The 53,762-nt window shown below is 71.8% G+C and carries 59 protein-coding genes (1 of these 59 only partly in view); 39 read left to right on the forward strand and 20 right to left on the reverse strand.

Annotated elements, in window-relative coordinates:
• Together ACTJI1_RS14190 and ACTJI1_RS14195 are read left to right on the forward strand one after the other, a co-directional pair.
• Positions 1–1,029: the 3' end of a glycoside hydrolase family 38 C-terminal domain-containing protein gene (locus tag ACTJI1_RS14190; protein ID WP_440743136.1), read on the forward strand. The gene continues 1,779 nt to the left of window position 1, outside the view; only the last 1,029 of its 2,808 coding nucleotides appear in the window; its start codon lies off the left edge, out of view; it ends in the stop codon at positions 1,027–1,029.
• On the forward strand, positions 1,026–2,879 hold the full coding sequence (locus tag ACTJI1_RS14195; protein WP_440743137.1) for a hypothetical protein: 1,854 nt from the start codon (positions 1,026–1,028) through the stop codon (positions 2,877–2,879). The genes ACTJI1_RS14190 and ACTJI1_RS14195 overlap by 4 nt, the downstream gene beginning before the upstream one ends.
• An 18-nt stretch (positions 2,880–2,897) precedes the next feature.
• Here the strand turns inward: ACTJI1_RS14195 and ACTJI1_RS14200 are convergent, their stop codons facing one another.
• Positions 2,898–3,086 carry a hypothetical protein gene (locus ACTJI1_RS14200; RefSeq protein WP_440743138.1) on the reverse strand — a complete coding sequence of 63 codons (189 nt, stop codon included), beginning with the start codon at positions 3,084–3,086 and terminating at the stop codon, positions 2,898–2,900.
• A gap of 87 nt (positions 3,087–3,173) precedes the next feature.
• On the opposite strand from ACTJI1_RS14200, the gene ACTJI1_RS14205 reads away from it, so the two are divergent.
• Positions 3,174–3,764, forward strand: a complete 591-nt coding sequence (locus ACTJI1_RS14205) for a CGNR zinc finger domain-containing protein (RefSeq protein WP_440743139.1) — start codon at positions 3,174–3,176, stop codon at positions 3,762–3,764.
• Positions 3,765–3,774: 10 nt separating this feature from the next.
• Here ACTJI1_RS14205 and ACTJI1_RS14210 read toward each other — a convergent pair whose 3' ends face one another.
• The gene (locus tag ACTJI1_RS14210; RefSeq protein ID WP_440743140.1) at positions 3,775–4,359 is read right to left on the reverse strand and encodes a DUF2087 domain-containing protein; all 585 of its coding nucleotides are present in this window, start codon (positions 4,357–4,359) and stop codon (positions 3,775–3,777) included.
• Between the two features lie 306 nt (positions 4,360–4,665).
• Positions 4,666–6,984 (reverse strand): hypothetical protein, encoded by a 2,319-nt coding sequence (locus ACTJI1_RS14215; RefSeq protein WP_440743141.1) that lies wholly within the window; start codon positions 6,982–6,984, stop codon positions 4,666–4,668.
• 262 nt (positions 6,985–7,246) lie between these two features.
• Here ACTJI1_RS14215 and ACTJI1_RS14220 point away from each other — a divergent pair, with 262 nt between their 5' ends.
• Positions 7,247–8,617, forward strand: coding sequence for an ABC transporter substrate-binding protein (locus ACTJI1_RS14220; protein WP_440743142.1), 1,371 nt, complete (start codon positions 7,247–7,249; stop codon positions 8,615–8,617).
• Between the two features lie 1,143 nt (positions 8,618–9,760).
• On the opposite strand, the gene ACTJI1_RS14225 is transcribed toward ACTJI1_RS14220, so the two are convergent.
• On the reverse strand, positions 9,761–10,744 hold the full coding sequence (locus ACTJI1_RS14225) for a carbohydrate ABC transporter permease (RefSeq protein WP_310132378.1): 984 nt from the start codon (positions 10,742–10,744) through the stop codon (positions 9,761–9,763).
• Complete coding sequence (locus ACTJI1_RS14230; RefSeq protein WP_440743143.1) at positions 10,744–11,715, reverse strand: carbohydrate ABC transporter permease; 972 nt, start codon at positions 11,713–11,715, stop codon at positions 10,744–10,746. The genes ACTJI1_RS14225 and ACTJI1_RS14230 overlap by 1 nt, the downstream gene beginning before the upstream one ends.
• Positions 11,716–12,261: 546 nt before the next feature.
• Between ACTJI1_RS14230 and ACTJI1_RS14235 the strand changes: the two genes are divergently transcribed.
• From ACTJI1_RS14235 to ACTJI1_RS14275, 9 genes are all read left to right on the forward strand, one after another.
• Positions 12,262–13,296 (forward strand): LacI family DNA-binding transcriptional regulator, encoded by a 1,035-nt coding sequence (locus ACTJI1_RS14235; RefSeq protein ID WP_310132375.1) that lies wholly within the window; start codon positions 12,262–12,264, stop codon positions 13,294–13,296.
• Positions 13,297–13,831: 535 nt separating this feature from the next.
• Complete coding sequence (locus ACTJI1_RS14240) at positions 13,832–14,977, forward strand: BadF/BadG/BcrA/BcrD ATPase family protein (RefSeq protein ID WP_440743144.1); 1,146 nt, start codon at positions 13,832–13,834, stop codon at positions 14,975–14,977.
• Entirely contained in the window at positions 14,974–16,248 is a 1,275-nt protein-coding gene (locus ACTJI1_RS14245; protein WP_440743145.1) for a 6-phospho-beta-glucosidase, read from the forward strand. Before ACTJI1_RS14240 ends, ACTJI1_RS14245 begins: the two co-directional genes overlap by 4 nt.
• Complete coding sequence (locus ACTJI1_RS14250) at positions 16,245–17,834, forward strand: FAD-dependent oxidoreductase (RefSeq protein ID WP_440743146.1); 1,590 nt, start codon at positions 16,245–16,247, stop codon at positions 17,832–17,834. Before ACTJI1_RS14245 ends, ACTJI1_RS14250 begins: the two co-directional genes overlap by 4 nt.
• A 73-nt stretch (positions 17,835–17,907) precedes the next feature.
• Positions 17,908–18,222, forward strand: coding sequence for a DUF7882 family protein (locus ACTJI1_RS14255; protein ID WP_310132367.1), 315 nt, complete (start codon positions 17,908–17,910; stop codon positions 18,220–18,222).
• Between the two features lie 70 nt (positions 18,223–18,292).
• The gene (locus ACTJI1_RS14260; protein ID WP_310132366.1) at positions 18,293–18,784 is read left to right on the forward strand and encodes a hypothetical protein; all 492 of its coding nucleotides are present in this window, start codon (positions 18,293–18,295) and stop codon (positions 18,782–18,784) included.
• Positions 18,765–19,214, forward strand: a complete 450-nt coding sequence (locus tag ACTJI1_RS14265; protein WP_440743147.1) for a DUF6098 family protein — start codon at positions 18,765–18,767, stop codon at positions 19,212–19,214. Before ACTJI1_RS14260 ends, ACTJI1_RS14265 begins: the two co-directional genes overlap by 20 nt.
• Positions 19,207–19,866 carry a hypothetical protein gene (locus tag ACTJI1_RS14270; protein WP_310132363.1) on the forward strand — a complete coding sequence of 220 codons (660 nt, stop codon included), beginning with the start codon at positions 19,207–19,209 and terminating at the stop codon, positions 19,864–19,866. The genes ACTJI1_RS14265 and ACTJI1_RS14270 overlap by 8 nt, the downstream gene beginning before the upstream one ends.
• Positions 19,863–20,828: a glycosyltransferase gene (locus ACTJI1_RS14275; RefSeq protein ID WP_440743148.1), complete on the forward strand. Its 966-nt coding sequence runs from the start codon at positions 19,863–19,865 to the stop codon at positions 20,826–20,828. Before ACTJI1_RS14270 ends, ACTJI1_RS14275 begins: the two co-directional genes overlap by 4 nt.
• Before the next feature lie 24 nt (positions 20,829–20,852).
• Here ACTJI1_RS14275 and ACTJI1_RS14280 read toward each other — a convergent pair whose 3' ends face one another.
• The 5 genes from ACTJI1_RS14280 to ACTJI1_RS14300 all read right to left on the reverse strand — a co-directional run bounded on the left by ACTJI1_RS14280 (position 20,853) and on the right by ACTJI1_RS14300 (position 24,828).
• Entirely contained in the window at positions 20,853–21,719 is an 867-nt protein-coding gene (locus ACTJI1_RS14280; RefSeq protein WP_440743149.1) for a hypothetical protein, read from the reverse strand.
• 28 nt (positions 21,720–21,747) lie between these two features.
• Positions 21,748–22,440 carry a hypothetical protein gene (locus ACTJI1_RS14285; protein WP_440743150.1) on the reverse strand — a complete coding sequence of 231 codons (693 nt, stop codon included), beginning with the start codon at positions 22,438–22,440 and terminating at the stop codon, positions 21,748–21,750.
• A gap of 33 nt (positions 22,441–22,473) precedes the next feature.
• Positions 22,474–24,024 (reverse strand): FAD-dependent oxidoreductase, encoded by a 1,551-nt coding sequence (locus ACTJI1_RS14290; RefSeq protein ID WP_440743151.1) that lies wholly within the window; start codon positions 24,022–24,024, stop codon positions 22,474–22,476.
• A gap of 81 nt (positions 24,025–24,105) precedes the next feature.
• On the reverse strand, positions 24,106–24,387 hold the full coding sequence (locus ACTJI1_RS14295) for a hypothetical protein (RefSeq protein ID WP_310132356.1): 282 nt from the start codon (positions 24,385–24,387) through the stop codon (positions 24,106–24,108).
• Between the two features lie 102 nt (positions 24,388–24,489).
• Entirely contained in the window at positions 24,490–24,828 is a 339-nt protein-coding gene (locus ACTJI1_RS14300) for a hypothetical protein (protein ID WP_440743152.1), read from the reverse strand.
• 88 nt (positions 24,829–24,916) lie between these two features.
• Between ACTJI1_RS14300 and ACTJI1_RS14305 the strand changes: the two genes are divergently transcribed.
• From ACTJI1_RS14305 to ACTJI1_RS14330, 6 genes are all read left to right on the forward strand, one after another.
• Positions 24,917–25,528 (forward strand): flavodoxin family protein, encoded by a 612-nt coding sequence (locus ACTJI1_RS14305; protein ID WP_310132351.1) that lies wholly within the window; start codon positions 24,917–24,919, stop codon positions 25,526–25,528.
• 47 nt (positions 25,529–25,575) lie between these two features.
• Complete coding sequence (locus ACTJI1_RS14310; protein WP_440743153.1) at positions 25,576–26,364, forward strand: putative protein N(5)-glutamine methyltransferase; 789 nt, start codon at positions 25,576–25,578, stop codon at positions 26,362–26,364.
• A gap of 16 nt (positions 26,365–26,380) precedes the next feature.
• The gene (locus tag ACTJI1_RS14315; RefSeq protein WP_440743154.1) at positions 26,381–27,193 is read left to right on the forward strand and encodes a TspO/MBR family protein; all 813 of its coding nucleotides are present in this window, start codon (positions 26,381–26,383) and stop codon (positions 27,191–27,193) included.
• Positions 27,194–27,223: 30 nt separating this feature from the next.
• Positions 27,224–28,147 carry an AEC family transporter gene (locus ACTJI1_RS14320; protein WP_440743155.1) on the forward strand — a complete coding sequence of 308 codons (924 nt, stop codon included), beginning with the start codon at positions 27,224–27,226 and terminating at the stop codon, positions 28,145–28,147.
• 117 nt (positions 28,148–28,264) lie between these two features.
• On the forward strand, positions 28,265–28,564 hold the full coding sequence (locus tag ACTJI1_RS14325) for a hypothetical protein (protein ID WP_440743156.1): 300 nt from the start codon (positions 28,265–28,267) through the stop codon (positions 28,562–28,564).
• Positions 28,564–28,911, forward strand: a complete 348-nt coding sequence (locus tag ACTJI1_RS14330; protein ID WP_440743157.1) for a hypothetical protein — start codon at positions 28,564–28,566, stop codon at positions 28,909–28,911. The genes ACTJI1_RS14325 and ACTJI1_RS14330 overlap by 1 nt, the downstream gene beginning before the upstream one ends.
• Before the next feature lie 21 nt (positions 28,912–28,932).
• On the opposite strand, the gene ACTJI1_RS14335 is transcribed toward ACTJI1_RS14330, so the two are convergent.
• Together ACTJI1_RS14335 and ACTJI1_RS14340 are read right to left on the reverse strand one after the other, a co-directional pair.
• Positions 28,933–29,442 (reverse strand): tetratricopeptide repeat protein, encoded by a 510-nt coding sequence (locus ACTJI1_RS14335; protein WP_440743158.1) that lies wholly within the window; start codon positions 29,440–29,442, stop codon positions 28,933–28,935.
• 4 nt (positions 29,443–29,446) lie between these two features.
• A complete protein-coding gene (locus ACTJI1_RS14340; RefSeq protein WP_440743159.1) occupies positions 29,447–30,001 on the reverse strand; it encodes a TOPRIM nucleotidyl transferase/hydrolase domain-containing protein in 555 nt (184 codons plus the stop codon).
• Positions 30,002–30,082: 81 nt separating this feature from the next.
• Here ACTJI1_RS14340 and ACTJI1_RS14345 point away from each other — a divergent pair, with 81 nt between their 5' ends.
• Positions 30,083–30,415 (forward strand): hypothetical protein, encoded by a 333-nt coding sequence (locus ACTJI1_RS14345; protein WP_440743160.1) that lies wholly within the window; start codon positions 30,083–30,085, stop codon positions 30,413–30,415.
• Between the two features lie 13 nt (positions 30,416–30,428).
• Here ACTJI1_RS14345 and ACTJI1_RS14350 read toward each other — a convergent pair whose 3' ends face one another.
• Together ACTJI1_RS14350 and ACTJI1_RS14355 are read right to left on the reverse strand one after the other, a co-directional pair.
• Positions 30,429–30,977, reverse strand: a complete 549-nt coding sequence (locus ACTJI1_RS14350) for a hypothetical protein (RefSeq protein WP_440743161.1) — start codon at positions 30,975–30,977, stop codon at positions 30,429–30,431.
• A gap of 9 nt (positions 30,978–30,986) precedes the next feature.
• The gene (locus tag ACTJI1_RS14355) at positions 30,987–31,259 is read right to left on the reverse strand and encodes a TetR family transcriptional regulator (protein WP_310132332.1); all 273 of its coding nucleotides are present in this window, start codon (positions 31,257–31,259) and stop codon (positions 30,987–30,989) included.
• A gap of 84 nt (positions 31,260–31,343) precedes the next feature.
• Between ACTJI1_RS14355 and ACTJI1_RS14360 the strand changes: the two genes are divergently transcribed.
• Positions 31,344–32,273, forward strand: a complete 930-nt coding sequence (locus tag ACTJI1_RS14360; protein ID WP_310132326.1) for an aldo/keto reductase — start codon at positions 31,344–31,346, stop codon at positions 32,271–32,273.
• Between the two features lie 76 nt (positions 32,274–32,349).
• Positions 32,350–33,549: a GAF domain-containing protein gene (locus ACTJI1_RS14365; protein WP_440743162.1), complete on the forward strand. Its 1,200-nt coding sequence runs from the start codon at positions 32,350–32,352 to the stop codon at positions 33,547–33,549.
• A gap of 21 nt (positions 33,550–33,570) precedes the next feature.
• On the opposite strand, the gene ACTJI1_RS14370 is transcribed toward ACTJI1_RS14365, so the two are convergent.
• Positions 33,571–34,479 carry a 5'-3' exonuclease gene (locus ACTJI1_RS14370; RefSeq protein WP_440743393.1) on the reverse strand — a complete coding sequence of 303 codons (909 nt, stop codon included), beginning with the start codon at positions 34,477–34,479 and terminating at the stop codon, positions 33,571–33,573.
• Positions 34,480–34,572: 93 nt separating this feature from the next.
• On the opposite strand from ACTJI1_RS14370, the gene ACTJI1_RS14375 reads away from it, so the two are divergent.
• From ACTJI1_RS14375 to ACTJI1_RS14390, 4 genes are all read left to right on the forward strand, one after another.
• Complete coding sequence (locus tag ACTJI1_RS14375) at positions 34,573–35,022, forward strand: SRPBCC family protein (protein WP_440743163.1); 450 nt, start codon at positions 34,573–34,575, stop codon at positions 35,020–35,022.
• Between the two features lie 25 nt (positions 35,023–35,047).
• Positions 35,048–35,455 carry an NUDIX hydrolase gene (locus tag ACTJI1_RS14380; protein WP_440743164.1) on the forward strand — a complete coding sequence of 136 codons (408 nt, stop codon included), beginning with the start codon at positions 35,048–35,050 and terminating at the stop codon, positions 35,453–35,455.
• Between the two features lie 70 nt (positions 35,456–35,525).
• The gene (locus tag ACTJI1_RS14385) at positions 35,526–36,740 is read left to right on the forward strand and encodes an alpha/beta hydrolase family protein (protein WP_440743165.1); all 1,215 of its coding nucleotides are present in this window, start codon (positions 35,526–35,528) and stop codon (positions 36,738–36,740) included.
• Positions 36,741–36,782: 42 nt separating this feature from the next.
• Positions 36,783–37,637, forward strand: a complete 855-nt coding sequence (locus ACTJI1_RS14390; RefSeq protein WP_440743166.1) for an SDR family oxidoreductase — start codon at positions 36,783–36,785, stop codon at positions 37,635–37,637.
• A gap of 60 nt (positions 37,638–37,697) precedes the next feature.
• Here the strand turns inward: ACTJI1_RS14390 and ACTJI1_RS14395 are convergent, their stop codons facing one another.
• The 3 genes from ACTJI1_RS14395 to ACTJI1_RS14405 form a co-directional block, all read right to left on the reverse strand.
• The gene (locus ACTJI1_RS14395; RefSeq protein WP_440743167.1) at positions 37,698–39,389 is read right to left on the reverse strand and encodes a phospholipase C; all 1,692 of its coding nucleotides are present in this window, start codon (positions 39,387–39,389) and stop codon (positions 37,698–37,700) included.
• A 61-nt stretch (positions 39,390–39,450) separates the two neighbouring features.
• A complete protein-coding gene (efeB, locus tag ACTJI1_RS14400) occupies positions 39,451–40,686 on the reverse strand; it encodes an iron uptake transporter deferrochelatase/peroxidase subunit (RefSeq protein WP_440743168.1) in 1,236 nt (411 codons plus the stop codon).
• Positions 40,683–41,876: an EfeM/EfeO family lipoprotein gene (locus tag ACTJI1_RS14405; protein WP_440743169.1), complete on the reverse strand. Its 1,194-nt coding sequence runs from the start codon at positions 41,874–41,876 to the stop codon at positions 40,683–40,685. The genes efeB and ACTJI1_RS14405 overlap by 4 nt, the downstream gene beginning before the upstream one ends.
• Positions 41,877–42,130: 254 nt before the next feature.
• Between ACTJI1_RS14405 and ACTJI1_RS14410 the strand changes: the two genes are divergently transcribed.
• Positions 42,131–42,352 (forward strand): hypothetical protein, encoded by a 222-nt coding sequence (locus tag ACTJI1_RS14410; protein ID WP_310132308.1) that lies wholly within the window; start codon positions 42,131–42,133, stop codon positions 42,350–42,352.
• A 25-nt stretch (positions 42,353–42,377) separates the two neighbouring features.
• On the opposite strand, the gene ACTJI1_RS14415 is transcribed toward ACTJI1_RS14410, so the two are convergent.
• Positions 42,378–43,025, reverse strand: a complete 648-nt coding sequence (locus tag ACTJI1_RS14415; RefSeq protein ID WP_310132306.1) for a response regulator — start codon at positions 43,023–43,025, stop codon at positions 42,378–42,380.
• Positions 43,026–43,044: 19 nt separating this feature from the next.
• Positions 43,045–43,428: a response regulator gene (locus ACTJI1_RS14420; RefSeq protein WP_440743170.1), complete on the reverse strand. Its 384-nt coding sequence runs from the start codon at positions 43,426–43,428 to the stop codon at positions 43,045–43,047.
• 74 nt (positions 43,429–43,502) lie between these two features.
• Between ACTJI1_RS14420 and ACTJI1_RS14425 the strand changes: the two genes are divergently transcribed.
• From ACTJI1_RS14425 to ACTJI1_RS14480, 12 genes are all read left to right on the forward strand, one after another.
• Positions 43,503–46,124 (forward strand): PAS domain-containing hybrid sensor histidine kinase/response regulator, encoded by a 2,622-nt coding sequence (locus ACTJI1_RS14425; protein WP_440743171.1) that lies wholly within the window; start codon positions 43,503–43,505, stop codon positions 46,122–46,124.
• 4 nt (positions 46,125–46,128) lie between these two features.
• Positions 46,129–46,482, forward strand: coding sequence for a hypothetical protein (locus ACTJI1_RS14430; RefSeq protein WP_440743172.1), 354 nt, complete (start codon positions 46,129–46,131; stop codon positions 46,480–46,482).
• A gap of 170 nt (positions 46,483–46,652) precedes the next feature.
• Complete coding sequence (locus ACTJI1_RS14435) at positions 46,653–46,955, forward strand: hypothetical protein (protein WP_310132299.1); 303 nt, start codon at positions 46,653–46,655, stop codon at positions 46,953–46,955.
• A gap of 103 nt (positions 46,956–47,058) precedes the next feature.
• Positions 47,059–47,523 carry a hypothetical protein gene (locus ACTJI1_RS14440; protein WP_440743173.1) on the forward strand — a complete coding sequence of 155 codons (465 nt, stop codon included), beginning with the start codon at positions 47,059–47,061 and terminating at the stop codon, positions 47,521–47,523.
• On the forward strand, positions 47,520–48,752 hold the full coding sequence (locus ACTJI1_RS14445; RefSeq protein ID WP_310132294.1) for an NRAMP family divalent metal transporter: 1,233 nt from the start codon (positions 47,520–47,522) through the stop codon (positions 48,750–48,752). The genes ACTJI1_RS14440 and ACTJI1_RS14445 overlap by 4 nt, the downstream gene beginning before the upstream one ends.
• Positions 48,749–49,189, forward strand: coding sequence for a hypothetical protein (locus ACTJI1_RS14450; RefSeq protein ID WP_440743174.1), 441 nt, complete (start codon positions 48,749–48,751; stop codon positions 49,187–49,189). The genes ACTJI1_RS14445 and ACTJI1_RS14450 overlap by 4 nt, the downstream gene beginning before the upstream one ends.
• Positions 49,176–49,520, forward strand: a complete 345-nt coding sequence (locus ACTJI1_RS14455; protein ID WP_440743175.1) for a PRC-barrel domain-containing protein — start codon at positions 49,176–49,178, stop codon at positions 49,518–49,520. Before ACTJI1_RS14450 ends, ACTJI1_RS14455 begins: the two co-directional genes overlap by 14 nt.
• Before the next feature lie 88 nt (positions 49,521–49,608).
• A complete protein-coding gene (locus tag ACTJI1_RS14460; RefSeq protein ID WP_440743176.1) occupies positions 49,609–50,103 on the forward strand; it encodes a DUF4383 domain-containing protein in 495 nt (164 codons plus the stop codon).
• Between the two features lie 10 nt (positions 50,104–50,113).
• The gene (locus ACTJI1_RS14465) at positions 50,114–51,358 is read left to right on the forward strand and encodes a cytochrome P450 (protein WP_440743177.1); all 1,245 of its coding nucleotides are present in this window, start codon (positions 50,114–50,116) and stop codon (positions 51,356–51,358) included.
• Positions 51,355–52,371 carry a glycosyltransferase gene (locus ACTJI1_RS14470; RefSeq protein WP_440743178.1) on the forward strand — a complete coding sequence of 339 codons (1,017 nt, stop codon included), beginning with the start codon at positions 51,355–51,357 and terminating at the stop codon, positions 52,369–52,371. Before ACTJI1_RS14465 ends, ACTJI1_RS14470 begins: the two co-directional genes overlap by 4 nt.
• Positions 52,368–53,405, forward strand: coding sequence for an iron-containing redox enzyme family protein (locus ACTJI1_RS14475; RefSeq protein WP_440743179.1), 1,038 nt, complete (start codon positions 52,368–52,370; stop codon positions 53,403–53,405). The genes ACTJI1_RS14470 and ACTJI1_RS14475 overlap by 4 nt, the downstream gene beginning before the upstream one ends.
• Positions 53,402–53,608 (forward strand): CDGSH iron-sulfur domain-containing protein, encoded by a 207-nt coding sequence (locus ACTJI1_RS14480; RefSeq protein WP_440743180.1) that lies wholly within the window; start codon positions 53,402–53,404, stop codon positions 53,606–53,608. The genes ACTJI1_RS14475 and ACTJI1_RS14480 overlap by 4 nt, the downstream gene beginning before the upstream one ends.
• The last annotated feature ends 154 nt before the right edge of the window (positions 53,609–53,762 follow it).

Consider the following 53,762-nt stretch of genomic DNA (forward strand, 5'->3'; position numbering starts at 1 on the left):
TCGTCGTACCTGGTCAAGGCGACCGGTGTGGATGTGATGGCCGGCGTCGACGGCGCCCAGCACACCCAGATCAACGACGACCCGACCGACACGTGGGGCCACCGCGTCATCTCGTACGCCTGGCCGGGCGCGACCATGGCACTGAAGCGGATCGTGGTCCGCGAGACCGGCCCGCTGCGTTCGCGGGTCCGGGTCGAGCGCGAGTGGGGAGCATCCACCCTGGTGGAGGACCTCATCCTCGACCACGACTCGTCCGTCCTGCGCGTCAACGTCACGCTCGACTGGCGGGAGCAGGCGCACCTTCTGAAGCTGCGCTTCCCGACGGTGCTGGAGGACCCGACGGCGACCTACGAGATCCCGTTCGGCCACCTGGAGCGCCCGGTCGACGGCGCCGAGGAGCCCGCGCAGTCGTGGGTCGACCTGGCCGGGACGGTCGACGGCGCCGCAGCGGGGCTGACCGTCATCACGACGAACAAGCACGCCTACGACGTCTCGCCCGGCGGCGCCGACAACGGCGAGCAGCCCAGCATCGGCGTCACCGCGGTCCGCAGCCCCGTCTACTCGTGGCACGACCCGCGCCTTCTCGACCCCGAGGGCATCTACTCGTTCCAGGACCAGGGCGTGCAGCGGTTCAGCTACGAGCTGGTGCCGCACGCGGGCGACTGGCGGGAGGCCGACCCGATCCGCCGCGCCCTGGTGCTCGGCAACCCGGTGCGCGCGATGCAGGAGTCGTTCCACGATGGCGCCCTGCCCCCGGTGAACTCGTTCGCGGGCGACGGCGGCGACGCGGTCATGGTGACGGCGCTCAAGGGCACGGAGGACGAGACGGATGCGCCCGGCGGCGCGGACGTCGTCGTGCGAGCCGTCGAGACCCGCGGCGAGGGCGGACGGTCGCGCATCGAGCTGCCCCTGCTCGGGCGGACGATCGAGGAGGACTTCGGCCCCTCGCAGCTGCGCACCTTCGTCGTCCCGGCGGACCCGTCCCAGCCCGTTCGGGAGGTCGACCTGATCGAGCGCCCGCTGCCGTGAGCGCGCGGCCGGAGGTCTGTGCGACCGTGGTCGGCGCCGCTGCGGCGTCGGCCGAGGTCGCCCTCGACTGGGCGGAGGCCGAGCTCGGTTGGCGCCTCACCGTACGTGTGCGATACACCGGCGATGAGGCTGCCGACGGCTCGGTGCTCCTCGAGGCGCCCGTCCACGGCGCCGACGACCCGTGGTGGCTGATCCCCGGCGCTTTCTACGGGGAGAACCGACCCGCCGAGAACACCCGCGCCTTCCCCCGCTTCGAGGTCGGCGCCGACACCGCCGAGCAACACGACGCCCTGGTGAGCGACACGTGGGAGTTCCGCGCCGACCGCGCGGCGACGCCCGCCGTGTTCGCCTGGGCGGGTGAGGGCCGCGGGGGTGTGGCGCTCGCCGCCGCCGAGACCTCGGCGCTCGGGCTGACGGGACTCGGCCTCGCCCACGACGCCGCCTGGGGCGACGCCACCGTGAGCCTCCGCTTCCCGTACCGCGAGTACCCGGTCACCTACTACGGCGACGCACGTCCGCGCCCGGCCGACGTGTCCACCTACCGTTTCTCGCCCGGCGAGACCCTGGAGCTGTCGGTGCGCGTCTTCGCGCTCGACGCATCCCGTCACGCCTACGCCCCGATCCTGCGCGCCCTGCACGCCGAGGCCGCCGCCGACGCACCCCTGCAGCCGTGGGTGGATGTGGCGACCGCGGCGGACCTGAGCGCCGACGGCCTGCTGACCTGGCACTACGACCCCGACCCCGGCGTGCTGCTGGAGACGGTCGGCTTCGACCGCGAGGTCAGCGGCCGCGACGGCCTCACCGTCGACCGGCAGGCCATGCACGTCGGCTGGGTCAGCGGCATCCCGTGGGCGTTCGCGCTGCTCGCCCACGGACTCCGCACCGACCGCCCCGCCGAGGCGGACGCCGCGCGCCACGTGATCGACTTCATCAGCGCGAACCTCTCGCCGTCCGGCACGTTCTGGGGCGTCTGGTACCGAGACCACGGCTGGACGCAGAGCTGGACGGAGCTGAAGCGCGGCCTGCACGCCCGCACGCTCGGCGAGGCGACGCTGTTCCTCCTCCGCGCCCAGGCGCTGGACCCGCATCCCCAGTGGGAGCACGCCCTCCGCTCGAACCTGGATGTGATGGTCGGCCGCCAGCGTGCCGACGGGAACCTCGGGTCGGTCCACCACGCCGAGACCGGCGAGGTGCTGTCCTGGTCGGGCGCCTCCGGCCTCACCTGGATCGCGGCTCTGGTTGAAGCCGCCGATCGCGACGACCGGTACCTCCCTGCCGCCCTCGCGGCCGGCCGCTACTACGAGCAGTTCGTCGACCGCGAGTTCGTCCACGGTGCGCCCGAGGACGTCGACCTCGCACCGACCTCCGAGGACGGCTACGCCGCGGTGATGGCGTACGTCGCGCTCCACCGGGCGACGGGCGACGCGCGCTGGCTCGACGTGGCACGGCGCGCGGCCGATTGGATGCTGACCTTCCGGTACACGTACGACGTGCACTTCCCGGAGCACACCCTGCTCGGCGCCTACGGCTTCCGCACGCGCGGGGCCGACAACGCCTCCCCGTCGAACCAGCACCTGCACGCCTACGGCCTCGTCTGCACCGCCGAACTGCGCGAGCTGTCCGCCGCGCTCGGCGACCCGCACTACGCGGAGCGGGCCGACGAGACCCTCGCCTGCTTCCGCCAGTTCATCGCGCGCGAGGACGGCGACTTCAACGCCTACCGCGGCATGGTCAGCGAGCGGTACTACCAGACCGCGTGCTTCCAGCCGAAGGGGATGCTGCTGACGCTGTCGCACGCGTGGAGCGTCGGAGTGACGCTGCTGGCGTGCGAGCAGACGCTGGCGGGCTGAAAGGCGGGCTGGGGCGCCTCACCGGTGCAGTCCCCAGAACGCCCACGGCGACACCCGGTCGAGCCAGGGATCGCGCTCGGCCCGCCGGGCGCTTCGCCGCACCCGCAACGCGCGGTAGCGGATGCGCATCCACCGCCCGACGCTCTCCGCCGGGATCGCGGGCCGATGCGCGACCGTGATGATTCGTTGTGCCGTCTGGTCCACCATGACCTCCTAACACCGGCTAAAGCGAATGACCGGTGTTTCAACCCTGACCCCTCGCGTGGACACCTGTCAAGAGCGTATGCTGGTGTCATGGGTCGGCAAACGGATCTCGCGTTCCAGCGAGAGGACGAGATGATCCCGGCGCGGCTCAAGCTGGTGCGGGATTTCGTCAACACGGTCGAGTACCAGGAGGACGAGGAGGGCTGGGAGCAGCCGGCCGACCTCACGTCGTGGCTCGTCGGGCGCGGACTGCTCCGCGACGACGACCTACTCGCCACCGACGCCGACCTGGCGCTCGCGAAGGCGTTGCGCGAGGGTCTGCGCTCTGTGCTCGCGACCCACGCCGGTCACGAGGCCGACCCCGCCGCGCTCCGGATCCTCGACGACGCCCTCGCCGAACTGCCGCTGCGGTTGTCCTTCGCGGCCGACGCGTCGTTCGCTCTCGAGCCCGCGAGTGACGGTGGCGCGCGGGGGGCGCTTGCCGGGGTGCTGGATGCGGTCCGCGCTTCGCGCGAGGACGGCGGCTGGTCGCGCCTCAAGGTCTGCGACCGCGTCACCTGCCGGTGGGCCTACTACGACTACTCGAAGAACCGCTCCAGCCGCTGGTGCACCATGGCGGGCTGCGGGAACGCGGTCAAGATGCAGAAGGCGCACGCGCGCCGCGCATCCAGCCCGGCCTGAACCTCCCGGGTCAGGAGCCCGACGGCTCGTCGGCCCGCGCGTACTCCGACCCGGAGCGGGTGCGGAGCAGCATGCCGGCGTCGACGAGATAGCGCCGTAGTGTCACCGGATCGTCGCCGAACCGGGCCAGTCTCTCCGTGAGCTCCCGTTCCGTCACGATCTCGCCGACCGCGAGCACCCGGTCGGCGATGTGCCGGAGCAGGTGCGAGCGGTCGTCGGCCGCGGCGGGGAACCGGTCGATCCGGCCGTCCGGGCGCAGAAACCGCTCGACGCCCGTCGGACGCGGCTGAAGCGATGCCGAGGCGGCCAGAAGCTCCCGAAACGCCACGTCGGCCACCTCGACGGCACCCCCGTCGGTGGTGCGGAGCAGTCCCGCGGCGTCGAGAAGTTCGCGCGCCCGTCGCTCGCGGGCCGGGCTGAGGGCTCCGCCGCCCCCGTCCACGACGAGCTTCGCCCACACCGCTCGCGCATCGCGGTTGGCCAGCGCCGCGACCACGGGCCGCCAGTCCACGGGGCGCCCGGCCGCGGACGGCTCGCTCGCCGCTCCGATCGACGCGCGCTCGCCGCCGAGATCCTCTGTGCCGTCCTGCCCCACGCTCCCAGTGTCCCGCACACGCCTGCCGGTATCGAGCCGCCGACGTCCGTGCACCGTTGCAGCGTCAGAGCGAGGCGCACTCGGCGCCCGCCCGGCGGGCAGGGCGGACAGCGAGCCGGGTGGACAGGATGCGGCACACCGCGCGCCCCTGGTCGCGATCCGGCGTGCCGCACCTGTCGTTCGGCGGGGGAGGGAACGCCCGCCGTGGGGGTCATCCGGAGCGCGGCGCGGGATGGATGTGCGGATGTCCCCCTTATGAGGGGTTTGCCAGGTTCGGGGATCGGCCCCTGGCGCCGGAATCAGCGCTCACCGCCCGAGAGGCCCCATGTAGGCGCGCGCCGGGAGCGGCAGTGCCAGGTCGGCGCCGAAACGGGCGACGGCGTCGCGGAGACCACCGGAATGCGCAGGACGGAAGCGGTAGTGCAGCGTGCCGGTGAACTCCTGGCTGGCCGGGAAGTTCGTGAAGTGCAACGTGTTCATCACCCAGCTGTTGACGTGCCCGGCCGGAGCGACCAGCGTCCGCGCCCACTCGCCGGTGTGGAACCCGCCGAGCTGGACGAGCGGCGCATCCACCGTGCCCCAGAGGATGGCGTCGTCGCCGTTCCCAGCGGTGCCACGGCCGCGCACGCCCACCGCATGCTGAATCGAGTACCAGTCCTTCGACGTGTCCGGCAGCTGCTCGGTCTCGGCCGCGAACACCGCACCGGCGGTCTCCAGCAGGAACTCGGGCTCGGTCACCGCGAACGGGAAGGCCACGAACACGCTCTCCGGCCCGAAGCGCTCCGGTTTCGCGAGGTGCACGGCGAGGTCGATGTCGTCCAGGTCGCGGTACAGGGTGAGCGTGTGGGTGGCGGTGAGGATGCCGGGCAGCTCCGTCGTCCAGTGGATGCGCGTGAAGGCGGCAGTCTCGGTCACCGCCGGCTCGGCGGCCGAGCCGGCGTGAACGCGCTCGAAGGCCGGGCCGGGGAAGGCGGGGTTGAAGTTCTTGGGGTTGTCGAAGATCGGATGCGATCGGCCCTCCTCGGTCACCTCCTCGACGACGACCGCGCCGAGCCCATGCAGGAGGTCCGGGTCGATGAGCTCGCGCCCGGTCCGTCGGTCGATCAGCGAGACCACACCGCCGCGGGACGGATCGACCTCCGCCCGGTAGCGTCCGGCTTCGATGACGCGACCGGTGATGGGCGACGGCTCCGGGGCGGGGGCGTCGACCACGACCACCGAACGCGCGGGGACCTCGGCGACCAGGGTCACGCGCCGCGTGCCGTCGACCTCCGCCTCCACGGCCTCCCGGCGGGGGCGGTCGCCGAGGTTGGCGATCAGCACCCCGGATGCGGCCGCGAAGCCGGAGACGCGCGCGTCGCCCGAAGCTGTCGCGGCGGCTCCGTCTCCGGATGCGGCGAGCCGGTAGAGCGCCTCCACGTTCAGGTCGCGGGCCAGGTCCCACGCGCCGAAGGCGAATCCCGCCTTGGCGTTGTGGTGCGACGCGGTGAAGTGCGAGTGCGGCTTGGAATACGTCTCCCACGAGCCCCAGGTGTGCTCGCCGTAGAGCAGCAGCTCCTCGTCCACGCGGTCGAACACCTCGGCGAGCTCGGCGCCGTCCCGCAGGCGGACCGGACCGCGGCGGTAGCCGAGCACCGTCGCCAGCGCTGGGTCGCCCTCCCCGCGCTCCGCGGCCAGACGGAACGCCTCCCGTGCCGACCGGGCGAAGCGCCGCGCCTCCCGGTAGACGGCCACGTCGCGCGCGGTGGAGCCGTGCCCGTGCGCCCACCAGTCCGCCCACTCGCCGCGGAGGACGGGCAGGTCGTCCGTCGCCTGCGCGGCCAGCGCATCCATCGCCGTGTCGATCGTCGCGGTCTCCATCGGCCGGTCCGGGTGGCGCTCGTTCCAGTGGCGGACGACACGCGTGAACAGGGCCGTCGGCCAGCGGTTGTCGTTGCCGGCGTGCACCACCGCCGTGTCGAACGGGTAATCGCCGCGCGCCTCCAGGCCGTCGAGGAAGGCGAGGATGCGCTGCTCGGCCAGTTCGACGTCGCCGTCGACGATCCCCCACTCCTCGCCGAAGCCGTAGTGCGTCGACAGCAGCGTGAACACGCGGCGGCCCGACGGCGCCTCCCACCAGAAGACGCTCGGCTGCGTCAGCGGGGCGCGGCCGTGATCCGGGTTGAGCGCCATCACCAACCGGTCGAGGCCGGCGTCGAGCATGGTGTCGGCCACGCCCCACGCGATGCCGTTGACGTCGCCGTGCTGCTCGGTCCGCACCGGGATGCCCGCGTCGCGGATGCGCTCGAGCGCCCGGTACGCCGCCTCGAACTCCGGAAGGTCGGGAAGCTGCGTCATGTTGAGGTAGCCGCCGGTGACCGCGATCGTGCCGTCAGCGGTCGCCGCGGCCAGCGCATCCACCTCGCCGGGGGTCGCCGACCGCAGGAAGTTCAGGACCGGGCGGGCGACCTCGAAGGTCCAGCGGAAGCGGTCCGGGTCGCACGCCGCGGCGGTGTCCGCGGCGGCGAGCCGAAGCACCTCGCGCACGATCTCGGCGTGCATCCGGTCGATGATCCGCGGGCTGTTCGTGTAGCCGACGTCGTGGTGGGTGTGTCCGAGCAGCAGTATGCGGCGGATGCGGGGCATCGGGCCTTCTTCCGGTGTCGATCTGGCATCGTTGCCATACGACCCTAGGACTTGAGAAGCGCGTCGGACAAGCGTAAGAAACGATCAAGTAACGAAAACCGGGTCCAAGTACCTGGTCCCCTTGTGAAGAGCCTCGCTGCTGCATTACCGTGCGATGTGGGAAGGTTTCCACACTGCCGCCATCGAACCCCGGCAGTCGGGGATCCCGTACCTCTTCGCACGGGCGAGGACGCCCGCTGCGACACCACTGAAGGGAAATCAGATGAACAAGAGGCACACCGCCCTCGCCGCTGTGGCAATCACCGCGTCGGTGGCGCTCCTCGCCGGGTGCAGCTCCAGCGGTGGCAGCTCCTCCGGCGGCGACTTCTCGAAAGACGTCAAGGGCAACCTGAACGCCTGGGGCTTCGACAACGCCGACGAGGTCGGCACCTCGCGCATCGACTACGCCAAGGACCAGCTCAAGGGCGTCACGATCAAGATCGACCAGACCCCGTTCGACGCGCAGAAGTTCACCACCCGCGTCGCCGGCGGCAACGTGCCCGACGTCGTGCAGATGGACCGCCAGTTCGTGGCGACCTACGCGGCGCAGGGCCTCATCCAGCCGCTCGACCAGTGCTACTCGGTGCACAACGTCGACCCGAAGAAGTCGTACTACGGCTCGGTCGTCGACGACATCACCTACGGCGGCAAGATCTACGCGGTGCCGCAGTTCTACCAGCCGCCGGCGATCATCACCAACGAGCGCGTGATGAAGGCCGCCGGGGTCACCGACGCCGACATCGACACCTCGAAGCCCGACACCCTCGTCGCGGCCGTCAAGAAGATGTACAAGGCGTCCGGCGGCAACCCGTCGACCCTCGGCTTCGACCCGCAGGCCAGCGGCCAGGCGGGCCTGTGGCTGCTCGCCAACGGCGGCCAGCTGATCGGCAGCGACGGCAAGCCCACGCTCGACGACCCGAAGAACGAGAAGGGCCTGGAGGTCCTGAAGAAGATCACGGACGCCCAGGGCGGCTACGCGAAGATGAAGAGCTTCACGGACTCCTTCGACTTCTTCGGCGAGAACAACCAGTACGTGAAGGACCAGGTCGGCGCTGAGGTCAACGCCCAGTGGTACGTCAACGTGCTGACCCCGTTCGTCGACAAGGTCGACATCGGCGCCGTTCCGTTCAAGGACAGCGAGGGCAACCCCTTCACCGTCGCCTCCGGCACGTCGTTCGTCATCCCGGCGGGAGCCAAGAACAAGGACGCCGCCTGCGCCTGGGCGCTCAGCCTGACCAGCCTGCCGGCCTGGGAGGCCGCGGGCGCCGCCCGCGCCAAGACGATCGAGAAGACCGCGGGTGCGATCAACACCGGCCTGTTCACCGGTTCGCCGGAGGCCGACAAGACGCTCCGCGAGAAGTACGTGAAGCCGTCCGGCAACGCGGGCTTCGATAAGGCGATCTCGACGTACTACGACGTGGTCGGCAGCGGCAAGTCGTTCGGGGCGTCCCCGGCCGGCCAGCAGATCCAGACGGAGCTGCAGAACGCCATCCAGTCGTACCTCCTCGGCAACAAGTCGGCCAGCGAGGCCCTCAAGGACGCGCAGGCCGCGGCCATGAAGGCCTACCAGCAGGCCACCAAGAGCAGCAAGTAACGCCGCTCGCCCCAGGGGCGGTCTCCCACCGGGAGGCCGCCCCTTCTGCGTGCGCGGGGCGCCCGCGGGGCGCTGCGCGGGCGCTGTGCGCGGCACGTGCCGCGCGCGTGCGTCCTTTTGCCGAGGTGCACGTAGTCGCGCACCCGCACGGCGTGTCGCCCCCGACAACGTGCACCTCAGCCGCCGCGGCGGCGACCGCCCCCGCCGAACCGTGAGTGGATGCTGCTACTTGCGTGCAATTCGCGCACCTACTCACGACTCGCACGCCCGGCCGGCGCACCCGAGGCATCCACGTTCGCTGAAGTGCGCGTTCTTGTGGCCCCTGGCGGCGTGTCGACCGCAACGACGTGCACCTCACCGCTGCCGCGGCGGCTTCCGCCGTCGAGTGGTGAGTGGATGCTGCCACTCGCGTGCAATTCGAGCACCTACTCACGACTCGCGCACGCGCCTAGCGCCCGGCGCCGGGCGCGCGCGGCGCATCCCCTCTCGCTGAGGTGCACGTTGTTGTGACCCTTGGCGGCGTGTCGACCGCAACGACGTGCACCTCACCGCTGCCGCGGCGGCTTCCGCTGGCGAGTGGTGAGTGGATGCTGCCACTCGCGTGCGCTTCGCGCATCTACTCACGACTCGTGCGCCCGTCTGAACCCCGGGCCGGGGTGCGCGCATTCGGCGCATACCTTTCGCTGAGGTGCACCTTGTTGTGGCCCCGGGCGGCGTGTCGACCACAACTACGTGCACCTCACCGGCTGCAGCGGCGGCCAGCGCCGTCGAGTGGTGAGTGGATGCTGCCACTCGCGCGCGATTCGCGCACCTACTCACGACTCGAGCGGCTGTCGGGCGCGCCAGGCGCGGGGTGCACGCGGCGCATCCCATCGCCGACAAGCACCTTGTTGTGGACTCGTCGGCGTGTCTGCTGCAATGAGGTGCACCTCGCGCGGACCCGCCATGGCCACCGCACGCGGGCGTCCGTGGCCACCTCCGCGCTGCGCGCATCCACCGCAGCTCGACCGCGTGCTCCGCGCATCCAATCACACCCGCGCCCAGCCGCCGCGCGCACCGTTGCCCGGCATCGCGCGCCCCCTCAAAACAACACCGGGCGCGGCGGACCATATGTCCGACCGCGCCCGGCATCCGGGATCGGGATCAGCCCTTGCGGCCCTGCGTGGCCACACCTTCGATGAAGTAGCGCTGGCCGAAACCGAACAGGAGCAGCATGGGCAGCGTCACAATCAGCGCGGCCACCATGACGTACTGGTAGTCGCCGTGTCCGCCGTTGGTGGGGCTGAACGTCGTCATCGCGTACGAGATGCCGAGCGGGACCGTGAAGCCTTCGACGCCTCCCGCGTTCAGGTAGATCAGAGCCGCCTGCAGGTTGTTCCAGCTGGCCTGGAACTCGAACAGGAAGATGATGATGAACGAGGGGATGCTGAGCGGCATCGCGATGCGGGTGAACAGCTTCCAGTAGCTGGCGCCGTCGAGGCGCGCGGCCTCGAACAGTTCACGCGGTAGCCCCATGAAGAACTGCCGCTGCAGGAAGATGTAGAACGCCGAGCCGAACAGGTTCATCCCGAACAGGGGGATCCACGTGCCGACCAGGCCCAGGTTCTTCCAGATCAGGTACTGCGGCACCATCGTCACCGCGCCCGGCAGCATCATCGTCGCGAGCACCAGGCCGAACAGCAGCGTCCGGCCGGGGAACTTGAAGTACGCGAAGCCGAACGCCACGATCGAGCTCGAGATCGCGACCAGGCCGGCGGCGAGGACCGCGATGACGACGCTGTTGCCGATCCACGAGAGGAGGGGCAGCTGGTTCCACACCTCGACGTAGTTCTGCGGGGTGAACGTCTTCGGCCACAGCGAGTTGTCGAAGACCTCCTGCCGCGGCTTGAGGCTCGCCGCGAGCAACCAGGCGAACGGGTACAGGAACAGCAGCGTGAAGCCGAGCGCGATGATCCACAGCACGGTCTTGCCGATGATCGACTTGGGCTTGTACCAGCGGTTGCCGACGGGCTTCTCCCCGGGGCCGCGGCCGGTCGGCGTGCCCTTGCTCTCCAGCTGGGCGGCCTCCAGTTCGGAGGCGAGCGGGGCGAGGGCCGCGGCGGCAGTGGACTGCGTCGTGGACGACATCACTTGTCTCCTTCGTAGTAGACGAGCCGGTTGCTGACCTTCACCTGCACCAGGGTGATGAGGAGGATGATCACGAACAGCAGCCAGGCCATGGCGGCGGCGAAGCCGAAGTTGAACTGCCGGAACGCCTGCTGGAACAGATAGACGCCGTAGAACAGCGACGAGTCCGGCGAGGCGTTCGTCTGATCTCGCCAGAACAGCAGATACGCCTGGTCGAACACCTGTAGCGCCGCGATCGTCAGCACCACCACGTTGAAGAAGATCGCCGGGGAGATCATCGGGATGGTGATGGTGAAGAACTTCCGGATGGGGCCGGCGCCGTCGAGGGATGCGGCTTCGTAGAGGTCCTGCGGGACGTTCTTGAGCGCTGCCAGGAAGATCACCATCGTGCCGCTGACGCCCCACAGGGTCATCAGGACGATGGACGGCTTCACCCAGTTCGGGTCGATCAGCCACTGCGGGCCCTCGATGCCGAACAGCGCGAGGAAGCGGTTGATCGCGCCGGTGTTGCCGTTGAGCAGCAGCAGGAAGATGGATGCGGTCGCCACCGCCGGCGTCATCTTCGGCAGGTAGTAGATGGTGCGGAACACGCCGGCTCCTCGTCCCACCCAGTTGAGCAGGAGAGCGAGCAGCAGCGCGAAGATGATCTCGAGCGGCACCGCCATCACGGCGTAGAACAGCGTGTTGCCGAGCGACAGGGCGACCTTGGGGTCGTTGAACAGCTCAGAGTAGTTGTCGAACCCGGCGGGGCTCGCGCTGTTGGTCGCCAGGTTGTAGTTGCTGAACGAGATGAAGAGGCTGTACAGCATCGCGCCCAGGGTGAACACCAGGAAGCCGATGATCCAGGGGCTGATGAAGAGGTAACCCGCGATGGCCTCGCGCTTGTTGTACTTCTTCGCCCGCGTCTTCTTCTCCGGCTTGCGGTCACCCGTTCGGGTCTTGCTGCGCGATGCGTCGGTCAGGACGGCCATCAGCGGCCTCCCTGCGTCGCGTCATCGAGCTCGGTGATCCTCATCGCCACCCTTTCGATCCGTCCCCCGCCTCCATCGGCGCGGTGTGGCATCGTTACCACATAGCTGCGACTATAAGTCCTCGCGCCCGGGCCTGCAACCGAACCCGGGCCATTCCCGGGTTGAGCCGACCTGCGCGGCGGACCCGTCCCGGCTGTGTGGGCGACGCCGACGGGGGAACTGCTCTGTGTGACGCGAACGGTACACCGGTGCGGCGGCGGAGTCAGGGGGATGCGCGGTGCCGTGCGGCGACGCGGAGGCGGGACGCACTGCCGCTGGTGTCGCCTCGCGGTGCGGGGCGTGGCGCGGTCCGGTCTCGCATCCCGGCGCCCGGCACGCGGGGGACGCGGTGAGGCGGTGTCCGGCGTCGCGGCGCCGCGCGGGAGGGGGCGCTGTGACGACGCGAGCGGGACCCGGGAGGCGCGGTCGCGCGGTGACCGTTATGGTGGATTTCGCCGGGCGTCCCGGCGCTCCGGCGCGCGACAGTCCCGCGCGAGAAGGGTGCCCATGATCGAGAACGACGCGGAGGGGGCTCCGCGCCGCGCGACGCTGAAGGATGTCGCGCTGGCGGCGGGGGTGTCGCAGTCCACCACATCCCGTGCTCTGAGCGGCGAAGGCTACGTCGCCGCGGGCGTGCGCGAGCGCGTGGTGGCGGCCGCAGAGTCCCTCGGCTACGTCCCGCACGCGATGGCCCGCAGCCTGCGCAAGCAGGACAGCCGCACGATCGGCGTGCTCATCTCCGACCTGCGGAACGCCTTCTACGCGGACCTCGCCGCCGGCATCGCCGCGCGTGCACGCCGCGAGGGCTACACGATGATGCTGGTCGACGATCAGGGATCCACCGAGGCCGAGATGGATGCGGCACGCGCCTTCGTCGCCACCCGCGTCGCCGGCGTGATCGTCACCCCGCTCTCCGGCGACGTGTCCGACTACCTGATGCGGCAACACATCCCCGTCATCGAGGCGGACCGCCAGTTCTCGGCGGGACGCTGCGACGCGGTCATCATCGATAACTCGGGCGTCGCCAAGCGGATGACCGACCACCTCATCGACCTCGGCCACCGCCGCATCGCGCTGTTCATCGATGAGACCACCTGGACAACCGGTGGGGAGCGCGCCGCCGGCTACCGCAGCTCGCTCGAGGGCTCGGGGATCGCGGCGGACCCGTCACTCGTGATCTCGACGGGATGGGACGCCGACGGCGCCCGCAAGTCGGCCATCGACATCCTCGCCCGCCGCGACCACCCGACCGCCATCTTCGCCGCGAACAACCTGCTGGCGGAGGGCGTGTGGCGGGCAACGAACGACCTGGGGCTGCGCATCCCCGAGGACGTCAGTGTCGTCTCGTTCGACGACTCCGAGTGGATGAGCATGGTGAGCCCCGGCATCACCGCGGTCGCGCAGGACGCCGTCGCCCTCGGCGAGACGGCCCTCGACCGCCTGCTCGGTCGCCTCAAGGACCCGGCGGCCGAACCGCAGACGATCGTCCTCGAGGCGCAGGTGCTGCCCCGCGGCTCCACCGCGGCGCCCCGCGCGCTGTAGCGGCGCGTCCGCCCCGCCTCGCGCGAGATTTGGCACAAATCGTGGTTATCGCGGGCCCCTTCCCGCGATTTGGCACAAATCTTCTGCGCGTGTCTGGCCAGGGCCTCCGAGCAGTGGACATTCGGCACGAATGTCGGGGTGGCGAACTGTGGAGGCGACATTCGGCACGAATCCCGCCGCGACGCGGTTAGGCGCGGTCGTCCCGAGATTTGGCACACATCGTGGTTATGGCGGCCCGTTTCCCGCGATTTGGCACAAATCTTCGGCGGAGGCGGGAGCACATTCGGCACGAATGTCGGGATGGCGGGCTGGGGAGGCGGCATTCGGCACGAATGTTGAGGTGGCGGCCTCCACAGGGGATATCCCCGCTAGTGCGGGATGGCCGGCGGCGGGAGCACGTTCGGCACGAATGTCGGGATGGCGGGCTGGGAAGGCGACATTCGGCACGAATGGCGCACCGCCTGCGCAGGCCGCCAGAAAGCGAGGGTGGAAACGATCCCATATTTGCGGCAGGATGGGCGCGGCGAAAGGACCGATGCTGACCACCTTCCCGAACCGAGCCGATGAGCCGGCCCTGGCCGTCGCGATCGACGGCGGCAACTCGAAGACCGAGGTCGTCGTGCTGGAGCGCGTCCGGGATGGGGCTGACGGGCTGGTCGAGCGGATGCGCGCGATCGGCGGGGGCAGCGGGTCCGGGCCGCAGGCGGTCGTCGCAGCGGTGCGGGATGTGGTGGCCGAGCGGGGCATCCAGCCGGAGCGGGTCGCCTGGGTGTCGGCGGCGATCGCGGGGCTGGACTTCCCTGGCGATGAGACGGTGCACGGTTGGGCCCTGGCGGGGCTTTTCCCGAATGCCGAGATCGAGGTCGTCGGCGACGCGGTTGCCGTACTGGAAGCGGGCGGCGGGGCGGGCGACGCGCTCGCCGTCGTGTGCGGCGCCGGGCTGAACGCGGTCGCACGCGGGCCGCTCGGTGTAGCGACCGTTCCGGCGCTCGGATGGGTGAGCGGGGACTGGGGCGGCGGTGACGAACTGGGGCGCGAGGCGGTACGTGCTGCCGCGCGCGCCGAGGACGGCCGCGGGCCGGAGACGGCGCTGCTGGCGCTGGTCCTCGCGCAGACGGGCGTGCCCGACACGGTGTCCCTCGCCCGCAGCATCCGGGACGGACGCGTCAGCATGAAGCAGGTCGGCGCGCTGGCGACGACGGTCGCACGCGCTGCCGCGGAGGGTGATCCCGTCGCGACGGAGCTCATGGGTCGCGCCGCCCGCGAGGCCGTACTGCTCGCCGGTGTGGTGACGCGCGGTGCGTGGGGCGCGGAGGTGCACGTCCCGCCGGGTACGCCGGCGGCGCTGGCCGGCGGCCTGTTCGCGGACGAGGGGTTCCGCACCGCAGTGTCCGAGGGGTTGCGCGCGCTGGGCTTCGACCCGCGGCCGCTCGCGTTCCGTCCGGTCGACGGCCTGGTCCGCGCACTACGCGACCGCGCCGCCGACCTCCCGGCCGCCCCCGGCCGCCCGCTCGCTCCCGAGCGCGCCGCCGCTGCGGAGCGCCCCGCTCCCGACCGGCTCGCCGCCAACGACCTCCTCGCCGCTCCCGACCTCCCCGCCGCGCCCGACCTCCCGGAGAACACTCCCGACCTCCCGGCAATCACCCCCACCCAACCCCCCGAACGAAAGGACCCCCGATGAAGGTCACCGTCATCGGCGCCGGCTCCACGTACACGCCCGAGCTGGTCTCCGGCCTCTGGAAAGAGCGCGAGCGCCTCACGGTCGACGAGCTGTGGCTCATGGACGTCGACGGTCCCCGGCTGGAGATCGTGGGCGGCATGGTGCGCCGGATGCTCGCGCGGCAGGGCGCCGACGTCCCGGTGAGCCTGACGACCGATCGCACCGCCGCGATCGAGGGGGCGGATGCGGTGCTCATCCAGCTCCGGGTCGGCGGGCAGCGCGCGCGCCTGCAGGACGAGCTGTTCCCGCTCGCGTGCGACTGCGTCGGGCAGGAGACCACCGGCGCCGGCGGGCTCGCCAAGGCGCTGCGGACCGTCCCGGTGGTGCTGGACATCGCGCGCGAGGCCCGCGACAAAGCGAACCCGGGTGCGTGGGTCGTCGACTTCACCAACCCGGTCGGCATCAACACCCGGGCGCTGCTCGACGACGGTCACAACGCCATCGGGCTGTGCAACTTCGCGATCGGCGTGCAGCGCTGGATCGCCCGAGAGCACGGGGTGGAGCCGCACCGCGTCGAGGTCGACCCGGTCGGGCTGAACCACCTGTCATGGGTGCGCCACATCCGCGTGGACGGCGAGGATGTGCTCCCGCGCATGATCGCTGAGCGCTCCGACGAGCTGGGCCGACGCGGCGGCGTAACGGGCGAGCTGATCCGCGACCTCGGTGTGCTGCCGTCGTACTACCTGAAGTACTACTACGCGCACGACGCGACCGTGGCGGAGATGAAGGCGGGCACGCCCCGCGCGACGGTCGTCGCCGACGTCGAGCGCGAACTGCTGCAGCTGTACGCGGACCCGCGCGTCGACACCAAGCCGCCGCAGCTGGAGGCTCGTGGCGGCGCCTTCTACAGCGAGGCGGCGACCGCGCTGCTCGCCTCGCTCGTGGCGGGAACGGGCGACAACCACGTCGTGAACGTCCGCAACGACGGCCTGATCGCCGGGCTCGCCGACGACGACGTGGTGGAGACCCTGTGCCGGGTGGATGCGTCGGGCGCGACGCCGCTGCCGCAGGAGCCGGTCGCGCCGGAGCTGCTCGGCCTCATCCAGCACGTCAGCGCCTACGAGCGGCTGGCCGCTCGGGCCGCCGTGACGGGCGACCGACGCCTGGTCCGGATGGCGCTGCTCGCGCATCCGCTCGTCGGCCAGTGGGACCTGGTCACCGCCCTGGAGCGCGGGCTGTTCGAGACCGGCGGCGACCTGCTGCCGCAGTTCTCGGAGCGCGCGGGCGCATGACCCGCTCCGCGGACGTCGTCGTGTACGGCGCCACGTCGGCGGGCGTGGCCGCGGCGGTCGCCGCGGGGGAGGCGGGCGCGCGCGTCCTGCTGCTCGAGCCGGGGCGGCACCTGGGCGGGATGACGTCGGGCGGCCTCGGCTACACCGACGTCGGCGACGCGCGGGCGCTGGGCGGAGCGGCGGCACGGCTGCGCGCGGACATCGCCGAGCACTACGGAACCGCGCCCGGACGCTACGCCGGCCCCGAGCCGCACGTGGCGGAGGGGATCTTCCGCCGCTGGCTCGAGCGCGCCGGGGTCGATGTGGAGTTCGACGCCCGCCTGCTCGGGGTCGAGACGGCGGAGCGACGCGGCGGACGCGACGGACACCGCGGCCACGACGGCCGCGACGGCCGCGAGCTCCGGGCAGTCATGGTCGCGGGCGCCGGCCGGGTCGAGGGCGCAGTGTTCATCGACGCGAGCTACGAGGGCGACCTGCTGGCGGCCGCGGGCGTGCCCTACCGGGTGGGTCGTGAGGACCGCTCGCTGTACGGCGAACGGTTCGCCGGACGGCAGGAGCTGCTGCCCGGGATGCACAACATGCCTCCCTGGGTCTCTCCCTTCGCCGGCGACCCGACGGGCCGGGTCGAGGGCCGCATCCTGCCGCAACTGCACGACCGCCTGCTCGCGGGCATCGGTGAGGGCGACGGCGGCGTGATGTCGTACGGATACCGGGTCTGCCTGACGACCGCGGCCGACCGCATCCCGTTCGAACGGCCGGACGACTACGACGAGGAGTACTGGGAGCTCGGGCGACGGCTGTTCGCGCGCGATCGCCGCGAGGGCGTCGAGCGCTCGGCGGGGGCGATGCTCGGCCTCGAGCCCAACCTTCCGGGCGGGATGGCCGACGGCAATTCGCTGGGTCCGGTGTCGCTGAGCGTGCTGGACGGCTCGGCATGGGAGTACCCGGACGCTTCCCCCGAGCGGCGGGAGGAGCTGCGCCTGCACCACCTGTCGCACACGCGCGGCTTCCTCTACTTCCTCTCGCACGACCCGGCCGTGACCGCGGGCATCCGCCGCGAGCTGGCGCGCTGGGGGCTGCCGCGCGGCGAGTTCGCGGACACGGGGCACCTCCCGCACCAGCTGTACGTGCGGGAGGCGCGGCGGATGCTGGGCGAGCGTGTGCTCACCGAGCACGACCTCCTGGCGGGGGCGATCCCGTCCGACACGGTGGCCCTCGGGTCGTACCACATCGACGTCCGCGAGGTTCAGCGGGTCTGGCGGTGGGTCTACGAGCATCCCGAGCCGATCGGCACGGTCTTCACCGAGGGCTACCTCTCGGTGCCCGTGCCGCTGTACGGCATCCCGTACGCGTCGCTCGTGCCGCGCCGGGTGGATGCGGTCAACCTGCTGGTACCGGTCTGCCTGTCCGCGTCGGCGGTGGCGTTCGCCTCGGTCCGGATGGAGCCGCAGTACATGATGCTGGGGCAGGCCGCCGGTGTCGCGGCGGCGCTCGCCGCGGGGCGCGGGGACGACGTCCAGGACGTCGACGTCGAGGTGCTGCGCGACCGCCTCCGCACGACCGGCCAGCGGGTCGAACCGGTTTAACCACGGTCTGGGACCGGTGTCAATCCCCCTGACACGAAAGGATTTCGGTGCCGCCTTAAGGCACTATGAGGTTATGGGAAAACTCGTCTACGGCGCCGGACAGGAGTACGACCTCGATGACCGCGTACTCAGCCACGTCAAGCTCGCGATCGTCGCGAAGCTGCGGCGTCACGAGAGCTTCCTGCTGAACTGGGATGTGCCGGTCGAGCAGGGCTCCGGGCGCGTCTCGCTCTGGATCAGCCGCGAGGTCCCGCTGGCGTTCCAGTTCAGCGGCAGCCGTCCCCCGGCGATCAACCCCCAGTGGCTCGAAGCGCTGATGCACACGTCGCAGCGCACCGGCGGGATGGTCATCATGGCCGAGGACGAGATCGCCCACCACATGCCCTGAATGGGGGGCACGGTTCGAGCGCTTCGTCAATCCCCTGCTTTTCCGGAGGGTCCGCCTTAGCTTTGCTTGCATGGGCGATATGACGGCGAGTGCGGTGCTTATGATGCTGCCGCGCCGAGCCCGGACTCCCGTCGCCGTTCTGGCGGAGGGGCCGGTCCCCTCCTCCCTCCGGTTGGACGTGTTCGGCGGACGCGACCTCTTCGTCCGTATGCGGCGAGGGACGGGCGTCCACGGGCTCAGCGAGCCGTACCGGGAGCAGCCGCGCGACGAGTACCCGGCGGAGTCCGACCCCGCGGTGGTGGTCACCTCAGACAGCCACGCCCCCGCGCGCTTCGCCTGCTCCGCCTCGGTGTTCGGGGCGACGGACGTCATCGTCTTCGTCCCCCTGGACGCGGACGGCGAGGCGCCCGCTCATGTCAGGATCCCCATCCCGTCGCTCGATCGACCGTCGTGGCACGACTACGAACTGGTCTCGCGCACCCGGATGGAGTGCCGTTACCGCGTCGCCGACACGAACGACGCCATCCCCGTTGGAGGTTCCCGTGCTGTATCAGCTCTCTGAGGTCGAGCGGCTGCTCGCCGAGACGCCGGGGCTGTACGTCCGCTACTCCGCCGGTTACGCCTCAGACCTGGAGGACGGGTCGGTGGATGCCGAGAGCGGCCTGCCGCTGCCCGGCCTCAGCGCGCATCCGCTCGACGCCGAGCCCTGGTGGACGCTGCCGCGCGTGGAGTGGATCGCCCGCCAGATCAGCCGTCTGCCGGCCCCGCGTCACGCCCCGCAGGACGGCTCCCGGCCCGACCGCTTCGCCTGGCTGCTGCGCGGCACCGTGGCCGGGCGCGGCCCGGACGGCGAGGCCCTGATCGCCGATGTCGAGGTCGTCGGCCGACTGGCCGAGTGCCTCATCGAGCAGGCGGACCGGGTCTGGGGCGCCCGCTTCGACGCCGAGCTCGGGCGCCGGGAGGCGGAGCTCGTCTCGGTGGCGCATGCCTGAGGCGGTCGACGTGGAGCCCGGAACCGAGACGACCGTCGCCGCGAGCGCCGTGCTGCAGCTGATCTCCGACAGCCCGTCGGGTGGGACGGCCATCGTGCTGCGGCGGCCGGAGGCGCCCCCGTTCATCGTGATGGGCGACGACACCGAGGAGGGTTTCGCCCGGCTGCGGCGCGGGACCATCGCCTACGGCATCCCGGAGTCGTATCAGGCCCTGCCCCGCGACATGATCCGCGCGGGCCACATCCTTCACGTCCGTGACGACCACCAGCCTGCGCGGGTGGACAAAGCCGGCTCGATCTTCGGACCGGAGCCGGACAAGCTCTGGGTGCCGTTGGACGACGAACGGCGGCCGTTCGCGCGGATGCAGGTGCCCATCCCGTCGCTGGAGCGACCGGCCTTCGTCGAGTTCGTCCTGATCGGTGGCGACGAGGTGCTCGAGTACCGCCTGGACGGCGAGGCGCGGCTCGGTGACGGCTACATCTGCTCGTACTGCGGCAAGCTGTGCGCGCAGAAGGAGCCCCACACCGCCGCGCACGGGGTCGCCGGGCACACCCACGCCGGCGTTCCGGCGGGCCAGGACCAGGACGGCCCCGCTCCGGAGACCGGCCCGCTCGAGGTCCGGGGCCACCCCGGCCCCGGGTCGCAGCTGTGAGCCGCGCGTTGCGGCTGCTGGTCTGGCAGGTCCACGGCGGGTGGATGGACGCCTTCGTCCGCGGCCGGCACACGTACCTGCTGCCGCTGGATGCGGAGGGCGGCGGTGGAGTCGGCGCTCGCGACTGGCCGGCCAACGTGGTCGACGTCCCCGAGGCGGAGCTCGCGTCGACCCCGTTCGACGCGGTGATCCTGCAGCGGCTGGAGGAGTTCGACCTGGTGGAGCGGCTCACCGGCCGCAGACCCGGCGTCGACGTGCCGGTGGTCTTCGTCGAGCACAACACACCGCAGGACAGCGTCCCGAACTCGCGGCATCCGCTCGCCGACCGCGACGACGTGATGATCGCGCACGTCACGCACTTCAACGCGCTCTTCTGGGACACGGGATCGACCCGGACGACCGTCATCGAGCACGGTGTCGTGGATTACGGCAACTTCTTCACGGGCGAGCTCCCGCGGGCGGCGGCGGTCATCAACGAACCGGTGCGACGGTGGCGGGTGACCGGGTCGGACCTGCTCGGCGGGTTCGCGGCGGTCGCCCCGGTCGACGTGTTCGGGATGCAGGTGGACGGGCTCGCCCAGGCGCTGGGCGTCGGGGCCGACCGGGTGGTCGCGGCCGGCGACATCGAGGCACCGCGCCTGTTCGCCGAGGTGGGCCGCCGGCGCGTCTACGTGCACCCCAACCGGTGGACCTCCCTCGGGCTGTCCCTCCTGGAGTCGATGACGGCCGGCGTCCCGGTGGTCGCGCTGGATGCGACGGATGCGCGCCGCGCGGTCGTCCCGGGGGTGGGCGTCGTCTCCACCGACCCGGCCGAGCTGCACGACGCGGTGCGGGCGTTCGTCGACGACCCCGGTCGCGGCGCGGAGACCGGGGAGCGGGCGCGGGAGTGGGCGCTCGAGCGCTTCGGGCTCGGCCGCTACCAGGCCGACTGGGACGAGCTGCTCGCGCGCTGGGTCGGCTGACCTGCGCGAAAGGGCACCTGCCGGTCAGTCGTCGCGCGCGTCTCGCAGCGCCTTCTCGGCATCCCGCACAGCGTGCTGCGCCTCCGAGAGCCGGCCGCGCAGCTCACGCTCGGCCGCGCGCACCTCGTTGAGGTCGTCCAGGATGCGCTGCAGGCGTCGCTGGAGCCGCTCGCGCTCCCCTTCGAGGTCACCCCGGCGGTCCACCGTCTCGTCGAGCTCGTCGTCGATCGCGTCGGCGTCCGCCCGGGCGCGCTCGACCGCCTTCTCGGCGGCGCGGACGCGGCGCTGCCGCTCGCGGCGCTCGCTGGCCGACTCCTCCTGCTCGGCAGGCGTTTCGTCGTCCTGCCGATCGTCGCCGGCTGCCGCGGACCGTCCGGAACCGGACCGCTTCGACCGCGGTGACGGCGTCGGGAAGTCCTCGATCTCGATGGGGAGGGCCACCGCATCCGACACGTCGACCTGCTCCAGCCCGGTCGACTCGAGGGCGCGGACGAGCATCCCGCTGCGCACCGCAGCCGCCGCGGCCGGGTCGATGACCGCCGCCTGGAGGGTCTCCTCCACCTCGCGCTGGACGGCCGGGCTGAGACCCAGCCCCTCGGTGGCGCGCTGCAGCATCCGCTGACGCTCCTGGGTGAGCGAGCGGATCTCGGCACGGTCGCGCGCGGCGAAGGCGTCGCGCATCCGTGCTCCGATGTCGAGCACGTCGCCGACCAGGTCGGGATGCTCGCGCATCAGCGCGTTCACCGCCGCGGCCGAGGCCGACGGCTTGCGCAGCGCCTTGATCTCCTTGGCGGTGGGGCGGTCGGCCTGCGCCGCGGCCGCGTTGCGACGCGCGATGAAGTCGCCGGGGGCAGCGGCATACAGCTCGCCGGCGACCTCCCGAACGTCCATGCCGCGAGTGTACGCGCGCGGCGACGGGTCAGGCGCGGGGTGCCTTCGCCGCCTTGACCGCCGCGAACCACTCGTTCGACGGGCGCAGCCAGATGAGAATGACGCCGACGACGGCGAGCGCGAACTGGAGGAACCCGGCACCGTAGCCGTTGATGATGTTCAGCAGCGACAGGACGGTGAGGACGGTCAGCACGATCCGAGCCCAGTTCGCGCCGCGGCGCATGAAGAACGCGAACAGGACGAGCGCCACGGCCCAGAAGATCAGGGTGATGATCGCCCAGGTGGTGGCGCCGGCGATGACGGCGTCGGCGACGCTCTCGGGGTTGGCCGAGCCGTTCCGGTTGGATTCGCGCACGGCCTCCAGGAAGTCGGCGCGCTGCGAGCCGATCGCCACGATCGTGATGATCCCGCTGATGACGCTGAGCACGGCGCCGGCGACGAAGAGCCAGAAGGCGATGTTGACGTTGCGCGGCGGCGCGGTCGGGTCCGCGAGCGGAGCGCCGGCCGGGTAGCCGGACGCGGCTGCCCCCGGGTACGCGGGAGGCGGCGGGGGCGCGGCCGGGAAGCCCTGGCCGGCCGGCGCGGGCGGCTCGACCGGCTCAGCGGGCGTCGCGGCGGGCGCGGCCGGCGCAGCGTCGGGTGCGGGCGGCGGGGTCGTCGGCTCGCCGGGCCCGGTGGATCCGGCGGGGCGCGGCGTGCTCTCGTCGTCAGGGATCGTCATGCCGCGACCCTACTCCCGGCCCGCGCAGGCTGACTAGGCCTGACGAGCCGCCCCACCGGGGGCGCCGTCGCCCGCCGTGGCGTCCGCGGGCGCGGCCGGGGCCGTCCCCAGCGGCTGAGTCGCCGGACCCTCGAGCACCGTTCCGTCCGGCGCGAAGCGCGAGCCGTGGAGCGGGCAGTCCCACGAGAGTTCCGCGTCGTTCCAGCGCACCACGCCGCCGAGGTGCGTGCACACCGCCGTCAGGGCGCAGGTGGTCCCCTCGACCGTGGAGACGGCGACCGGCGTGCGGCCCCGGCGGCCGACCACGCCCGTGCCCTCGGCGACCGGCTCGTCGCCGAGCTCCGGTGCGGTCTGCGCGGCCGCCCATTCCGTCACGGCCGCCTTGCCGACGCCCGCGTTCATCGCGACGCCCGAGGCGATGTCGACGGGCCGGGTCACGCGGTGATGCATTACCCGCGCCCATTCGAGCGTCTCGCCGGTCAGGTCGGCGGTGAGGCTGAGCGCCGAGGCGATCGCATTCGTCATGCCCCACTTGTCGTACCCGGTCGCGAGGTAGACGCGGCCGCGGCCGCGGGGGAGCCAGCCGACGAACGGGACGCGGTTGGCGGACCGGTAGTCCTGCGCCGCCCACCAGTGCGTCCTTTCGGCGCCCGGGAACGTGCGCTCCGCCCACGCGGACAGATCGGCGAGCTTCTCCGCCGGCGAGTCGGCGCGCCCGGCGGGATGGCCGTTGCCGCCGACGAGGAGCAGTTCCGAGCCGTCCGCAGCCGCGGCCGTGCGGAGCGAGCGCGTCGGCGCGTCGGCCGAGAGGTACATCCCCTGCGGGATGTCGCCCGGCACGCGGTAGGCGGTGACGTACGACCGCGTCGGCTCGACCTTCGCGAAGTACAGGCCGCGGTCCAGGATGGGCGTCCCCGTCGCGAGGATCACCTGGTCCGCGCGCGACGTCCCCGACGTGCTCGTGACGACCGCCGGCTTCGACGCCGACACATCGGTGACGCGCTCGCCCTCGACGATCCGCCCGCCCAGGCGGCGGAACTCGGCGGCCAGTGCGGCCAGCACCCGGAGGGGATGCACCTGGGCCTGACCGCCCAGCTTGAGCACCCCCTCGACCGGGAACGGCAGCTCCGTGCTCCGCTCCTCGACCGCGTCCAGGCCGGCCACGCGCGCTGCGGCGAGCTCCGCATCCAGCTTGTCCAGTCCGTCCAGCGTCGTCGCGTACGTGACGGCGTCGCGCATCTCGAACGGCACCCGCTGCTCCTCGAGGAAGTCGAGCAGCCACCCCTGGCCGGCCGTGTTGCCGTCGACGTAGGCGCAGAGCACCGCGTCGGAGGAATGACGGCGGATCGAGGAGAGCGTCGTGCCCTGCAACAGGCTCACCTTGCCGGTCGTGTTGCCGGTGGTGACCGCGCCGACGGTGCGCGCCTCCAGGACGAGCACCCGCATCCCGGAGCGCGAGAGCATCAGCGCCGTGGCGAGGCCGGTCAGGCCGGCGCCGACGACGATCGTGTCGTAGTGCCCGTCCCACTCGAACGAGTCGGTGGGGATGGACGGGGAGGTCTCGAGCCAGAGGGAGGTCGGCATGAGACGAGCATCCCCCTCCGTCGTGGTGGCCGGAAGCGGTTGACTTACGCCGCCGAAGGCCTGGCGGGCCTCAGCGGGCCCTCAGGCCAGGGAGTCGAAGTCGAACCAGAACGCGTCGTCGTCGTCCTCGCCGGCGGCCGAGCCGGTGGAGACGGGGTCGCGCGGGATGGTCGCGGTCTCGATGCGCACCTTCGTCTGGCTGGTGACGAAGATCTCGCTCGGCGGACGACTGGACTGCGTGATGGAGACGAAGTCGCCGTCGTTCCTGCTCGCTTCGACGACCCTGCTCTTCAGCTCCTCGACCGGCGCGCGGTCGACGAAGGTGAACCTCAGGTCGTCGATGTAGACGTGGAACACCTGCATTACCCTCTCCCGGTCGTCGGTTACTCGCCCGATAGTACGCGGCGAATCGGGTTGCGCCAGGTGCACTCGCGTATTCGCGAAACGCGCCGCCCCGCGCGGCGGTCAGAGGAGGTCGTAGTCGAGGTCGGGCATGTCGTCGGTCCCGTGTTCGACGTAGGTGGCCTTCTGCGGTCCCAGGGCGGCGATCTTGTCCTCGAACTCGGCGACGAACGGCTCGTCGAGCAGTTCGGGACCGGAGTACGGCTCGTCTTCGGCGAGGATCTGTGACGCGGGCCCGAGCAGCATGAGCGCCTCGCCCGTCCCACCGCCCTCGATGACCACCGGAGCGTGAACCTCCGCGGCGTCATTCTTGTGGGCCAGTGCGGCAGCGAAGCGCACCAGGACGTCGGCGATGTCGTCTCCCGTCAGGAGCGAACCGCTTGCATAGTAGATGCGCTTCATCACCCATCCATACGGTCACCTGGGCATAAGGTCAAGGTCGCGGGGGAACCGGTTGCGGTTTTCGCCGGGGGCGCGTTCACTCCGCGGCATGACCGATGAGAACCGTCCCCTGACCGCGCTCGCCCTCGTCTGCACGCTGAAGCCGTCGCCGAACGAGTCCAGCAGCCAGCTCCTCGCCCGGCAGTTGCTGGACGAGCTGGCCACCCACGACGTGACGGGCACGGCCGTCCGGCTCGTCGACTACGACATCAAGCCCGGCGTCGAACTGGACGAGGGCGAGGGCGACGAATGGCCGAAGATCCGCGAGCAGGTGATCGCCTCGGACATCCTGCTGATCGTCACGCCGACGTGGATGGGGCACCTCTCGTCGGTCGCGCAGCGGGCGCTGGAGCGGCTGGATGCGGAGCTGTCCGAGACCGACGAGGACGGCCGTCCCCTGGTGGAGGGCAAGGTCGCCATCGTGGGCGTCGTCGGCAACGAGGACGGTGCGCATGCGATCATCGCCGACCTGTTCCAGGGGCTCAACGACGTCGGCTTCAGCATCCCCTCGCAGGGCGCCACGTATTGGAACGGCGAGGCGATGGGCTCGGTCGACTACAAGGACCTGGACGAGACGCCGGAGTCGGTCGCGGGCACGAACGCGACGGTCGCGAACAACGCGGCGCACCTGGCCCGGCTGCTGGCGGCGCAGCCGTACTGATCCCCGGGCGACCGCGCCCCGGGCTTCCGCGCCGCTAGCATGACGGCGTGCCCGAACCGGATGCTGGAATCGTCGCGCGCCTGAGGGCGGCAGGCTGCGTCTTCGCGGAGGACGAGGCGCGGCTGCTCACCGAAGCTGCTCGTTCGTCCGCCGAGCTGGAGCGCCTCGTCTCCCGCCGGGTCGCCGGCGAGCCGCTCGAACCGCTGCTCGGCTGGGTCGAGTTCGGCGGCCTGCGGCTGCGCATCGGGCCCGGAGTGTTCGTGCCCCGCCGCCGCACCGAACTGCTGGCGCGGAGGGCCGCCGGGCTTGCGCGCGACGCAATGGAGCGGTCGGGCCGTGCCGTCGTCCTCGACCTGTGCTGCGGAGCGGGCGCGATCGGCGCCGTCGTCGCGTCCTCCGTCCCCGATGCGGAGGTGTTCGCGTCGGACGTGGACCCGGCCGCCGTGGCGTGCGCCCGGCAGAACCTCGCGGCGGACCGCGTCTTCGAAGGGGACCTGTTCGATGCCCTCCCCGCCGCCCTCCGTGGCCGCGTGGACGTGCTGGCCGTGAACGCACCCTACGTGCCGACCGCCGCGATCCCGCTGATGCCGCCGGAGGCGCGCGACTACGAGCCGGGCGTCGCGCTGGACGGTGGACCGGACGGCCTCGACCTGCACCGCCGGATCGCCGCGGAGGCGTCGTCCTGGCTCGCTCCAGGAGGCACCCTGCTGATCGAGGCGGGTGAGGAGCAGGCGGAGGCGTCCGCGGCCCTGTTCGCGGCCTCTGGGCTGCGGACCAGCGTCGAGGCGGACGACGAGGTGGGGGCGACGGTGGTGCTGGCGACGGCCGTGCGATAGGTCTACCGTGCGGGGCATGAGCACGCTCGCCGCCGCGCGGCCCATGCCGGTCGACCGCGTCCGCCAGTCCCTCGTCATCGCCGGCGCCGTGATTGCGCTGGTCGGAGCCGTCGTCGGTTCCGGGTTCGCGGGCGGGACGCCCATCCCCGAGGTGGCCGGCGGAGCCCTCAGCGCGGACGCCACGTTCCTCGCCCCGGCCGGGCCGGCCTTCGCGATCTGGTCGGTGATCTACGCGGGCCTGGTCGCCTACGCGATCTGGCAGGCGCTCCCGTCGCAGGCCGCCCGCGACCGCCAGCGCCGCGCCGGGTTCTGGGTGCTCGGCTCGCTGCTCCTCAACGCCGCCTGGATCCTCTCGGTGCAGGCCGGCCAGCTCGCCCTGTCGGTGGTGGCCATCGTCGCGCTGCTGGTCGTCCTCATCGTCGCGTTCGTCATCCTGCGCCGCCACCCCGCCGAGTCGACGGCCGACGCGGTGCTCTTCGACGGCGTCGTCGGCCTGTACCTGGGCTGGGTGATGATCGCGACCGTGGCGAACATCGCCTCGTGGCTGCAGCAGGCCGGCTTCGACGGGTTCGGCGGCAACCCGCACGGGTGGGCCATCGCGATGCTGGCCCTGTTCGCGGTCATCGGCTGCGCCCTCGCCGTGTGGGACCGCGGACGCTTCGCCCCCGCGATCGCCTCCGCCTGGGGCCTCGCCTGGATCGGCGTCTCGCGTCTCACCGGCACCCTGGTCTCCGCCCCGGTCGCCATCACGGCCTTCGCGGCAGCCGCCCTCCTGCTCCTCGTCGCGCTCGCCGTGCGCGTGGCCCGGCCGGAACCCCGCCGCCGCTAGCCGCACCCTCCCGTCCCGTACGCTGGTCCGATGGGCGGCGTGCTGACCGGGTTCGGGATCATCGCGTTCGTGATCCTGGTCGGATATGTCGCCGGACGATTGCGGATCGGCGGCCCGACCGCCCCGTTCGTGCTCAACCGGATCGCGTTCTTCGTGACGAACCCGGCCCTGCTCTTCGTGACGCTGGCCCGCGCCGACCTGCACGTCGTGTTCTCGGCCCAGCTGCTCGTGGCGGCCGTCGCGGCGGTCGTGTCGGCCGGACTGTTCGTCGCCCTGTCGCGCGCCTTCTTCCGGGCCCCCGCGCCGGAGACGACGATCGGCGCGCTGGGCGCGGGCTACGTCAACGCGAACAACATCGGCCTGCCGGTCGCGGTCTACGTGCTCGGCAGCGCGTCGTTCGTCGCGCCGGTCCTCCTGCTGCAGTTGATCGTGTTCGCCCCGATCGCCCTGACCATCCTCGACACGACCAGCCGCGGAGCGGTCTCGGTGCGGTCCATCCTGACGCAGCCCGTGCGCAACCCGATGATCATCGCCTCGCTGCTCGGCATCCTCGTCGACGTCAGCGGTCTGAAGCTGCCGGATGCGGTGCTCAAGCCGTTCGAGCTGCTGGGCGGCGCCGCGGTGCCCCTCGTCCTCTTGGCGTTCGGGATGTCGCTGGTGGGCGCCCGGCCCCTCCAGGCCGGGGCGGGTCGCGCATCCATCGTCACGGCCGTCGTGCTCAAGTCGGCGGCGATGCCGCTCGTGGCCTTCGCCGTCGCGCGCTTCGGCTTCGGACTGTCGGGCCAGTCGCTCTTCGCGGCGGTCGCCCTCGCCGCTCTGCCGACCGCGCAGAACGTCTACAACTTCGCCGCCCGCTACGAGCGCGGCATGGCGGTCGCCCGCGACGTGGTGCTGCTGACCACGATCTTCGCCGTCCCGTCGCTGCTGGTCATCGCGGCGCTGCTCGCCCCGTGAGGGATGCGCCGTTCTCGTCACGAAACCGGGTCAGGCGAGTCATACCTGGTGAGTGTTATCCACTCGCGAAGCTGGTTTGAAACATGTACACGTTTATGTACTGAAAGGCGGTAATCTATGACAATGGTCCTCTCGCACATCCCGCCGGTGCTTCCGACGAACGAGGCTCGCGTCGCGCTGACGAAGGCGCTGGCGCGCTTCCGGGAGCAGGGGGCCCTTGCCGAGCCGGTCGTGTTCGGTGCACAACGCCGTCCCGAAGGCGTGATGATCCCGTTCGAGCTCTACGAGGAGCTTCTCCCCGTCATCGAAGACCTCGAGATCGCTCACCTCGCTCGCGCGAGGGCAGCCGCCGGAGAATCCATTGCGCTGTCTGAGGTTGCGGCCGCGGTCGGACTCGATCCGGACGACTACCGCTAGTGCAGCGCACCCTGCAACTGAAAGCCCTGCCCGGCTTCCAAGAGGATGTCGATGCGTTACCGGACCTCGCCACGAAGAAGATGGCGCTGAACATGCTCGTGCTCGTCCGGGACGGCGAAGTGAGCGGCGTGCGGCTCGATGCTCGTGTGGCCACCGGCGATCTGAGCGATTGCTACAAGCTCTATTTCGATCCAGAAGGTGTCGGAAAGCCTCGCTATCGACTGGTCTACCGCTACTCACCCGACAGGATCACGGCCGTCGCGATCGAGGCCGTCGCTGTCGGCCGCCGTGCCGACCTGGACGCCTACAGGCGAGCAATGGCGAACCTCGGGCGCGCCAAGGACTGAAAACCCTCTTTAGCGCCGCCGTCAGGCGCGGTCCAGCGACCGCAAGTATTCGGCGTTGCCGCGGATGGCGGCCTCGTAGCGGAGAAGGTCGGGGGTACGGATGCGGTCGGCGGCGACTTCCATCAGCTCCGCGACGGCCGCGTCGCTCCGGCCGGCGGCGTGAAGCGAGAGGGCGTGCCAGACGCGGACCGACTCGGAGTCGGGGAACAGCTCGACGGCGCGATCGAGGGCGGCGAGCGACTCGTCGAACCGGCCGAGGTTGCGCAGCGTGCTGCCGTACTGCAGCAGGCAGCGGCGCAGCGTATCGCCGCCGAGGCCCGCGTCGAGGGCGCGCTCGTAGTATCCGGCAGCCGTCTGCTCCTCGCCGGACGTGTCGAAGGCGCCGCCGACCTCGTAGAGCACGTGCGGGTCGTCCGGATGCTCGGTTAGCACCGCGAGGAGGGCCTGAACCGTCGGGGCCATGTCGTCGCGGTCGCGCGCGGCGAACAGCTCGGCCAGGCGTTCGAGCAGGGCGGGGTCGGTCTGCGGCATCCCCTCAGCCTAGGGCGGCGTCCGCGACGGCGGCCCGTACGACATCGCGCAGCGGCGCAGGCAGCTCCGCCGGCGTCAGCGCCGTGGTGAGCGCCTCCCCGTACTGCTCCTTGCGGCCGGAGGTGGTGCCGAGGAACCGGTGCAGCTGCTGGTCCGCCGTCCGGACGCGCTGCGCGGGCTGCTGCTGGAACGTCCGGAACAGGCCGAGATCGCCCTGCTCACGGAGCGCCTCCTCCGTCCGGGCGTGACCGAGGGCGCCGAGCAGTTCGCCCTCGAGGTCCGGGCGGCAGACGAACACCGCCTCGGAAGGGAGCCCGGCTCGCTCGAAGAAGCGCACCTCGCCCGCGTCGCACAGACCGCGCAGGCGCATCCCGGCGCCACCCGGCCCGAGCTCGGCGACGAAGCGGCGGACCGACATGGCGCCGCCCATCGGCACGACGGAGACGCCGACAGCCTCCAGCTCCACGCCGAGCACGCGCGCCGCGGCCGTGACGGCAGCTCGGTCGCTCGCGCCCTCCACGAGGATCGCCGCGCCGCCTGGAACCGCACCCGAGTTCATGCGCACAGTATCCCCTCGCCCGGGATGCGCGTCTCCGCCAGCCCCTGTCGCGGTCCGCGCCCGGCGCGTACGGTGCACGCCATGAAGATCATCATCTTTGCCGCAGGAGTCGCCGTCGGGTTCGTCATCGGGTCGCGCGCCGGGCGCGGTGCGTACGAGGACATTCGCCGCAAGTGGCGCGGGTTCGCGGAGTCCGACACCGTGCAGCACGTGAAAGGCGATGTGAAGGACTTCGCCGGGCGTGCCGCATCCGACGTCGGGGAGAAGGTCAGCGAGACCGTCAGCAAGGTGACCGACAAGGCGTCGAGCAAGATCGACCAGGTCACCGGCAAGAACGGGTCCAGCAACGGCTCCGCGTCCGCCTCCGACTCGGGCTCGGGCTCGGGCCCGGCGTCGCCGTCGCCCGCCGTCTGACTCGCCGGTCGGGTCACGCACCCTCGGGCGGGTGGGCCAGCAGGTCCACCCGCTCGCCCACGTAGTCCGCGAAGGCCCGAGCCCCGGTGTCACCGGCTGCAGGGCTCCAGCGCACGAGCGCGCGTCCGTCCCGGACGAACAGCGGCCCGTCGCTCGCCGCGAGAGCAGCCGGGTCGAGATCGATCACCGCGGCACCGAAGTTGACGGTCTCGCCGTTGCGGAACCGCCCGCGCTGCGCGGCCGCCCGCAGCGCCCGCCGTTCCTCGGCGGACTGCGACTGGTACTGCGGCCGCCCCGGCGGCGTCGCCCGCACGAGCAGCCCGGTGGCCCGCAGGACGCCCTCGGCGTCGACCAGGAACACGCCCAGCCGCCAGACGCTCCCGATGCGGCGCAGCACCGGCTCCCGACGGATGAACAGCGCGTTCCGCGCCGGCACGTACTCCGCGAGGGCTTCCCGCCGGGCATCGGAGGCGAGCAGGGTGCTCACGGCATCACGCAGCACGGCTCGGATGGCGGCGACGACAGGGTCGTCCGTGGCGCGTCCGTCGGTCCCGTCCTCCACGGGACGAGCCTACGAGGCCGTGCGGATGGAGAACGAGTTGTCGTCGGTGACGAGGAGGAGCTCCACGCCCTTCTCGTGGCGCAGGACGACGAGGGCGGACGAATCCGTCGCCGCGACGCGCTCCACCTGGTTGAGGAAGATGCGCGCCATCTCGTCGGTCACCCGGAAGTCGCGGCCCAGCGCATGCACGATGTACCCCGAGATCGCCGGGGGCCGACGGCGGAGGCCCGTCTCCTGCGCGAAATCGTCAACAGCGACACGGAAGTCGGGCGTCATGGTCATCGGAGTGCTCCTTCTCTAGCATCACCGACAGTAGGCGCGGAATTCCGCGCCGCCAGGGGGTTGACGAGGGGTTAGATGGAAGGCATGAAGACCTTCACCTTCCCCCGGACCGACATCACCGCGTCCAACATCGTCCTCGGCCTCATGCGCATCTCCGACCTCGACGACGAGCAGATCCGTACCCTGGTGCGGACTGCCCGCGACTCCGGGATCACGATGTTCGACCATGCGGACATCTACGGCGGCGAACGTCACGGATGCGAGCGGCGCTTCGGCGAGGCCGGCGCGATCCCTGCCGCGGAGCGCGACCAGGTGGTCATCCAGTCCAAGGTGGGTATCCGCGACGGCTTCTTCGACTTCTCGCGCGAGCACATCCTGCGCTCGGTGGATGAGTCGCTCGAGGCTCTGAGGACCGACTACCTCGACATCCTGCTGCTCCACCGCCCGGACACCCTGGTCGAGCCCGACGAGGTCGCCCTCGCCTTCGACGAGTTGCAGAGCGCGGGCAAGGTGCGCGCGTTCGGCGTCTCCAACCAGACGCCCGGGCAGATCGAGCTGCTGCAGCGCTCCCTGTCGCAGCCGCTGATCGCCAACCAGGTGCAGCTGAGCATCACCCACTCCCCGCTGATCGCGCAGGGCGTCGCGGCCAACATGGCCGCCCTGGACCAGTCGATCGACCGCGACAACGGCATCCTGGACTACGCCCGGCTGCACGACATCGTGCTGCAGGCGTGGTCGCCGTTCCAGAAGGGGTTCTTCGACGGCGTCTTCCTCGGCGACCGGGAGAACTACGCGGAACTCAACGACGCGATCGACGAGCTGGCCGAGAAGTACGACGTGACGCCCACGGCGATCGCGGTCGCGTGGATCACGCGTCACCCCGCCGGGATGCAGGTCGTGCTCGGCACGACCAACGAGCAGCGCGTGCGCGACTCGGCGGCCGGGTCGGAGATCCCGCTCACCCGCCAGGAGTGGTACCGCCTGTTCACGACGGCCGGGCACATCCTGCCGTAACGGAGGGGCATCCGTCAGCGAACGTGGCCCGGCGGGCCGGTTTGGGCGGCCGCGGGGGCCGGGCTACGGTCGGAGGGTGGACGACGACAGGGTGTCGCTCCCTCGGCGGGCGAGGATGCTCGCCTGGCGCGCCCGCGTTGCCGCCGTGCGCAACCGGCTCGTCCGGCCGGTCGGCGAGCGGCAGGCGTTCGCGGCCGGGCGCCGCGCGTTGCGGGTGCTCCTCGTCGGTTCCGGGCCGGTCGTCGGCTGGGGCGTCGGCAGCCACGACCTGGCGCTGCCGGGTGGTCTGGCCCGCGCGCTCGCGGCGGCCACCGATCGCGGAGCCGTCGTGGACGTCGTGCCTCACCCGTCGGCCGGCGTGCGCCGTCTCGGGCGGCTGCTCGACGCGGCCGGGCCGGAGCGGTACGACGCCGTCGTGCTGAGCGCCACCATCCCCGATGCCATCCGCATGGCCGAGCCGGCACGCTGGGAGACGCACCTGCGCGCGCTGCTGACACGGGCGCACACCGCCGAGCGCACGGTGATCTGGCTCGGCGCCCAGCCGATCCGCTCCATCCGCTCGTACGACTCGGCCGCCGGCGCCATCGCGCAGGAGCATGCCGAACGGCTCAACGCGATCGCCCGCCGGGTGTGCCGCGAGACGGGCACGCACTTCGTGCCGCTCGGCGCCCCGCCGCGCGGCGACTCGGGCCGGCATCGCACACCGGCGGACTACCTGTTCTGGGCCCGGCAGATCGTGGACGTGCTCGCGCCGGCACTCCAGGAGCACGCCGTCCGACGCGCGGACCCGGCCGTGGACGCATCCGACCGTGTGGGTGCCATCGAACGGCTGCAGCTGAGCGGGCGCGGCGGCGACGCCCGCCTGGACGAGATCGTGGGCACGGCGAAACGGACGCTCGGCACCGACATCGCCATGTTCACTGTGCTCGACGATCAGAAGGAGTGGCCCCTCGCCTCGACCGGCTCGGTGCTCCAGTCGATCCCGATCGAGCAGTCGGCGTGCATCCACACCATCCAGACCGCCGACGGGATGGTCGTGCCGAACGCCGTCGAGGACGGCCGCTTCGCCGGCAGCAGCCTCGTCACCGGCCCCGCCGGGCTGCGCTACTACGCGGGCTACCCGGTGGAGGCGCCGGACGGCACGCGCATCGGAGCGCTGTGCGTGTTCGGCCGCAGCCCGCGCGAACGCGAGGAGGGCGAGGCGGACTTGGACGTGCTGCGTGAGCTGGCACTGCTGGCGCAGCGGGAGCTGTGGCGGTGGTCGCCGGACTCCTGAGCGCTGCGGCGCGAGGCCCGGTCAGCGCTCCAGCGCGGTGAGGAGGCGGTCCAGCGACCCGCCCAGACCCCACTTCTCCGACAGGGCCGCCAGCGCCGCACGCTGCTCGGCGCTCGGCGGCGCGAGGCGCGCATCCACCTCGGGGAGCGGGAGGTCCCGTACGACCTCGACGACCCGCGGTGCCACGGCGAGGTAGTCGCGCGCCGCGGCGAACCGTGCGCGAGCTGCCGGCTTCATGCCGCTGGAGGAATCCTCCGCCGCGGCGATGATCCCGGCCAGGTCGCCGTAGTCAGCGAGAAGCGCCGCGGCGGTCTTCTCGCCGATCCCGGCCACGCCGGGTAGTCCGTCGGAGGTGTCGCCGCGCATCGCCGCGAAGTCGGCGTACTGGTCGCCGCGCACGCCGTACTTCCGCTCCACGACCTCGCCGGTGACGAGCTCCAAGTTACTCATGCCGCGAGCGGTATAGATGATCCGCACGTCGCGCTCGTCGTCCACCAGCTGGAACAGGTCGCGGTCGCCGGTGACGACATCCACCGGTCCGGACGTGCGCGTCGCGAGCGTGCCGATCACGTCGTCGGCCTCGTGCTCGGCGGCACCCACGATTGCGATCCCCAGCGCGTCGAGCACCTGGCGGATGATCGGCACCTGCCCCACGAGCGCTTCGGGCGTCTCCTCCACATCGACGCCTCCGGGCACGAGCCGGGCGACGCGGTGGGCTTTGTAGCTCGGGATGAGGTCGACGCGCCAGCGCGGGCGCCAGTCGTCGTCCCAGCAGGCGACGAGCGACTCCGGACCGTAGTCGGTGACGAGCTTCGCGATGATGTCGAGGAAGCCCCGCACCGCGTTCACCGGGGAGCCGTCCGGGGCCTTCACTGTGTCGGGCACGCCGTAGAACGCGCGGAAGTAGAGGGAGGCGCTGTCGAGCAGCATCGTTCGGCCGGTCACGCCCCCGATCCTGCCACGCGCGCCCGTCCGCGGGAATGCGCCGTGGCCCTGGGAGGGACAGGCCGCTAGTCTCAGCGCATGACCGAGAACGTCGTCGTGGAGCGGATGGAGCGCATCGCCGCCACCCCGGAGCAGCTGCTCCCGCACATCTCCCGCCTCCCCGAGTGGACGCAGTGGTCGCCCTGGGAGGACCTCGACCCCGACCTGAAGCGCCAGTACGCGGGCGAGCCGGGCGCTGTCGGTTCGTCGTACGCCTGGTCGGGCAACCGCAAGGCCGGCTCGGGCAGCATGCGGATCACCGCGGTGGATCCGGACGGCGTCGGCATCCACCTCGACTTCACGCGTCCCTTCAAGTCGTCGAACGAGCTGCGCTTCGTCCTTCAGCCGGAGGGCGATGCCACCCGGGTGACCTGGCGCATGGAGACCCCGCGCAAGCTGTACACGCGCTTCGTCAACCTCGACAAGCTGGTCGGCGGAGACTTCGAGAAGGGCCTGCGCAAGCTGAAGCAGGTCGCCGAGACGCCGTAGCGGCCGCATCCCGTAGCGTGGTCGGGTGACCTCCGCCGCACCCCTCATCGTCTCCGCCGTCGCCGTCGTGCGCGACCGGAAGGTGCTCATGGTGACGGCGCGAGGCCGCGACGTCTACTACATGCCGGGCGGCAAGGTGGATGCGGGCGAGTCGGCCGCAGAGGCCGCGGCGCGCGAGGCGCGTGAGGAGGTCGCGCTCCAGTTGGACCCGGCCGCGCTCGCCGAGCTCTTCGAGGTGCGCACGCAGGCGCACGGCGAGCCGGAGGGACGCCAGGTGCACATGCGCGTGTTCCGCGCATCCACCGATCAGGAGCCGGTCCCGTCCGGCGAAGTCGGCGCGGTGCACTGGACGACCAGCGCGGACGCCGACCGCTGCCCGCCGGCCGGTGTGGAGGTTCTGCGCCGGCTGGTCGCCCTCGATCTGATCGACTGACGCGTCCGCGTCCGCTGGGCCACCCGCTCGAGGGATGGCGCTGGGCGTGACGGGGCGGCAGGCTGTCGTCATGGCGCGCACCCACGAGTTCACGTTCTCCGGCGACCCCGACTTCGATTTCGAGATCCGCACCACGATCGGGCAGGCCTTCAGCGGTGCGGCGGACATCGGCGAGGTGCTCGCGGCGGTGCAGGGCATCCGCGCCAAGGATCACGAGGGGTGGTTCGCCGCCTGGCGCGGGCTCGGTGACCGCATCGCCGCACAGGCGGACGCCGCTGCAGCCGCAGGGCACACGGTCAGCGCCGCGAGCGCGTACCTGCGGGCGGCTTCGTACTACGCCACCGCCGTCAACGCCGTCGCCTCGCTCCCCTCCGACGAGGACCTGCTGCCGACCTTCCGCTCGCACCGGGCGGCGTGGGACCGCTGGGTCGACCTCGTCGACCTCGACATCGACCGCGTCGACATCCCGTACGACGAAACCACGATGCCCGGTTACTGGTTCCGGTCGGGGCTCGCAGGCGGCGGCCCGCGTCCCGCGCTCGTGGTCGTGAACGGCAGCGACGGCGCGCTCACGGGGCTGTGGTCCTCCGCGGTGTCGGGCGCTCTTCGGCGGGGTTACGACGCCCTCGTCTTCGACGGCCCGGGCCAGCAGTCGCTGCTGTTCGAGCGGGGGATCCCGTTCCGCCCGGACTGGGAGGCGGTCCTGACGCCTGTCCTGGAGTTCGTGCTCGCCCGGGAGGGAGTGGATGCGGAGCGCGTCGCCCTCTATGGCATCAGCCAGGGCGGCAACTGGGTGCCGCGCGCTCTCGCGTTCGAGCACCGCTTCGCGGCCGCCGTCGCCGACCCCGGTGTGGTGGACGTCTCGACCTCGTGGACGGAGCACCTGCCGACGAACATGCGCGCGCTCCTGAAGGACGGCGAGGACGCCAAGTTCGACCGGGACATGGAGCTGGGGATGAAGTTCTCGCCCGACCTCGCGCACACCTGGCGGTTCCGCGCCCGGCCCTACGGCACCGCCGGCTACGCGGAGACGATGCGCGCGGTGCTGCAGTACACGGTCGAGGACGTCGCATCCCGCATCACCACTCCGCTCCTGATCACGGACCCTGAGCACGAGCAGTTCTGGCCCGGCCAGTCCGAGCGGCTGGCCGCACTGACGCCGGGGGTGTCCACGCTCGTCAGCTTCACCGCGGCCGAGGGCGCCGACTTCCACGTGCAGCCGCTGGCCCGCGCCCTCACCGAGCAGCGCATGTTCGACTGGCTCGACGAGCGTCTCGGGCGCTGACCGGCCTTGCCGGGCGTCAGCGGTGGAGGGTTGGATGCTGCCATGAGCGATTCCCTTCCCGCCATCGCCGTCACAGGCGTCACCGGCGCCATCGGGCGGATGACCGCCGATGCCCTGGCCGACGCCGGGGTGCCCTTCCGGATGCTCGCGCGCACGCCGGAGCGGGCGCCGCGTTACCCGGGCAGCGCCGTGGTCGCCGCCTCGTACGGCGACAGTGACGCCGCGAGGTCCGCCCTCGATGGGGTCGAGACGCTGTTCATGGTCTCCGCGGCCGAGAACGCCGAGCGCCTCGCGGAGCATCTCGCCTTCCTCGATGCTGCACAGGATGCCGGGGTGCGGCACATCGTGTACACGTCCTTCTTCGGGGCGGCCCCGAACGCGACCTTCACGCTGGCGCGGGACCACTACGCCACCGAGCAGCGCATCCTGGGCTCCGGGATGCGGCACACGTTCCTGCGCGACAACCTGTACCTCGACTTCGCGCAGGAGCTCGTCGGCGACGACGGCGTCATCCGCGGCCCGGCCGGAGACGGCCGCGCCGCGATGGTGGCGCGCGCCGACGTGGCCCGGGTCGCAGCGGCGGTGCTGCTCGACCCCGATGCCCACGCGGACGTCACCTACGACCTGACCGGTCCCGAGGAGCTGACTCTCGCCGAGGTCGCCGACAAGCTGTCGGCGCACACCGGCCGTGGCATCTCCTTCCACGACGAGACGATCCCGGAGGCGTACGAGTCGCGCGCCAAGTGGGGCGCACCGGACTGGCAGACCGACGCCTGGGTCTCGACCTACACGGCGATCGCGGCCGGCGAGCTCGCGGGCGTGACCGACCACGTCGAGCGGGTCACGGGCCGCCGGCCCCTCTCGCTCGACGAGCTTCTCCGCGACACGCTGCGCTGACCGCCGCGGACGGAAGGGGCGGCCCGCATCGCGGACCGCCCCTCCCTCATGCGTCAGCCGTTACGGCTGCGCCGTCCAGCCGCCGCGGGGCGGGGCCGGCCAGTGCGGGCGGGTCGGCACGATCGAGCTGACCGCTCCGGTCGACGGGTCGAGCAGCACCTCCCGCTGCTGCGGGTGACCCCAGTCGAACAGGCCGCCGAGCGAGCCGGCGCGGGTGTCGAACGACGCGTCGCCGATCCGTCCGGTCAGCCAGTTGCTCTCGATGAAGCGGAGCACGCTGGTCTGCTCCGTCGGGGTGTGGTCGACGCGGTTCTGCGCAGCCCAGGGCGAGATCACCAGCAGCGGCAGGCGCTGGCTGGGGCCGCAGCGGTCGGCGTAGCCGCCGGCCGCCGGCTTCTTCACGGTCGTGCACACCGTCGAGTCGACCGCCGGGTCGTTGGAGCCGTTGGCGATCGTCGGCGCGACGTGGTCGTACCAGCCGTCCGAGTCGTCGTAGGTCACGACGACCGCGGTGCTCGACCAGCTGTCCGACTTCTGCAGGGCGTTGATCTCGTTGACGAGGAACTTCTGCTCGTCGATCGGGTCGGAGTAGCCGGCGTGGCCGTCCTGCGCCTCCGGGGCCTTCAGGAAGGAGACGGCGGGCAGGTTGTCCGCCTTGAGGGCCGCGTCGAACGAGGTCAGGTCGTACTGGTGGTTGGCCTGGTCCGTGTGGCCGATCGCCTTCACCGAGGTGGGGGCCAGGTGGTGCGGGTTCGACGTCGACTTGTAGTACTGGAACGGGGAGTGGTGCGGCGAGTAGTCCTTCGGCGTCGCCCCCGCGATGTTCGCGGTGGTGGCGTCGCACTTGGCGTACGAGCCGGCCTGGCCGTTCCACGCGGTGGTCGGGGTGAAGCCGCCCTGGAACCAGCCCCACGTGACGCCGCGCTGGTTGAGCAGGTCGCCGATGTTGCGGCCGGACATGCCGACGACGGCGGACGACGCGGTGTGGTCGTTGTCGGAGCAGTCGTCGTAGGCCGGGTCGGGGTCGCCGATCACGGTGCCGACGCCCTGGGCGTTCGCCGACTGGACGGCCGTGGAGGTGGTGAGCACCGCTCCGGTCTTCGGGTCGTAGGCGGTTCCGCCGTGGGTCTGACCCGAGATCAGGTTGAGAGCTCCCGGGGTGGACGGTCCGAAGACGGTGTCCCAGTAGTTGTCGCTCATCGCGTAGTTCTGGGCGTAGTTCCACAGGCCGGTGACGGTGTTGCCGTCGTAGTAGTCCATGACGAGGCCCGGTGCACCGTAGGCGCCGGTGCAGGTGTCGGACTCGGTCTTCTGGACGAACTGGTCCATCTTTCCGCCGTCGACCGCTGCCTGCTCCGCCGCGTAGCTGTGGTTCTGGTCGCAGGTCACCGCCTGGGCGGGGGTGAGCCGCTTGGGTGCGTAGAGGTTGGGGTTGTTCGTCAGGGTGCCCGAGGTCGTGAGCGTGTTCGCCTTCGGGGTGTTCGCGGCCGCCTGGAAGGGGGTGCCGTCGGTGTTCGCCGCGTTCGGGTAGGTGCCGAAGTAGTGGTCGAACGAGATGTTCTCGTCGAAGATGACGACGAGGTGCTTGATCGGGGTGATGGTCTGGTCGGAGTGGTCGCCGTGCTGGCCACCGGGGTTGGCGGATGCCGGAGCGCCCGCCAGGATGCCCGCGCCCGCGAGGGCGGCTGCGCCGGCGAGAGCGACGCCCGCGAGGGCGACGGGGGAGCGGCGCAGACGTGAGGGTCTGAACACGATTCCTTCTTCCTTCTCTTTCACTGTCCCCGGCACGGTCGTGGCGGGGGCCTCCGGGTGGTCAGGCGAGCATGCTGCGCCCGAGCCAGTCGGAGGAGTCGCGGGCTCCGGGGAGCGCGAAGTAGTACCCGCCGCCGAACGGCTGGATGTAGTCGGTGAGCGGCTCGCCGGCCAGGCGCTTCTGCACGGTGACGAACTGCCGGTCCAGGTCCTGGTTGAAGGCGACGAAGATGAGGCCCATGTCGAGGTTGCCGTTCACATCCAGGCCGCCGTCGTAGTTGTAGGCGCGGCGCAGCATCCGCTGGGCGTCGGTGTCCCGCGTGCGGGGGTTCGCGAGGCGGATGTGCGCGTCCAGCTGGATGACGTCGCCGGTCGGATCGTTCTCGAAGTGCGGGTCGTCGAACTCGGCGGACGCGGTCAGCGGCGCACCGGTGTCCCGCCGCCGCCCGATCATGTTCTCCTGCTCGTGCAGGTTCACGCGGTCCCAGAACTCGACGAGCATCCGGATCACGCGCACGACGTGGTAGCTCCCGCCGGCGACCCACCCGGGCTCGTCGCCTCCCGCCTTAGCCCAGACCAGACGCGCCATCTCGGCGGCGTCGCCGGTGTCGGGGTTGCTGGTGCCGTCCTTGAAGCCCATCAGGTTGCGCGGGGTGCCGCTCGGCCGGGGCGGGGAGACGAAGCCGTCCTGCCGCCAGCGCACCTGCATCCCACCGCGCGTGGCGCGGGCGATCTCGCGGACCGCGTGGGTGACCGCGTCGCGGTCCGCCGCGCACACTTGCAGCAGCAGGTCGCCGTCGCAGACCTCCCGGCGCAGGGCGTCGTCGGGGAACTCGTCCATCGTCCGCAGCCGGGCCGGCTTCGCCGAGGCGAGGCCGAAGCGATCGTCGAAGAGGGAGGCGCCCACCGAGGCCGTGACCGTCAGCGAATCGGGCACCACGGTGGGTCCGAGCACGCCGGAGTCGCGCGGCGGCGCGGTGAGTCCCGGATCCGGCGGCGTGCCGCCCGTCGTCAGGAAGCGGGCGCGCTCGGTGATCGTCTTCAGCAGGTCGGCGAGCTCCGCCCTCGAGCCCGCGGTCACGTCGAGGGCGACGAATGTCGAGGCTCTCTGTGCCGGGGTCAGGATGCCCTGCTGGTGCGCACCGTGGAACGGGAGGGCGGTGGGATGCGCGGTGAGGGCGTGGGCGCCGGCACGATTGGCCGCAGCGGCGGCGCCCGCACCGGCCATCCCGACACCCGTCGCGGCCGCCGCGCTCGCCGCACCCGCGAGGAACCCCCGACGTCCGATCCCGTTCATGAGTCCCTCCTCGGGTCGCAGATGGCCGCCACCGGGGCCAGCAGCTCGGCGGCGCGGTCGAGCGCCGCATCCAGGCGCTCCCGCGCCGTGCGGTCGAGAGTGCTGAGCGCGGTCCAGGTGCCGTCGGGCGACCGGTACGCCTCCACGAGCGTCTGCGCCTGCGCCAGCGCCTGCTCGGTGTCGGCCAGCCGGTCGTAGCGCGGGGCGAGAACCGCGTGGAGCGGTGCGAGGGCGGCGGAGGCGCCGGTGAGCTCGGCGTCGACGGTGGCGAGCGCGGTGCCCGAGCCGGCGTCCGTGGCACCAGTCAGCGCATCCTGGATGGCGTCCTCGACGATCTCGTGCGCGCGCAGTGCCACCTCGCCCGGGTCGAGCTGCGCGTCGGCGAAAGCGGACGGCAGCCGGTCGACCAGCGCGAGGAGCTGGGCGGCGGAGGACGCGACGGTCGCGGCGGGCGCGCCCGACCAGAGCTGCGACTCGACCAGGTGGAAGCCGGTCAGCCCGCGGCGGGGCAGTCCGTCGAGCTCGTCGCCCAGGTCGCCGAAGGCGCCGTAGGCGGCGCCGAGCGTCTCATACGTGGTGTGGGCGGTGGTCCAGTCGCGGCGTGCGGCCGCTAAGTCGCCCTCCTCGGCGTCGGCGGAGACCGCGGCGACCTGGCGGCGCAGCACCGGTATCCGTGCCGAGACCCACGCGGCGTACGTCTTCGCGACGGATATCAGGTCGTTGCGCGTGACCGGCACGATGCCGGGGGTGAGGTGCGATCCGGCGGGCGGCGAGCCCACCGCGACGGTGGGGCCGCGCGCGGGGTCGGCGTCGGCGGGCAGGCAGACGAAGCGGTAGCGCCCCGAGCCCAGCGTGACCCGGACGGTGGCGTGCGCCCCGGCGCCGAGGCTCTCCAGGTCCAGATAGACGCGCTTGCTGTCGACCGACTGCAGGTAGACCTCGATTCCGCCGACCGTGGTGTTGGTGACGGTGAAGGTCTGGTCGCCGCCGCCGGCCTTCGCAGCCGGGCCGGTACCTCCCGGCTGGCCCCAGCCGCGACCGCAGTCGTCGAGACCTGCGCTGATCTCGAACGCGGACCCCGCCGACGGCGACGCGGCCACCGGCCGCAGCACGATGGCGAGCACCGAGGCGACCACCACGAGCGCGGCGAGTGCCGCGAAGAACGCGGTCAGCCGGGCGCGGGTCGACATCGGCGGAAGGCCTCCAGGGGGTGGTGGAGCGCGGGCGACGGCCCGGCGTGAGCGATCCTAGAAGCGGCCGGACGGCGGCGGATCGGGCTTCACCCGGTGTTCATTCGACCGTCACCGGTTCGCCCCCCGACGGGGGACAGTGCCTGTCCGGTACGGCGGATGCCGGCGTCCTGCGCCCGTTCGCGCCGCGAACAGGGGACTCAGGGAATCAGGGTGATCGGGCGCATGATGGTGTGAACGGAAGGGGGCCGCCGATGCGCGAGGCGCGCTGCCCGCAGTGCCGGGGTGTCGCGCGGCTGGTGCGCAATCCGTACTACGGCGCGGGACTCGCTGTGCACAGCGACCTGCTGGTGTGCCAGGCCTGCGGCTTCTCCGGTTTCGCGGACAACGCCGACGACGGCGATGCGACGGTGCGCGCCGCCATGCCCGACGGGGTGTGGCAGCGGATGCTCCGCTTCCTCTCCGGCGGGGGCTGACGCCTTCCCCACCCAAGGCCAGGGCTCAGCGGATGCGCACCCGCCCCTGCTGCCACATCCGTGCGGCCGTCACGCGCGGGTTCGCCTGCTCGTCCGCATCCACCCCGAGTGCTGCGTACAGGCGCGCGAGCATGGTCTCGACCGCGCGGACGCTGGTTCCGCGCTCGGCGGCGATCCGCCGCGTGGAGGCGCCGGAGGCGACCAGCCGCAGCACCTCGGCCTGCGCCCGCGTCACGGTGCGCACATCCCCGGCCGGCTCGGCGGTGCGGTGCTCCTCTCCGACGATCGCCGCGTCGACGGCAGCCACGAGCACATCCACATCCTTCACCTGTGACTTCACCAGGTACACGACAGAGGGCGGGAGGGCGTCGTCGCCCACGGCGAGCTCCGGCGACAGGTGGCTCGTGAGCACGACCAGTCCCACCCACGGCAGGTCGCGGTGCACGCGCCACAGCAGCTCGGCGCCGGTGTCGCCGCCACCGAAGTCGAGGTCGGTGACGATTGCGTTCGGCTCGACCGCCACGATGGTCTCCCACGCCTCCTCCGCGGTGGTCGCCTGCGCGGCCTCGATGCCGGTCGAACGGAGGGCGGACGCCACCATGGACGCGGTGAAGACATCGTCGTCGGCCACCACGGCGCGGAGGGTGCGCGTGCGTGCGGAGGTGTCGGTCATCGTTCTGGCTCCTGCCCCTTTATGTCACCGTCCCAGAGGTGGACGCCACGAGCCCCTCGACCGCTTCGAGCAGCGCCGGGAGGGTGAACGGCTTGGTCAGATAGCCGATCCCGGTCGCGGCCAGCTCCACGGGTCGGGTGAGGGAGCCGCTCATCACCAGTATCGGGCGGGCGCTGCCGTCCGCCCGGCGACCGAGAAGGTCGAGGCATTCGCTGAGCGAACATCCCGGGATGATGGCGTCGAGCAGCACCGCGTCCGGATCCGCGCCGTCCAGGGCGGTGCGCGGGTCGGCCGAGCCGGTCACGCGGTACCCGTGCGCGCCCAGCGCCGCCTCGACGGTGAAGCGGATCAGCGGGTCGTCGTCGACGACGAGGATGCTCGGCTCCGCCCGGTCGGTGTCCATGCCGGTCAGTGTAGGCCGCCCGCCCGGCCTACAATCCCCTGCATGCACCACCCGACACGGCGACCGGCCGCGTGATGACCACGCCCTCCGAAGCGTTGCGCCTCCACGGGCTCGACGCGCTGTTCCACGGCCACCCCGACGGCGTTTGCGTCGTCGACACGGCGGGGACGTTCGTCGACTCCAACAGCGCGCTCGTCGAGCTCACCGGGTATCCGGCGGACCAGCTGATCGGGATGCCGTTCTCCCGCCTCCTGCACCCGGACTCCGTTGACCCGACGCTCGCCTACTTCCACCAGGCGGTCGCCGGCGAGAACCGGCGCTACGTGACCCGCATCGTCACGCCGGACGGGACGGTGCGGCTCCTCGACGTCACGCTCATCCCGCTGCGCGGAGACGACGGCGAAGTGGCGGCGGTGCTCGCGATCGCCCGCGACATCGGCGATGTCGAACGGGCCGCGGCAGCAGCGGCGGGCAACGAGGCGCTGGTGCGGATGGCCGCGCGCATCGCCGGGTTCGCCGGCTGGTTCATCGACGTCGAGTCCGGACGCATCGAGTGGAGCGACGAGCTGTTCCGGCTGCTCGGGATGCAGCAGGGCCGCGTCCCGGTCGATGCGGAGGCGCTCGAGCTGTTCGAGACGGAGGACCACCGTTCGGTGTGGACAGCGTTCGAGCGCACGATCATCCACGGCGATCCCCTCGACCTGCACGCCACCGTCCGGCACGCGTCGGGACGGCGGATGCACGTCCACCTCGTCGGGGAGGCCGAACGCGACGAGACCGGCCGCATCGTCCGCGTGCACGGAGCCTTCCACGACGTGACGACCTTCGTGCGGCACCGCGAGGAGCAGCGCGCGATGGCCCGGCTGCTGCGCGACTCGCTCGACCAGGTGCACGACGCCATCGGGTTCGTCGACCGCGGGTGGCGGTTCACCTTCGCCAACTCGTGGGCGCTGCAGCTCGCCGGGATCGACGAGGCGAACCTCCGCGACCGCACGCTCTGGGAGATGCTCCCGACGGCGCAGGGGAGTCCGTTCGAGTCCATCTACCGCGACGCGATGGATCGCGGCGTGGCGGGAAGCGCCCGCGCCTTCGCCGCGGACTGGGGCTGCTGGTTCGAGGTGGACGCGCATCCCACCGAGGAGGGCATCGCGATCATCGTCCGCGACGTGACCGAAGACCAGCGCGCGCGGGAGAAGCTGGACGAGTACACCCGGCAGGTGGAGGCCCAGGCGGCACTGCTGGATGCGGCACGCGACGCGATCATCGTGCGCGACCTCGAAGGGGTGGTCCGCTACTGGAACGGCGGCGCGGAGACGATCTACGGAATCCCCGCGTCGCAGGCTGTGGGGAGGTCGATCCGCGACCTGCTCTACGACGACCCGGCGCAGTTCGACGCGGCGGACGCCGCCCTGCGGCGCGACGGCTACTGGGTGGGCGAGCTGCGGCAGAACCGGGCTGACGGCTCCGTGCTCGTCGCGGACTGCCGCTGGCAGCTGTCGCGGGGCGCGGACGGTCAGGTGACCGTGTTCGCGGTGAACTCCGACATCACGCAGCACCGGCGCGAGCAGGAGCAGCGCATCCGCACCCAGCGGCTGGAGAGCCTGGGGACGCTGGCGGGCGGCATCGCGCACGACCTCAACAACGTGCTCACGCCCATCCTGATGTCGGTGCAGCTGCTGCGCCAGGACGAGGACGATCCGCGCCGTCGCGACATGCTCGACGCCCTCGACGCGGCGGCCCAGCGCGGCGCGGCCATGATCCGGCAGGTGCTGTCGTTCGCCCGCGGCTCGCAGGGCAGGCGCGCGCCGGTGGATGTGGTGGCGCTGCTCCGCGAGCTCGCCCGCTTCTGCCGCGAGACGCTGCCCGCGTCCATCGACCTGCGGGTCGAGGCGCCGGACCGCCTCCCGAGCGTCTCGGGCGACGACACCGAACTGTTCCAGGTGCTCGTCAACCTGGTGACCAACGCGCGCGACGCGATGCCCGACGGCGGGACGCTCTTCGTACGCGCGGGCGAGTGCGACGGAAGTGTGCGGCTCGAGGTGAGCGACTCCGGGCACGGCATGGACGACGCCACTGCCGGGCGCATCCTGGAGCCGTTCTTCACCACCAAGGAGACCGGGACGGGCCTCGGCCTGCCCACGTCGGCGGCGATCGTGAAGGCGCACGGCGGCGACCTGGAGGTGCGGACGACGCCCGGCGAGGGCACCACGATCGGCTTCACCCTCCCGGCCGACGGGCCGACCCTCGGGGCTGCGGGTGGATGGCCGCGGCGCGAGCCCGCGCCGGACCCGGCCGCCGGACGCGGCCGACGTGTGCTCGTGGTGGACGACGAGGCCGCGATCGGCGAGCTCGTGCGGCAGACGCTGGACCAGCGCGGCTTCGTCACCGAGGTGGCACAGGGCGCGGAGGCGCTGGAGCTGCTCGAGCAGGGCCGCAGCTACGACGCGGTGCTCACCGACGTGATGATGCCCGGGGTGCAGGGCGACGCGATCGCCCGGCGTCTCGCGGCCGATCACCCGCAGACGGCCGTCGTCCTGATGAGCGGGATGCTGCCCGGGCCCGGCGCGCGCGCCGCGGTCGAGCGCGACGGCGCGCACTTCCTGGCGAAGCCGTTCACGCCCGCCGCGCTCCTCGCGACACTGGATGCCGCCCTCGCCGGCCGCGCGTCGACGGCGGCGACCGCCGCCGAGTGGTGAGCCGATGTCGCCACTCGACCCGGATTCCCGCAACGACTCACCGCTCGATCGCCTCGGGGGCGTGATGAGGGATGCGGTGGATGAGCTGGGGGCGGATGCGGCGGAGGACGCGATGGGGCGGGAGCGGGTCGCGTCGCGGCTCGCGGAGGCGGCGGAAGCAGCGCAGCGCGCGCTCGGGGAGCGGGCGCGCGATCCGCGCATCCATCGGATCGTGGGCGCGGCAGCCTCGTCGGCGATGGCCCTGTCGCTCGCCGGCGCCGCGGTCCCGACGGGCGATGTCGTGGCCCGGCTGCAGGAGGGTCTGCGCGAACTGGCGGCGGGATCCTGGCCACCCGAAGACCAGGATCCCGCCGATTAGTGTCGCGCCGGCGCCACCGTGGACCGGGGGGAACGGGGTGGCGCCAGGCACGCGACGAGACGATCTTTCCGGCCGCCTCGACGTGCGGCAAGAGCCGCCGGACGGTCGTGTGCGCTTGACGAACACAGAAAGTTGCTGACGAGAGCGCTCTCCTGTGAGAGGCTTCAGACATGAAGGACTCTCATGAGGCTGGAGCCGAGCCGGCGTCCGTCCACGGGCCCGGCCGGGCTCCGGCTGGGATGCCCCTCACGATCCGGCTGGGCGAGCGGGAGTACGCCGCCCTCGTCCGGATCGCCCGCGCGCGGGACACCACCGCCGCGTCACTCGTCGAACTCCTCGTCCAGCACGCCCTCGGCAAGGCCGAGGTCCCGCCGCCCGCGGAGTCGCACCCGGCGCGCCGCCACACCACCTACGAAGAGGCCACGGCGGGTTTCCGCCGCGACGACGAGCCCACTCCCACGCCGCACGCCTGACCCGGCCTGATCCGCCGCGCCGAGGGGGGCTCGAACCCGCCGGCCGTGGCGCTTGCACCACCGCCACTGTCACCCCACTCCCAGCGGGCGTACAGTCACGGTCGTGATTCACGGACTCCCGCCCGCCCGCGGCGCCGCCCTCCTGCTCGCCGGCGCCGTCGCCGGAGCAGCCCTGACGGGGTGCTCCGCGGACGACACCGCGCGCAGCAGCCTGTCCCAGTCCGCCGGCACCGCCGCCGCGACCGCCCGCTCCGCCGGCCTCGTGCTCGGCCTCGATCAGGACGACCGTCTGCTCGGCACGGTGCTCGACACCGGCCTGACCGACTCCGCGGACACGCTCGCCCAGGAGGCGCAGACGGTCAGCACGCTGACCGCGCTCGGGGGGATCGGCCGCACCCGCGACGAGGTGCTGTCCGACATCCGCTCGGCCCAGGATGCGGTGGCCGTCGCCCAGCGCGCGGTCGCCGCGGGGAGCGGAACCGGCGCCGTCCTGGACCGGCAGCGGCGGCAGCTCGACCGGCTGGCGAAGCAGCTCGACGCGACGTCCAAGCGGCTGGAGCGCGGATGAAGGCGATCTTCGCGGTCGCCCTCGGCGTCCTGACCGCCATCGGTGGTTTCGTCGACATCGGAGACCTGGTCACCAACAGCGTCGTCGGGTCGCGCTTCGGGATGACGCTCACCTGGGTGGTCCTCGTCGGGGTCGTCGGGATCTGCCTCTTCGCCCAGATGTCCGGACGGGTGGCCGCGGTGAGCGGCCGGGCGACGTTCGAGATCATCCGTGAGCGGCTCGGAGCCCGCGTCGCCCTCGCCAACCTGTCCGCGTCGTTCCTGATCAACCTGCTGACCCTGGCCGCGGAGATCGGAGGTATCGCGCTGGCGCTGCAGCTCGCGTCCAGCATCGAGCCCATTCTGTGGTTCCCTGTCGCCGCCATCGCGGTCTGGATCGTCGTGTGGCGCGTGAAGTTCTCCATCATGGAGAACGTGACCGGGCTGCTCGGTCTGTCTCTCGTCGTGTTCGCCGTCGCACTGTTCCTGCTCCATCCGGACTGGTCGGCCCTCGGGTCCCAGGTGCTGCTCCAGCCGTCGCCGCACACCGACGAGTCGCCGGCGACCTACTGGTACTACGCGATCGCCCTGTTCGGCGCGGCGATGACGCCCTACGAAGTGTTCTTCTTCTCGTCCGGAGCGATCGAGGAGAAGTGGAAGAAGAAGGACCTCGCTCAGTCCCGCCTGAACGTGCTGGTCGGCTTCCCGCTCGGTGGCATGCTCTCTCTCGCCATCGCGGCCTGCGCGACCGTCGTGCTTCTCCCCAAGGGCATCCAGGTGGAGTCGCTGTTCCAGACGGCGCTGCCGGTCGCGCAGGCACTCGGCAAGATCGGCCTCATCATCGTCATCCTCGGTTTCGTCGCCGCGACCTTCGGCGCGGCCCTCGAGGTCACCCTGTCGAGCGGTTACACGCTGGGCCAGTTCTTCGGCTGGCCGTGGGGCAAGTTCCGGCGTCCGGCATCGGCGTCGCGGTTCCACGCCGTGATGATCCTGTCGCTGGTGGTGGCGCTCGGCATCCTCTTCACGGGGGTGGACCCGGTGCAGGTGACGGAGTTCTCGGTGGTGTTCTCGGCGATCGCCCTGCCGTTGACCTACCTGCCGATCCTGATCGTGGCCAACGACCCCAAGTACATGGGGGATGAGGTGAACGGCCGGGTCACCAACTTCTTCGGCCTGATCTACCTCGGGCTCATCCTGGTGGCGTCGATCGCCGCCATCCCGTTGATGATCGTGACAGGAGCGGGCGCATGACCACGCGGAAGCAGAAGCGCGCGGGACGGCGCGCGGCGCGGGACCGGAAGCTGGCCACGCCCCCGAAGGTCGCCGGCCGCATCCTCGACGCCGGTCTCGACCTGCTCGACCGGCAGATCCTCGACCCGCGCGCGGTGCCGGTCAGCACAGTGGACGACCTGGAGCTGACGACACCCGACGACCTGGCGCACCTCCAGGCTGGAGAACCGCCGGTCGTGGAGGCGCTGCTCACCGGCCCCGTCCTGATGACCCGCGTCTTCGGCGGGCGCCTGCCGGACTCGCGCTTCATCCGCATCCCCTGGAAGGTCGTCGCCGACCCGGGGATCGTCGTGAGCCTCGGTGTCGCCGCGGACTCGCTCGACGCGAGCTGGACCGAACGGTGGATGCGCGACCACGTGATCGCCCGCATCCCGGGAGGCCGCCATGATCCTGAGTGACCTGCTCGGCAGCCCGGTGCTGTCCGCCGAGGGCGAGTGGCTCGGCGAGGTGGTGGACGCGCGCCTGGTGCTCGACGGACCCCCGGACGGCCTGCTCGCCGCCGCGCGCCTGCACGGCCTCGTGGTGAGCCCGCACGCGCACAGCTCGTTCGCCGGCTACGAGCGGACCGGGGTGGATGCGCCCGCGCTGATCGCGCGCTACCTGCGCTGGCGCGCCCGCGGCTCGTTCCTCGTGCTCTGGGAGGACCTGACCTCCTTCACCGACGATGTCATCCGGCTGCGGGCCGGAGCGACGCTCTACTCGCCCCGGATGGAGGACTCGGAGGTGTGAGCTTCGGCGTGGCGGTGACGTCGGCTTGTCAAGGCCTCGCCGTCCCGCACCGCCGGTGGTTGCGTCCGTTATGGAAAGGAGTCCCGCCATGACCACCGCACATCCCTCCGACCAGGGTTTCGCCGACCGCGACGACCGTCGCTACGCGGGCACCGCGGTCCAGAAGGCCGCGCTGATCTCCGGCATCGTCTTCCTCGTCGTGGGCCTCGCCGGGTTCATCCCGGGCCTGACCACGAACTACGGCGACATGTCGTTCGCCGGCCACGGCTCGATGGCGATGCTGCTCGGCATCTTCCAGGTGTCCGTGCTCCACAACATCGTGCACCTGCTGTACGGCGTCGCCGGTCTCGCGTTCGCGACCTCCCGGTTCGGGTCCCGCAACTACCTCGTCGTCGGTGGGATCGTCTACGCCGTGATCTGGCTGTACGGCCTGTTCTTCAGCGGGGACCACCCGGCCAACTTCGTGCCCGTCAACTCGGCGGACAACTGGCTGCACCTCGTCCTGGCCGTCGGCATGATCGCGCTGGGCGTCTTCCTGAGCCCGCGCGGCGCCGGCGTCAACCGGCCCGCCACGCGGGTCTGAGGCGCGGCCGATGGGGGACAGCACGCTCCGCTTCATCCGCGACGGGTACCTGTTCGGGACGCGTGGCTTCCGCGCGGCGGGGAGCGACCACTTCCGCACCCGGCTGCTCGGCCGGCCGGTCCTCGTCCTGCGCGGCGCGGAGGCGGCCCGCTTCTTCTACGAAGGGGGCCGCTTTCGTCGCGCAGGCGCGATGCCACGGTCCGTGCTGACGCTGCTGCAGGATGTGGGCAGCGTCCAGGCGCTCGAAGGCGAGGCGCACAGGCGGCGCAAGGAGCTCTTCCTCGGACTGTTGCGCGGAGAGTCGGGCGAAGCGCTCGCTCAGCGGTTCGGCGAGGAGTTGCGAGGTGCGGCGGGCGCGTCCGATGGAGCCGATATCGTGCTCCTCGACCTCTTCCACGACGTGCTCACCCTGGCGGTGACGGCATGGGCCGGTCTTCCGGCCGGTGTCGCCGGCGACCTGCGGAGGACTGGGGTGCTCGCCAAGATGGTGGATGCCGCAGGCACCGTCGGCCCGGAGAACTGGACGGTCCGCGCCCAGCGCTCCCGGGCCGAGCGGCTGCTGGCCGACGCCGTCGTCCGCGAACGGACCCAGCCGACGGCGCCGGCCGGGTCGGCGCTGGCCGTTGTGGCCACGTACACGGAACCCGACGACATCGGGGCGACGGCGCCGCTCCCCCCGCAGGTCGCAGCGGTCGAGCTCCTCAACCTCCTGCGACCCACCGTGGCCGTCGGCAGGTACCTCACCTTCGCGGCGCTCGCGCTGCATCGCCATCCCGGATGGCGGGACGACATCGCGGCCGGTGACGGCGCCGCCGTGCGCTGGTTCGCGCAGGAGGTGCGCCGGTTCTACCCGTTCTTCCCCGTGATCGGCGGGCGCGCGACGCGCGACCTCACGTGGAAGGGCGAGCCGGTGCACCGTGACGACTGGGTGCTGCTCGACGTATACGCGACGACGCACGACCCGGCGATCTGGGACCAGCCGGACCGGTTCCTTCCGCAGCGGTTCGACGGGCTCGTGGTGGAGCCCAACACTCTCATCCCGCAGGGCGGCGGAGGCTACGAGGAGGATCACCGTTGCCCGGGGGAGCCGGTCACGGTGGACCTGATCGAGGTAGGGCTGCGCCTGCTCGCCCGCGAGTTCACGTACGACGTGCCCGACCAGGACCTTCGGATCAGCCTGCGCACCTTCCCGGCACGGCCGCGGAGCGGACTCGTCGTGCGCGGCCTGACCGTGGGCGAGCGGGCAGCCGCATGACGCTGGACGCCGAGTACGTCCTCCCGCTGCGGTGGGCCGACGATGAGGGGCTCGACGAGCTCGTCGCCTACCTGAAGACCCTCCGCGACGTGATCGACGTCACCGTCGTCGACGGTTCGTCCCCCGAGCGCTTCGCCGCACACGCGCGGGCTCTTCCGGCCGGCGTGCGCCACCTGCCCGTCGAACCGCGACCTGGCCGCAACGGAAAGGTCGCCGGCGTGATGACCGGCCTGCGCACGGCGCGCCACGACCGTGTCGTGCTGGCGGACGACGACGTGCGCTACGACGAGGGTGCGCTGCGCGCGGTGGTGGGGATGCTGGACGCGGCGGACCTCGTCCGGCCGCAGAACGTGTTCGTGCCCGCGCCGTGGCACGCCCGCTGGGACACCGGGCGCAGCCTCCTGAACCGGGCGCTCGGGCACGACTACCCGGGCACCCTGGCCGTCCGGCGGCGGCTCGTCATCGCCGCGGGCGGGTACGACGGCGACGTGCTGTTCGAGAACCTGGAACTGATCCGCACGGTGCAGGCGATGGGCGGTCGCGTGGTGACCGCCGATGCGATCGGTGTCGCGCGGCGGCCCCCGGACGTCCGCCACTTCCTCGGCCAGCGCGTCCGCCAGGCCTACGACGACTTCGCGCAGCCCGCGCGCCTGGCGGCGGAACTCGCGGTGCTGCCGCTCGCCGTGCTCGCCCTGCGCCGCCCGCGCCGCCTCCTCGTCGGTGCGGCTGCCGTGGTGGCGCTCGCAGAGGCGGGCCGTCGGCGCGCCGGGGGACGCAGCCTGTTCCCGCCGACCGCCGCCCTGTGGGCTCCGCTCTGGCTCGCCGAGCGCGCCGTGTGCGTCTGGCTGGCGGTCGGCGCGCGCCTGCGCGGCGGCGTCCGCTACTCCGACGGCCGCCTCCTGCGGGCCGCGACACCGCCGCGCGAACTGCGCCGCAGGCTCGTGGACGCACCGAAGCCGCCCCCTGGCAACCACTTGACCGCCGGCCCCTCCGCCGGTTCTGTCGAAGCATGACACCACGCATCACCCCGCGGGGGCCGGTGAGCGAGGCGCTGCTCGAAGCGCTGCAGACCGGCCCGTCCGCGCCATCCGACCAGCTCCGCCGATTCGCCGCCCTCACCGCCGAGGCGCTGGACGCCGGCCCCGACCTCCTCACCGACGAGGACCTCCAGCTGACGCTCTTCGTGCTGTACGGACTCCACTACGGCGGCACGGTCGACGCCGACGACGAGTGGGAGTGGAACCCCGAGCTCCTTCGCACCCGCCGCAGCATCGAGCGCGTCTTCGAGCGGCAGCTGCGCGAGCGCGTCCCCGTCGGCGACCTGCCCGAGCCGACCGCCGACGCCGTCGCGGCCCACCTGTTCGAGCTGACCGCAGAGGACGGCGGCCCCAGCCTGTCCCGGTTCCTCGCCAAGAAGGCGACGGAGGAGCAGGCGGTGGAGTTCGTCATCCACCGCTCCATCTACACCCGCAAGGAGGCGGACCCGCACTCCTGGGCGATCCCCCGACTGTCCGGCCGGCCCAAGGCCGCGTTGGTGGAGGTCCAGGCCGACGAGTACGGCGGAGGACGGCCGGAGCGCATCCACGCCGAGATCTTCGGCCAGACCATGCGCAGTCTCGGTCTGGACGACGCCTACGGCGCGTACATCGACAACGTCCCTGCGATCACGCTGGCCTCGTTCACGATGATGTCGATGTTCGGGCTGAACCGCAGCCTGCGCGGCGCGATCACCGGGCACCTGGCGGCCTTCGAGATGACCTCGTCGATCCCGAACCGCTTCTACGGCAACGGGTTCCGCCGCCTCGGCCACAGCGAGGACGTCACCTGGTACTACGACGAGCACGTCGAGGCGGATGCGGTGCACGAGCAGATCGCCGGGCGCGACCTGGCGGGCGGCCTGGCGGAGCAGCAGCCCGACCTGCTGCCGGACATCGTGTTCGGCGCGGCGGCGTGCCTGTACGTCGACGGCCTCGCGGGTCTGCACATGCTCGAGTGCTTCGAGGCCGGCCGCAGCTCGTTGCGCGAGCCCGTCGGGGTGCCCGCATGACCGCGCACGAGGAGCAGCCGGTGATCGTCGCCTGCCCCGACGGGCCCCTGCTCGTGCGCGGGCACATCGACCTGACCACCCCGGACGGCACGCCGATCGAGCAGCACCGCCGCACCGTCGCGCTGTGCCGTTGCGGCGTGTCGACGATCAAGCCGTTCTGCGACGGCAGCCACAAAGCGGTGCACTTCCGCACCGACACCTGACCCGACCGAACCGGTCGAGAGAGAAAGAGGAGCGACCATGTCCGACCCCCAGAACACCGAAGGCGACCGCCACGACGAGAACACCGCGGCCGAGCAGCAGATCGTCGACAAGCCCTCGCAGGCGGAAGGCGACGAGGGCGACAGCGACAACGGA

It is taken from the genome of Leifsonia sp. 22587, assembly GCF_052044215.1.
Lineage (GTDB): Bacteria > Actinomycetota > Actinomycetes > Actinomycetales > Microbacteriaceae > Leifsonia > Leifsonia shinshuensis_C.

What these genes read in the sequence shown, in the direction of transcription:
- ACTJI1_RS14320 (WP_440743155.1), top strand. Translation starts at nt 27,224, where the DNA reads ATGGGCGGCGTGCTGACCGGGTTCGGGATCATCGCGTTCGTGATCCTG.
- ACTJI1_RS14250 (WP_440743146.1), top strand. Translation starts at nt 16,245, where the DNA reads ATGACCCGCTCCGCGGACGTCGTCGTGTACGGCGCCACGTCGGCGGGC.
- ACTJI1_RS14285 (WP_440743150.1), bottom strand. Translation starts at nt 22,440, where the DNA reads ATGACGATCCCTGACGACGAGAGCACGCCGCGCCCCGCCGGATCCACC.
- ACTJI1_RS14315 (WP_440743154.1), top strand. Translation starts at nt 26,381, where the DNA reads ATGAGCACGCTCGCCGCCGCGCGGCCCATGCCGGTCGACCGCGTCCGC.
- ACTJI1_RS14420 (WP_440743170.1), bottom strand. Translation starts at nt 43,428, where the DNA reads ATGGACACCGACCGGGCGGAGCCGAGCATCCTCGTCGTCGACGACGAC.
- ACTJI1_RS14215 (WP_440743141.1), bottom strand. Translation starts at nt 6,984, where the DNA reads ATGCCCCGCATCCGCCGCATACTGCTGCTCGGACACACCCACCACGAC.
- ACTJI1_RS14450 (WP_440743174.1), top strand. Translation starts at nt 48,749, where the DNA reads ATGACCACGCGGAAGCAGAAGCGCGCGGGACGGCGCGCGGCGCGGGAC.
- efeB (WP_440743168.1), bottom strand. Translation starts at nt 40,686, where the DNA reads ATGAACGGGATCGGACGTCGGGGGTTCCTCGCGGGTGCGGCGAGCGCG.
- ACTJI1_RS14290 (WP_440743151.1), bottom strand. Translation starts at nt 24,024, where the DNA reads ATGCCGACCTCCCTCTGGCTCGAGACCTCCCCGTCCATCCCCACCGAC.
- ACTJI1_RS14445 (WP_310132294.1), top strand. Translation starts at nt 47,520, where the DNA reads ATGAAGGCGATCTTCGCGGTCGCCCTCGGCGTCCTGACCGCCATCGGT.
- ACTJI1_RS14390 (WP_440743166.1), top strand. Translation starts at nt 36,783, where the DNA reads ATGAGCGATTCCCTTCCCGCCATCGCCGTCACAGGCGTCACCGGCGCC.
- ACTJI1_RS14325 (WP_440743156.1), top strand. Translation starts at nt 28,265, where the DNA reads ATGACAATGGTCCTCTCGCACATCCCGCCGGTGCTTCCGACGAACGAG.
- ACTJI1_RS14270 (WP_310132363.1), top strand. Translation starts at nt 19,207, where the DNA reads ATGCCTGAGGCGGTCGACGTGGAGCCCGGAACCGAGACGACCGTCGCC.
- ACTJI1_RS14245 (WP_440743145.1), top strand. Translation starts at nt 14,974, where the DNA reads ATGAAGGTCACCGTCATCGGCGCCGGCTCCACGTACACGCCCGAGCTG.
- ACTJI1_RS14255 (WP_310132367.1), top strand. Translation starts at nt 17,908, where the DNA reads ATGGGAAAACTCGTCTACGGCGCCGGACAGGAGTACGACCTCGATGAC.
- ACTJI1_RS14455 (WP_440743175.1), top strand. Translation starts at nt 49,176, where the DNA reads ATGATCCTGAGTGACCTGCTCGGCAGCCCGGTGCTGTCCGCCGAGGGC.
- ACTJI1_RS14430 (WP_440743172.1), top strand. Translation starts at nt 46,129, where the DNA reads ATGTCGCCACTCGACCCGGATTCCCGCAACGACTCACCGCTCGATCGC.
- ACTJI1_RS14475 (WP_440743179.1), top strand. Translation starts at nt 52,368, where the DNA reads ATGACACCACGCATCACCCCGCGGGGGCCGGTGAGCGAGGCGCTGCTC.
- ACTJI1_RS14225 (WP_310132378.1), bottom strand. Translation starts at nt 10,744, where the DNA reads ATGTCGTCCACGACGCAGTCCACTGCCGCCGCGGCCCTCGCCCCGCTC.
- ACTJI1_RS14435 (WP_310132299.1), top strand. Translation starts at nt 46,653, where the DNA reads ATGAAGGACTCTCATGAGGCTGGAGCCGAGCCGGCGTCCGTCCACGGG.
- ACTJI1_RS14425 (WP_440743171.1), top strand. Translation starts at nt 43,503, where the DNA reads ATGACCACGCCCTCCGAAGCGTTGCGCCTCCACGGGCTCGACGCGCTG.
- ACTJI1_RS14415 (WP_310132306.1), bottom strand. Translation starts at nt 43,025, where the DNA reads ATGACCGACACCTCCGCACGCACGCGCACCCTCCGCGCCGTGGTGGCC.
- ACTJI1_RS14370 (WP_440743393.1), bottom strand. Translation starts at nt 34,479, where the DNA reads ATGCTGCTCGACAGCGCCTCCCTCTACTTCCGCGCGTTCTACGGCGTG.
- ACTJI1_RS14335 (WP_440743158.1), bottom strand. Translation starts at nt 29,442, where the DNA reads ATGCCGCAGACCGACCCCGCCCTGCTCGAACGCCTGGCCGAGCTGTTC.
- ACTJI1_RS14260 (WP_310132366.1), top strand. Translation starts at nt 18,293, where the DNA reads ATGGGCGATATGACGGCGAGTGCGGTGCTTATGATGCTGCCGCGCCGA.
- ACTJI1_RS14385 (WP_440743165.1), top strand. Translation starts at nt 35,526, where the DNA reads ATGGCGCGCACCCACGAGTTCACGTTCTCCGGCGACCCCGACTTCGAT.
- ACTJI1_RS14205 (WP_440743139.1), top strand. Translation starts at nt 3,174, where the DNA reads ATGGGTCGGCAAACGGATCTCGCGTTCCAGCGAGAGGACGAGATGATC.
- ACTJI1_RS14295 (WP_310132356.1), bottom strand. Translation starts at nt 24,387, where the DNA reads ATGCAGGTGTTCCACGTCTACATCGACGACCTGAGGTTCACCTTCGTC.
- ACTJI1_RS14280 (WP_440743149.1), bottom strand. Translation starts at nt 21,719, where the DNA reads ATGGACGTTCGGGAGGTCGCCGGCGAGCTGTATGCCGCTGCCCCCGGC.
- ACTJI1_RS14235 (WP_310132375.1), top strand. Translation starts at nt 12,262, where the DNA reads ATGATCGAGAACGACGCGGAGGGGGCTCCGCGCCGCGCGACGCTGAAG.
- ACTJI1_RS14460 (WP_440743176.1), top strand. Translation starts at nt 49,609, where the DNA reads ATGACCACCGCACATCCCTCCGACCAGGGTTTCGCCGACCGCGACGAC.
- ACTJI1_RS14230 (WP_440743143.1), bottom strand. Translation starts at nt 11,715, where the DNA reads ATGGCCGTCCTGACCGACGCATCGCGCAGCAAGACCCGAACGGGTGAC.
- ACTJI1_RS14345 (WP_440743160.1), top strand. Translation starts at nt 30,083, where the DNA reads ATGAAGATCATCATCTTTGCCGCAGGAGTCGCCGTCGGGTTCGTCATC.
- ACTJI1_RS14470 (WP_440743178.1), top strand. Translation starts at nt 51,355, where the DNA reads ATGACGCTGGACGCCGAGTACGTCCTCCCGCTGCGGTGGGCCGACGAT.
- ACTJI1_RS14300 (WP_440743152.1), bottom strand. Translation starts at nt 24,828, where the DNA reads ATGAAGCGCATCTACTATGCAAGCGGTTCGCTCCTGACGGGAGACGAC.
- ACTJI1_RS14355 (WP_310132332.1), bottom strand. Translation starts at nt 31,259, where the DNA reads ATGACCATGACGCCCGACTTCCGTGTCGCTGTTGACGATTTCGCGCAG.
- ACTJI1_RS14200 (WP_440743138.1), bottom strand. Translation starts at nt 3,086, where the DNA reads ATGGTGGACCAGACGGCACAACGAATCATCACGGTCGCGCATCGGCCC.
- ACTJI1_RS14360 (WP_310132326.1), top strand. Translation starts at nt 31,344, where the DNA reads ATGAAGACCTTCACCTTCCCCCGGACCGACATCACCGCGTCCAACATC.
- ACTJI1_RS14375 (WP_440743163.1), top strand. Translation starts at nt 34,573, where the DNA reads ATGACCGAGAACGTCGTCGTGGAGCGGATGGAGCGCATCGCCGCCACC.
- ACTJI1_RS14465 (WP_440743177.1), top strand. Translation starts at nt 50,114, where the DNA reads ATGGGGGACAGCACGCTCCGCTTCATCCGCGACGGGTACCTGTTCGGG.
- ACTJI1_RS14480 (WP_440743180.1), top strand. Translation starts at nt 53,402, where the DNA reads ATGACCGCGCACGAGGAGCAGCCGGTGATCGTCGCCTGCCCCGACGGG.
- ACTJI1_RS14240 (WP_440743144.1), top strand. Translation starts at nt 13,832, where the DNA reads ATGCTGACCACCTTCCCGAACCGAGCCGATGAGCCGGCCCTGGCCGTC.
- ACTJI1_RS14405 (WP_440743169.1), bottom strand. Translation starts at nt 41,876, where the DNA reads ATGTCGACCCGCGCCCGGCTGACCGCGTTCTTCGCGGCACTCGCCGCG.
- ACTJI1_RS14410 (WP_310132308.1), top strand. Translation starts at nt 42,131, where the DNA reads ATGCGCGAGGCGCGCTGCCCGCAGTGCCGGGGTGTCGCGCGGCTGGTG.
- ACTJI1_RS14220 (WP_440743142.1), top strand. Translation starts at nt 7,247, where the DNA reads ATGAACAAGAGGCACACCGCCCTCGCCGCTGTGGCAATCACCGCGTCG.
- ACTJI1_RS14305 (WP_310132351.1), top strand. Translation starts at nt 24,917, where the DNA reads ATGACCGATGAGAACCGTCCCCTGACCGCGCTCGCCCTCGTCTGCACG.
- ACTJI1_RS14340 (WP_440743159.1), bottom strand. Translation starts at nt 30,001, where the DNA reads ATGAACTCGGGTGCGGTTCCAGGCGGCGCGGCGATCCTCGTGGAGGGC.